Annotated in this window: 52 protein-coding genes; 11 read left to right on the forward strand and 41 right to left on the reverse strand. The window is 72.8% G+C overall.

Annotation, left to right across the window (positions count from 1 at the left end; genetic code table 11):
• From ACFV9Q_RS07365 to ACFV9Q_RS07450, 18 genes are all read right to left on the reverse strand, one after another.
• On the reverse strand, window positions 1-2,414 hold a 2,414-nt coding region (locus ACFV9Q_RS07365), incomplete at its 3' end, for an Ig-like domain-containing protein (RefSeq protein WP_377233854.1).
• Window positions 2,415-2,775: 361 nt separating this feature from the next.
• Window positions 2,776-3,864 carry a polyprenyl synthetase family protein gene (locus ACFV9Q_RS07370; protein WP_377233855.1) on the reverse strand — a complete coding sequence of 363 codons (1,089 nt, stop codon included), beginning with the start codon at window positions 3,862-3,864 and terminating at the stop codon, window positions 2,776-2,778.
• On the reverse strand, window positions 3,861-5,621 hold the full coding sequence (gene nuoN / locus ACFV9Q_RS07375) for an NADH-quinone oxidoreductase subunit NuoN (RefSeq protein WP_377233856.1): 1,761 nt from the start codon (window positions 5,619-5,621) through the stop codon (window positions 3,861-3,863). The genes ACFV9Q_RS07370 and nuoN overlap by 4 nt, the downstream gene beginning before the upstream one ends.
• Window positions 5,618-7,198, reverse strand: a complete 1,581-nt coding sequence (locus ACFV9Q_RS07380) for an NADH-quinone oxidoreductase subunit M (protein WP_377233857.1) — start codon at window positions 7,196-7,198, stop codon at window positions 5,618-5,620. The genes nuoN and ACFV9Q_RS07380 overlap by 4 nt, the downstream gene beginning before the upstream one ends.
• A gap of 11 nt (window positions 7,199-7,209) precedes the next feature.
• The gene (gene nuoL, locus ACFV9Q_RS07385) at window positions 7,210-9,150 is read right to left on the reverse strand and encodes an NADH-quinone oxidoreductase subunit L (RefSeq protein ID WP_377233858.1); all 1,941 of its coding nucleotides are present in this window, start codon (window positions 9,148-9,150) and stop codon (window positions 7,210-7,212) included.
• Window positions 9,151-9,162: 12 nt separating this feature from the next.
• Window positions 9,163-9,462: an NADH-quinone oxidoreductase subunit NuoK gene (gene nuoK, locus ACFV9Q_RS07390; protein ID WP_285100873.1), complete on the reverse strand. Its 300-nt coding sequence runs from the start codon at window positions 9,460-9,462 to the stop codon at window positions 9,163-9,165.
• The gene (locus ACFV9Q_RS07395; RefSeq protein WP_377233859.1) at window positions 9,462-10,298 is read right to left on the reverse strand and encodes an NADH-quinone oxidoreductase subunit J; all 837 of its coding nucleotides are present in this window, start codon (window positions 10,296-10,298) and stop codon (window positions 9,462-9,464) included. Before ACFV9Q_RS07395 ends, nuoK begins: the two co-directional genes overlap by 1 nt.
• Complete coding sequence (gene nuoI / locus ACFV9Q_RS07400; protein ID WP_377233860.1) at window positions 10,295-11,134, reverse strand: NADH-quinone oxidoreductase subunit NuoI; 840 nt, start codon at window positions 11,132-11,134, stop codon at window positions 10,295-10,297. The genes ACFV9Q_RS07395 and nuoI overlap by 4 nt, the downstream gene beginning before the upstream one ends.
• Entirely contained in the window at window positions 11,127-12,422 is a 1,296-nt protein-coding gene (gene nuoH, locus ACFV9Q_RS07405) for an NADH-quinone oxidoreductase subunit NuoH (protein WP_377228093.1), read from the reverse strand. The genes nuoI and nuoH overlap by 8 nt, the downstream gene beginning before the upstream one ends.
• Window positions 12,419-15,055, reverse strand: a complete 2,637-nt coding sequence (locus ACFV9Q_RS07410) for an NADH-quinone oxidoreductase subunit G (protein WP_377233861.1) — start codon at window positions 15,053-15,055, stop codon at window positions 12,419-12,421. The genes nuoH and ACFV9Q_RS07410 overlap by 4 nt, the downstream gene beginning before the upstream one ends.
• Complete coding sequence (nuoF, locus tag ACFV9Q_RS07415) at window positions 15,052-16,398, reverse strand: NADH-quinone oxidoreductase subunit NuoF (RefSeq protein WP_377233862.1); 1,347 nt, start codon at window positions 16,396-16,398, stop codon at window positions 15,052-15,054. The genes ACFV9Q_RS07410 and nuoF overlap by 4 nt, the downstream gene beginning before the upstream one ends.
• Complete coding sequence (gene nuoE / locus ACFV9Q_RS07420) at window positions 16,395-17,243, reverse strand: NADH-quinone oxidoreductase subunit NuoE (protein ID WP_377233863.1); 849 nt, start codon at window positions 17,241-17,243, stop codon at window positions 16,395-16,397. Before nuoE ends, nuoF begins: the two co-directional genes overlap by 4 nt.
• A complete protein-coding gene (locus ACFV9Q_RS07425) occupies window positions 17,240-18,610 on the reverse strand; it encodes an NADH-quinone oxidoreductase subunit D (protein WP_377228089.1) in 1,371 nt (456 codons plus the stop codon). The genes nuoE and ACFV9Q_RS07425 overlap by 4 nt, the downstream gene beginning before the upstream one ends.
• Window positions 18,607-19,374, reverse strand: a complete 768-nt coding sequence (locus ACFV9Q_RS07430) for an NADH-quinone oxidoreductase subunit C (RefSeq protein ID WP_377233864.1) — start codon at window positions 19,372-19,374, stop codon at window positions 18,607-18,609. The genes ACFV9Q_RS07425 and ACFV9Q_RS07430 overlap by 4 nt, the downstream gene beginning before the upstream one ends.
• Window positions 19,371-19,922 (reverse strand): NADH-quinone oxidoreductase subunit B family protein, encoded by a 552-nt coding sequence (locus ACFV9Q_RS07435; protein WP_020016037.1) that lies wholly within the window; start codon window positions 19,920-19,922, stop codon window positions 19,371-19,373. Before ACFV9Q_RS07435 ends, ACFV9Q_RS07430 begins: the two co-directional genes overlap by 4 nt.
• 76 nt (window positions 19,923-19,998) lie before the next feature.
• Complete coding sequence (locus ACFV9Q_RS07440; RefSeq protein WP_377228088.1) at window positions 19,999-20,358, reverse strand: NADH-quinone oxidoreductase subunit A; 360 nt, start codon at window positions 20,356-20,358, stop codon at window positions 19,999-20,001.
• A gap of 43 nt (window positions 20,359-20,401) precedes the next feature.
• Window positions 20,402-21,706, reverse strand: a complete 1,305-nt coding sequence (locus ACFV9Q_RS07445; RefSeq protein WP_377233865.1) for a geranylgeranyl reductase family protein — start codon at window positions 21,704-21,706, stop codon at window positions 20,402-20,404.
• A 179-nt stretch (window positions 21,707-21,885) separates the two neighbouring features.
• A complete protein-coding gene (locus ACFV9Q_RS07450) occupies window positions 21,886-22,581 on the reverse strand; it encodes a demethylmenaquinone methyltransferase (RefSeq protein WP_377233866.1) in 696 nt (231 codons plus the stop codon).
• An 87-nt stretch (window positions 22,582-22,668) separates the two neighbouring features.
• Between ACFV9Q_RS07450 and ACFV9Q_RS07455 the strand changes: the two genes are divergently transcribed.
• The gene (locus ACFV9Q_RS07455) at window positions 22,669-24,168 is read left to right on the forward strand and encodes an isochorismate synthase MenF (RefSeq protein WP_377233867.1); all 1,500 of its coding nucleotides are present in this window, start codon (window positions 22,669-22,671) and stop codon (window positions 24,166-24,168) included.
• Between the two features lie 96 nt (window positions 24,169-24,264).
• Here ACFV9Q_RS07455 and ACFV9Q_RS07460 read toward each other — a convergent pair whose 3' ends face one another.
• Complete coding sequence (locus ACFV9Q_RS07460) at window positions 24,265-25,983, reverse strand: DUF6114 domain-containing protein (protein WP_377233868.1); 1,719 nt, start codon at window positions 25,981-25,983, stop codon at window positions 24,265-24,267.
• A complete protein-coding gene (locus ACFV9Q_RS07465; protein WP_377233869.1) occupies window positions 25,974-26,567 on the reverse strand; it encodes a DUF6230 family protein in 594 nt (197 codons plus the stop codon). Before ACFV9Q_RS07465 ends, ACFV9Q_RS07460 begins: the two co-directional genes overlap by 10 nt.
• A gap of 128 nt (window positions 26,568-26,695) precedes the next feature.
• Here ACFV9Q_RS07465 and ACFV9Q_RS07470 point away from each other — a divergent pair, with 128 nt between their 5' ends.
• Window positions 26,696-27,325 (forward strand): TetR/AcrR family transcriptional regulator, encoded by a 630-nt coding sequence (locus ACFV9Q_RS07470; RefSeq protein WP_377228082.1) that lies wholly within the window; start codon window positions 26,696-26,698, stop codon window positions 27,323-27,325.
• A gap of 38 nt (window positions 27,326-27,363) precedes the next feature.
• On the opposite strand, the gene ACFV9Q_RS07475 is transcribed toward ACFV9Q_RS07470, so the two are convergent.
• From ACFV9Q_RS07475 to ACFV9Q_RS07490, 4 genes are all read right to left on the reverse strand, one after another.
• Window positions 27,364-27,843, reverse strand: a complete 480-nt coding sequence (locus ACFV9Q_RS07475; RefSeq protein WP_377233870.1) for a GNAT family N-acetyltransferase — start codon at window positions 27,841-27,843, stop codon at window positions 27,364-27,366.
• Between the two features lie 148 nt (window positions 27,844-27,991).
• Window positions 27,992-29,740, reverse strand: a complete 1,749-nt coding sequence (locus ACFV9Q_RS07480) for a trypsin-like peptidase domain-containing protein (RefSeq protein WP_377233871.1) — start codon at window positions 29,738-29,740, stop codon at window positions 27,992-27,994.
• A 156-nt stretch (window positions 29,741-29,896) separates the two neighbouring features.
• Window positions 29,897-31,687, reverse strand: coding sequence for a 2-succinyl-5-enolpyruvyl-6-hydroxy-3-cyclohexene-1-carboxylic-acid synthase (gene menD / locus ACFV9Q_RS07485; RefSeq protein WP_377233872.1), 1,791 nt, complete (start codon window positions 31,685-31,687; stop codon window positions 29,897-29,899).
• Window positions 31,684-32,664 carry an o-succinylbenzoate synthase gene (locus ACFV9Q_RS07490; RefSeq protein ID WP_377233873.1) on the reverse strand — a complete coding sequence of 327 codons (981 nt, stop codon included), beginning with the start codon at window positions 32,662-32,664 and terminating at the stop codon, window positions 31,684-31,686. The genes menD and ACFV9Q_RS07490 overlap by 4 nt, the downstream gene beginning before the upstream one ends.
• A 104-nt stretch (window positions 32,665-32,768) precedes the next feature.
• On the opposite strand from ACFV9Q_RS07490, the gene ACFV9Q_RS07495 reads away from it, so the two are divergent.
• Window positions 32,769-33,716, forward strand: coding sequence for a DMT family transporter (locus ACFV9Q_RS07495; RefSeq protein WP_377234167.1), 948 nt, complete (start codon window positions 32,769-32,771; stop codon window positions 33,714-33,716).
• 12 nt (window positions 33,717-33,728) lie between these two features.
• Here ACFV9Q_RS07495 and ACFV9Q_RS07500 read toward each other — a convergent pair whose 3' ends face one another.
• Window positions 33,729-34,331, reverse strand: coding sequence for a gamma carbonic anhydrase family protein (locus ACFV9Q_RS07500; protein WP_377233874.1), 603 nt, complete (start codon window positions 34,329-34,331; stop codon window positions 33,729-33,731).
• Between the two features lie 68 nt (window positions 34,332-34,399).
• Here ACFV9Q_RS07500 and ACFV9Q_RS07505 point away from each other — a divergent pair, with 68 nt between their 5' ends.
• A complete protein-coding gene (locus tag ACFV9Q_RS07505) occupies window positions 34,400-35,353 on the forward strand; it encodes a 1,4-dihydroxy-2-naphthoyl-CoA synthase (RefSeq protein WP_377233875.1) in 954 nt (317 codons plus the stop codon).
• Between the two features lie 192 nt (window positions 35,354-35,545).
• Here ACFV9Q_RS07505 and ACFV9Q_RS07510 read toward each other — a convergent pair whose 3' ends face one another.
• The 3 genes from ACFV9Q_RS07510 to ACFV9Q_RS07520 all read right to left on the reverse strand — a co-directional run bounded on the left by ACFV9Q_RS07510 (window position 35,546) and on the right by ACFV9Q_RS07520 (window position 39,747).
• Complete coding sequence (locus ACFV9Q_RS07510; RefSeq protein ID WP_377233876.1) at window positions 35,546-37,264, reverse strand: ABC transporter ATP-binding protein; 1,719 nt, start codon at window positions 37,262-37,264, stop codon at window positions 35,546-35,548.
• A complete protein-coding gene (locus ACFV9Q_RS07515; protein WP_377233877.1) occupies window positions 37,251-38,504 on the reverse strand; it encodes a DUF1611 domain-containing protein in 1,254 nt (417 codons plus the stop codon). Before ACFV9Q_RS07515 ends, ACFV9Q_RS07510 begins: the two co-directional genes overlap by 14 nt.
• 163 nt (window positions 38,505-38,667) lie before the next feature.
• A complete protein-coding gene (locus tag ACFV9Q_RS07520) occupies window positions 38,668-39,747 on the reverse strand; it encodes a DUF3048 domain-containing protein (RefSeq protein WP_377233878.1) in 1,080 nt (359 codons plus the stop codon).
• Between the two features lie 108 nt (window positions 39,748-39,855).
• Between ACFV9Q_RS07520 and ACFV9Q_RS07525 the strand changes: the two genes are divergently transcribed.
• Both ACFV9Q_RS07525 and ACFV9Q_RS07530 read left to right on the forward strand, forming a co-directional pair.
• Complete coding sequence (locus tag ACFV9Q_RS07525; protein WP_377233879.1) at window positions 39,856-41,169, forward strand: AMP-binding protein; 1,314 nt, start codon at window positions 39,856-39,858, stop codon at window positions 41,167-41,169.
• 85 nt (window positions 41,170-41,254) lie between these two features.
• Window positions 41,255-42,124 carry a 1,4-dihydroxy-2-naphthoate polyprenyltransferase gene (locus tag ACFV9Q_RS07530; RefSeq protein ID WP_377233880.1) on the forward strand — a complete coding sequence of 290 codons (870 nt, stop codon included), beginning with the start codon at window positions 41,255-41,257 and terminating at the stop codon, window positions 42,122-42,124.
• A gap of 10 nt (window positions 42,125-42,134) precedes the next feature.
• Here ACFV9Q_RS07530 and ACFV9Q_RS07535 read toward each other — a convergent pair whose 3' ends face one another.
• Window positions 42,135-42,416 carry a DUF4229 domain-containing protein gene (locus tag ACFV9Q_RS07535; protein ID WP_377228070.1) on the reverse strand — a complete coding sequence of 94 codons (282 nt, stop codon included), beginning with the start codon at window positions 42,414-42,416 and terminating at the stop codon, window positions 42,135-42,137.
• Window positions 42,417-42,537: 121 nt separating this feature from the next.
• On the opposite strand from ACFV9Q_RS07535, the gene ACFV9Q_RS07540 reads away from it, so the two are divergent.
• Complete coding sequence (locus ACFV9Q_RS07540; RefSeq protein ID WP_377233881.1) at window positions 42,538-42,924, forward strand: PLDc N-terminal domain-containing protein; 387 nt, start codon at window positions 42,538-42,540, stop codon at window positions 42,922-42,924.
• 99 nt (window positions 42,925-43,023) lie between these two features.
• On the opposite strand, the gene ccsB is transcribed toward ACFV9Q_RS07540, so the two are convergent.
• From ccsB to ACFV9Q_RS07565, 5 genes are read right to left on the reverse strand one after another with little or no spacing between them, the layout of a single operon-like run.
• Window positions 43,024-44,013 carry a c-type cytochrome biogenesis protein CcsB gene (gene ccsB, locus ACFV9Q_RS07545; RefSeq protein WP_377233882.1) on the reverse strand — a complete coding sequence of 330 codons (990 nt, stop codon included), beginning with the start codon at window positions 44,011-44,013 and terminating at the stop codon, window positions 43,024-43,026.
• 2 nt (window positions 44,014-44,015) lie between these two features.
• The gene (locus tag ACFV9Q_RS07550) at window positions 44,016-45,782 is read right to left on the reverse strand and encodes a cytochrome c biogenesis protein ResB (RefSeq protein ID WP_377233883.1); all 1,767 of its coding nucleotides are present in this window, start codon (window positions 45,780-45,782) and stop codon (window positions 44,016-44,018) included.
• A complete protein-coding gene (locus ACFV9Q_RS07555) occupies window positions 45,782-46,588 on the reverse strand; it encodes a cytochrome c biogenesis CcdA family protein (protein WP_377233884.1) in 807 nt (268 codons plus the stop codon). The genes ACFV9Q_RS07550 and ACFV9Q_RS07555 overlap by 1 nt, the downstream gene beginning before the upstream one ends.
• Window positions 46,588-47,184 carry a TlpA family protein disulfide reductase gene (locus tag ACFV9Q_RS07560; RefSeq protein WP_377233885.1) on the reverse strand — a complete coding sequence of 199 codons (597 nt, stop codon included), beginning with the start codon at window positions 47,182-47,184 and terminating at the stop codon, window positions 46,588-46,590. Before ACFV9Q_RS07560 ends, ACFV9Q_RS07555 begins: the two co-directional genes overlap by 1 nt.
• A complete protein-coding gene (locus ACFV9Q_RS07565; protein WP_377233886.1) occupies window positions 47,184-47,831 on the reverse strand; it encodes a histidine phosphatase family protein in 648 nt (215 codons plus the stop codon). Before ACFV9Q_RS07565 ends, ACFV9Q_RS07560 begins: the two co-directional genes overlap by 1 nt.
• 147 nt (window positions 47,832-47,978) lie before the next feature.
• On the opposite strand from ACFV9Q_RS07565, the gene aqpZ reads away from it, so the two are divergent.
• Window positions 47,979-48,728 (forward strand): aquaporin Z, encoded by a 750-nt coding sequence (aqpZ, locus tag ACFV9Q_RS07570; RefSeq protein ID WP_377231932.1) that lies wholly within the window; start codon window positions 47,979-47,981, stop codon window positions 48,726-48,728.
• Between the two features lie 107 nt (window positions 48,729-48,835).
• On the opposite strand, the gene ACFV9Q_RS07575 is transcribed toward aqpZ, so the two are convergent.
• Window positions 48,836-49,348 (reverse strand): MarR family winged helix-turn-helix transcriptional regulator, encoded by a 513-nt coding sequence (locus ACFV9Q_RS07575; protein ID WP_377231933.1) that lies wholly within the window; start codon window positions 49,346-49,348, stop codon window positions 48,836-48,838.
• 220 nt (window positions 49,349-49,568) lie between these two features.
• Between ACFV9Q_RS07575 and ACFV9Q_RS07580 the strand changes: the two genes are divergently transcribed.
• Entirely contained in the window at window positions 49,569-50,120 is a 552-nt protein-coding gene (locus ACFV9Q_RS07580) for a YceI family protein (RefSeq protein ID WP_377233887.1), read from the forward strand.
• Window positions 50,121-50,210: 90 nt separating this feature from the next.
• On the opposite strand, the gene ACFV9Q_RS07585 is transcribed toward ACFV9Q_RS07580, so the two are convergent.
• From ACFV9Q_RS07585 to ACFV9Q_RS07595, 3 genes are read right to left on the reverse strand one after another with little or no spacing between them, the layout of a single operon-like run.
• The gene (locus ACFV9Q_RS07585; RefSeq protein WP_377232472.1) at window positions 50,211-50,858 is read right to left on the reverse strand and encodes a redox-sensing transcriptional repressor Rex; all 648 of its coding nucleotides are present in this window, start codon (window positions 50,856-50,858) and stop codon (window positions 50,211-50,213) included.
• A 60-nt stretch (window positions 50,859-50,918) separates the two neighbouring features.
• On the reverse strand, window positions 50,919-51,167 hold the full coding sequence (locus ACFV9Q_RS07590) for a glutaredoxin family protein (RefSeq protein ID WP_377233888.1): 249 nt from the start codon (window positions 51,165-51,167) through the stop codon (window positions 50,919-50,921).
• Window positions 51,168-51,181: 14 nt separating this feature from the next.
• On the reverse strand, window positions 51,182-51,853 hold the full coding sequence (locus ACFV9Q_RS07595) for a Pr6Pr family membrane protein (protein ID WP_377233889.1): 672 nt from the start codon (window positions 51,851-51,853) through the stop codon (window positions 51,182-51,184).
• Between the two features lie 78 nt (window positions 51,854-51,931).
• Here ACFV9Q_RS07595 and ACFV9Q_RS07600 point away from each other — a divergent pair, with 78 nt between their 5' ends.
• The gene (locus ACFV9Q_RS07600; RefSeq protein WP_377232475.1) at window positions 51,932-52,726 is read left to right on the forward strand and encodes an HAD family hydrolase; all 795 of its coding nucleotides are present in this window, start codon (window positions 51,932-51,934) and stop codon (window positions 52,724-52,726) included.
• Window positions 52,727-52,738: 12 nt separating this feature from the next.
• Here the strand turns inward: ACFV9Q_RS07600 and ACFV9Q_RS07605 are convergent, their stop codons facing one another.
• Window positions 52,739-53,641, reverse strand: coding sequence for a LysR family transcriptional regulator (locus ACFV9Q_RS07605; protein ID WP_377233890.1), 903 nt, complete (start codon window positions 53,639-53,641; stop codon window positions 52,739-52,741).
• 216 nt (window positions 53,642-53,857) lie between these two features.
• Here ACFV9Q_RS07605 and ACFV9Q_RS07610 point away from each other — a divergent pair, with 216 nt between their 5' ends.
• Window positions 53,858-54,673, forward strand: coding sequence for an alpha/beta fold hydrolase (locus ACFV9Q_RS07610; protein WP_377233891.1), 816 nt, complete (start codon window positions 53,858-53,860; stop codon window positions 54,671-54,673).
• Window positions 54,674-54,758: 85 nt separating this feature from the next.
• Here the strand turns inward: ACFV9Q_RS07610 and ACFV9Q_RS07615 are convergent, their stop codons facing one another.
• Window positions 54,759-54,857 carry a 30S ribosomal protein bS22 gene (locus ACFV9Q_RS07615; RefSeq protein WP_003792170.1) on the reverse strand — a complete coding sequence of 33 codons (99 nt, stop codon included), beginning with the start codon at window positions 54,855-54,857 and terminating at the stop codon, window positions 54,759-54,761.
• A gap of 234 nt (window positions 54,858-55,091) precedes the next feature.
• Window positions 55,092-55,760 carry a TrkA family potassium uptake protein gene (locus ACFV9Q_RS07620; RefSeq protein WP_285100831.1) on the reverse strand — a complete coding sequence of 223 codons (669 nt, stop codon included), beginning with the start codon at window positions 55,758-55,760 and terminating at the stop codon, window positions 55,092-55,094.
• Window positions 55,761-55,815 lie beyond the last annotated feature (55 nt).

Consider the following 55,815-nt stretch of genomic DNA (forward strand, 5'->3'; position numbering starts at 1 on the left):
GTGTCGTTCTTCAGCACCGGGATGGTCACCACGTCGCCCACGTGCACGGTCGCCTCGTCCGGACCCGCCTCCGGCGGGCGCAGCTGCGCCGGCGCCGGGATCGGCACCACGCGCACCTGACCGGTCGTGGTCCCCGAGCCGTTCGCGACGGTGTACGTGACCGTCACCGGCCCGTCCAGCCGCTTGACCTCCGAGACCTTCAGGATCTGGTGGTTGAGCACCGCGACCTTGACCGGGGCGTCGTCCGGGACGGTGACGCCCTGCACCACGAGCACGCCGCCCGCGGGGTCGGTGTCGTTGGCGAGCACGTCGACCAGCGCCGAGCCGCCGGTGGGCAGCAGCACCTGGTCGGAGACCGCAACGGGCGGCCCCGCCTCGTCCGGCGGGTCCACGACGTCCACGCGCACCAAGCCCATGGTCGGCTCGGGGCCGTCGGTGATCTGGTAGGTCACGTCGTACGAGCCGGACGAGTCGCTCGCGACCCGGAAGGTGCCGGCGCCGTAGTTCGGCGTGATCGTCAGGCCCGGCTTGTCGGCGACCGCCGTCAGGCGCAGCTTGTCGCCGTTGGGGTCGAAGTCGTTGGCCATCGGCCGCACCGTCGCGGGCTCGCCGGTCAGCACGGTCACGTGGTCCTGCACCGCGACCGGGGGCACGTTGGTGGCGATGACGTCGACCAGCAGCCTGCCCTGGAACGGCAGCCCGAAGGCGTCGGAGACCGTGATGTCCACGACCTTGCGCCCGGTGGTCGTGCCGCCGTCGCGGAACTCGATGGTGCCGTCCGGCCGGAACCGCACCTCGTCCAGGGGGTCGGCGGTGCTGGCGTTGGACAGGAACATGTCGTCGCCGTCCGGGTCCTTGAAGTACGGCAGCACCTTGATGGTCGCCATGCCGTCCTGGCCCACCCGCAGCACGGGCTCGCCCGACTGGATCGGCGGGTTGTTCTCCTCCAGCGGCACCACCTTGACGTCCACGGACGCCTCGTCGACGCCGCCCTCGCGGCCGTCGTTCACCTCGTACGTGAAGCTGGTGGTCCCGGTCGCGTCCGCCGGCACGTTCGCCTGCAACGCCGCGCCGTCGAGCACCCGGTCGACGCCGACCGCGCCGTCGACCTCGCCCTTGACCTTCACGACCATCACGTCGCCGTCCGGGTCCACGTCGTTGCCCAGCACGTTGAGCACCGTGGTGCGGCCCGGCCGCACGCCGAACGAGTCGTCCTTGGCGACAGGGGGACGGTTGGCCTTGTTGCGCTCGGCCACGAACTGGTCGACCTGCTCGGGCGTGGTCTGCTCCGACTCGGTCTTCTCGCCCTCGGCGTCCTCGGGCATCTTGAGGTCCCAGTCGTCGACCTTCTCGAACTTGTCGGCGGCCATCCACAGCGAGCCGTTCGCGACGTCGTTCAGGACGATGATGTTGCGGTTCACGCGGTAGACGAGGCTGATGCCGGCGCTCACGCCCTCGAGCACCTGGTCCACGTCGTTGTCCGTGCCCTCGCAGTCCCGGATGACCTGGCCCGAGTTCCACGCGCCGTAGACGCACCCGCTGAGCTGCACGGGGGCCGACGGCCCGCCCTGCGCCGTGCGCGTGGTCGCGTCGCCGCCCCCGAGCGGCTGGGAGACCAGGCCCTTCGTGGTGGCCAGCACCACGTTGTCCGACTCGGCGGACGGCTGCTGCAGCATGCCCTGCGAGCCGTCCTCGATCTCGACCGAGTCGCCCCCGGGCAGGATGAGGTTGCCCGTGGACTGGTTCAGCACCACGGGCTGGTCCCCGACCGCGGAGACCTGGATCTTGGCGTCGGCACTCAGGGCGAGCGAGGACTCCTCGGGGTCCTCGGCGACGCCCTGCGAGCTCGTCGGGATCGTGTAGAGCTTGCCGTCGGCCGGCACGGCCAGGAACACGGTGCCGTCCTTGGCGACCGCGAGCGTGCCGCCCGGGCCCGCCTTGACCGTGGGCTTGAGCTTCTTCTCGTCGAACGAGACCGCGCCGTCGAAGGACATGACCCAGGCCTTGCCGGACTCGTCGTCGTACACCGCGGTGGTGGCGCCACCCGCGGCGACCTGCGCTCCGGCAGGGAACTTCATGGTGCCGCGCAGCGTGAGCTGCGCCGGCTCGATGGGGCTCGCGGACGAGTCGCCCGAGCTGTCCAGGAGCACACGCTGGGCGTCCTGCTCCACGTCGAAGCTCGCGGAGTTGGCGAGCAGGGTGCCGTCGAGGGCCTTGGCCTCGTAGTTGAACCGGCCGAGCTTGCCCGAGGCGGTCTGGGTCACCCAGACGCCGGAGTCGTTGAGCTCGACGTCGGCGGTCGCCTCACCGTCGTAGAGGAGCGCGAAGCCCAGGAGCCCCGCGCCGAAGAGGGTCACCACACCGACCGATGCTGCCGATCTGCGGTTCTCGTACACGCGTGAGACAAAGCTCATGCGTCCTCCTCTTCATCACGCCACCGAAAATTTGCCCGCCTGGACGGCACACACAGGCGCAACGGGAGCACACTACCGGGGGGAAGGGTGAATCGTCGTGGAATTTCGGTGGGCAGGACTACCCATACGACACGTCCAGATTGTATGAGTGTGTCTGGTAAGCGCCGGGGATGTCGAGGTCTAATCCGGGCAATTTCGGGCGTCTCGCCGAAGCAATCGGTTCGACGAGCCGGATCGCGGCATCATTGCTCGCGGCAATTGGGACGGCGGAAGGCTTCCCGTATCGACGCGGTCCGGGTCCCCCAGGGGTCCGGGTCCCGCCGGGGTCCGGGTCCCGCCGCGGCGGCGGGACCCGCCGGGGTCAGACCGCCCGGTCCGCCAGGGCCTGCGCGAACTGCTCCAGGGAGTCCTTGACCGGTCCGTCCGGCAGCGGCGCCAGCTCGGCGGCCGCCTCGCGCGCCCAGCGCACGGCCAGCTCCCGCGTGTCGGCGAGCACGGAGTGCGCCCGCAGGCTCTGCAGCGCGGCCGTCAGCACCTCGTCGGACGACAGGTCGCCGTCGAGCGTCGCGAGCAGGTCCTTGTCCTCGTCGGTGGCGGAGCCCGACGCGACGTGCCGGCGCAGCAGCAGCACGGGCATGGTCGGGACGTGCTCACGCAGGTCCGTGCCCGGCGTCTTGCCCGAGGTCTCCCCCGACGACGCGACGTCCAGCACGTCGTCGGCGAGCTGGAAGGCCACGCCGACCTTCTCGCCGAACGCGCCCACGGCCTCGACCTGGTCCTTCGGCGCACCGGAGAGCATGGCCCCCAGGCGGGCCGACGCCGACAGCAGCGACGCCGTCTTGTCCGACAGCACCTGGAGGTAGTGGGCCACCTCGTCCTCGCCGTCGTCCGGGCCCATGGTCTCGTGCAGCTGCCCCATGCACATGCGCTCGAACGTGCGGGACTGCAGGATCACGGCCTCGGGGCCCAGCTCCGCCACCCGGGCCGAGGCCCGGGCGAAGAGCATGTCGCCCACCAGGATCGCCACCGAGTTGCCCCACACCATGTGGGCCGCAGGCGCGCCCCGGCGCATCGGCGCCGAGTCCATGACGTCGTCGTGGTACAGCGAGGCGACCTGCGTCAGCTCGACCACCACGGCGGCGTCGACGACGCCTGGGGCCGCACCGTCGCCGAGCTCGCCCGTGAGCAGGGTGAGCAGCGGCCGGAACCGCTTGCCGCCCGCGTCGACGAGGTGCCGCGAGGCGCCGTCCGCCAGCTTGTCCGCGCTGGAGACGGCGTCGGACAGCACGTCGTCGACCACCGTCAGCCGGTCCGCGAGACGGGACGCCAGCTCCGGGTCCGTGATCGGCAGGCCGAGCGCGGTCGGGTCGGGCAGGTCAGTCGGAGCGGCCGGTGGGGCGGACGCCGACGTACCCGTCGTCGTCTGGGGCGGCAGCGGTACGGAGGTCACGGCACGAACTTACTTGCCTCTGCCGCCAGATTAAGAACCAGAGACGGGAAAATGCCGAGAATCACCGTCGCGAGCGCACAGACGGCGATCGCCACGGCGGCCGGACCCCGGGACCGCACCACCGTCACCACGACGCGCTGCGCCGCTGTGACCTGCACCTTGGTCGCGGTGGCGACGCCGCCGCCGGCACCCTCGCCACCCTCTCCCGCACCGGCCGCGCCCGGCAGGACCTCGCCCTCGGCGGGCTCGACCCCCGGCGTGATCGGGGCGGGCTGGAACACCATGACCACCAGCAGCCGCAGGTAGAACGCGACCGCGACCACCGACGCGATGACACCGAGCACCGCGAGCCACCACAGGCCGCCCGACGTCGCCCCGGAGAACGCGCCGAACTTGGCGATGAACCCGGCGGTGAGCGGGATGCCCGCCATCGACAGCAGGAACAGGGCGAACGCGGCGGTGAGCCACGGGGCCTTGCGCCCCAGGCCGGCCCACTGCGCGATCTCCGTGGCCTCGCCGAGCACCACGCCGTCGTCCTCGACCGGTCCGTTGTCCTCGCCGCCGCCGGCCGTGACCCGGCGCTCCCGGACCAGCGTGACCACGGCGAACGCGCCGATCGTGGCGATGCCGTAGGCCAGCAGGTAGAAGAGCGTGGAGGACTGGACCTGCGAGCTGAAGCCCGCGATGCCCACGAGCAGGAAGCCCGCGTGCGCGATCGACGAGTAGGCCAGCAGGCGCTTCACGTCGGTCTGCACGGAGCCGATCACCGTGCCGACGGCCATGGTGAGGACGGCCACCACCACGATGACCACCTGGAGCTGTCGCATCGTCTCCGGGCTGACGGCCTGCACGCCGATCGAGATGCGGTAGAGCACCTCCACCAGCGCCGCGACGGCCGCCGCCTTGGTGCACGCGGCCATGAACCCCGTGATGGGCGTGGGCGCGCCGGTGTAGACGTCGGGGGTCCAGGCGTGGAACGGCACCGCGCCCACCTTGAACAGCAGGCCGACCGTCACCAGCAGCACGCCGGCCACGAGCAGCCCGGTCATGCCCTCCAGGGGCAGGCCGCCCTGCTGCACCGCCTGGGCGATCTCAAGGAGCCGCACCGTGCCCGCGAACCCGTAGATCAGGGCCACGCCGAAGATGAACAGGGCGGAGGCGAAGGCGCCCAGCAGGAAGTACTTGGCCGCGGCCTCCTGCGAGAGCAGCCGGCGCCGGCGGGCCGTGGCACACAGCACGTACAGCGGGAGCGACAGCACCTCCAGCGCGATGAACATGACGATGAGGTCGTCGGTGGAGGCGAAGAGCATCATGCCGCCCGCCGCGAACAGCAGCAGCGGGTAGATCTCGGTCTGCTCCAGGCCGGACCGCCGAGCCAGGTCCTCGTACGAGGTACCGGGCACCGCCGCGGCCGTGGGCGCGAACGCGTCCTGGCCGGTGGCGGTGCGGTCGGCCACCACGAGCACGCCCAGGAACGCGAGCACCGCGATGATGCCCTGCGCGCCCAGCGCGAACGGCGTCAGCGTCACGCTGCCGCCGACCACCTGGACGGGCTGCGCCACGATCTGCGGCCACAGCACCGCCACGAACGCGAGGCTGCCGGCCAGCGCGGCCAGGGTGAGCACGATCTGGGTCACGCGGCGCGCCCTGGCCGGGACGAACGCCTCGAGGAGCACACCGACCACGCCCGCGCCCAGCACCACGATCAGCGGTGCGAGGGCGAGCCAGTCGATCTCGGGTGCCACGAACTCGTTCACTTGTCGCTCCCCATCTGCGCGGCGTCCGCCGGCTCATCCACCGCTGTCAGGGCGGCCGACTGCTGGGCCGGCGCGTCCACGTAGGTCAGGGCGAGGCCCGGCACCAGGCCGAGCACCAGGAGTCCGGCCACCAGCGGGGCCGCGACGATGCGCTCGCGCGCCCGGAGGTCCGGCAGGGCCTCCAGGCCCTCGGCCGGCGCCCCGGTGAAGATCTTCTGGTAGGTCAGCAGCACGTAGACCGCGGCGAGCACCACGCCCGGGATCGCCGCGACGGTCCAGGCGGCCGAGCCGGCGGGGGCCCCGGAGAACGCCCCGATCAGCACCATGATCTCGCTGACGAACGTGGCCAGGCCGGGCAGCGACAGCGTCGCCAGGCCCGCCACGAGGAACGTGCCGGCGAGCACCGGCGTGACCGACCGCAGGCCGCGGTAGTCGGTGATGCGCTGCGACCGCTCCGGGTGCCGGGACACGAGGAACCCGGCCACCAGGAACAGCGCGCCGGTGGCGAGGCCGTGGTTGAGCATCATGAAGCTCGACCCGGCCGTGCCCAGCGGCGTGAAGGTGAAGATGCCCAGGATGATGAAGCCGAAGTGGCTCACCGAGGTCCAGCCGACCAGCCGCAGCAGGTCGGTCTGCATGATCGCCATGATCGCGCCGTACAGCACCGAGATCACGGCGAGCGCGATCACGAACGGCGCCGCCCAGCGGGACGCCTCCGGGAACAGCGGGAGGCAGAGCGTCAGCATCCCGAAGGTGCCGACCTTGTCCAGCACGCAGATCAGCAGGGTGGACGTGCCCGGGGTGGCGTTCCCCGCGACGTCGGGCAGCCAGCTGTGCACCGGGACCATCGGGGCCTTGATCGCGAAGGCGATGAAGAACCCGATGAACATGAGGCGCTCGGCCGTGGTGCCCAGGTCGACCCCGACCAGCTCGTCCACGAGGAACGCCTTGCTCGGGTCCACGCCCGCGCCGACCGCGAGGAAGTACAGGGCGATCACCGCGGCGAGCATGATCAGCCCGCCGCCCAGGCTGAACATCAGGAACTTCACGGCCGCCTGGCGCCGTCCGGCACCCTGCCCGAACCCGCCGATGAGGAAGTACGCGGGGATCAGCATGGCCTCGAACAGCACGTAGAACAGGAAGACGTCGCGGGCGGCGAACACGGCCACCATGAACGCCTGGAGCAGCAGCACCAGCCCGACGAACCGGCGCAGGCGCACCTCGTCGCGGCCCTGCTCGTTCCAGGCGGCCAGCAGCACCAGCGGCACCAGCACCACGGCCAGCGCCACCAGCAGCAGGCCGACGCCGTCGACGGCCACGGCGTACGAGGAGCCGATCTGCGGGATCCACGCGTGGGTCTCGGCGAGCTGGTGCTCGCCGGCGGCGCCCGTGTCGAAGGCGAGGAACGCGCCGACGAGCAGGGCCACCTCCACCAGCGAGAACGCGAGCGCCGCCGGCCGGGCGAAGCCCGTGCGGGCGTTCGCGGAGCCGGTGCGGGAGCGACCGAGCGCGCCCAGCCCCACCACGACCGCGCCGACGAGCGGCCAGGCGATGAGGGCGGTCAGCCAGGGAAACATCTCTCCTCCGATCACTGGGCACCACCGAGGCCCACGACGAGCCAGGCGACGACGGCGATCACGAGGACGCCGCCCGCCATGCCGGCCGCGTACGAGCGGACGTACCCGGTCTGCGCCTTGCGGAACACCCCGCCGAACCACGACACCGCCTGCGGCAGCACGCCCCAGCCCCGGTCGACGACGTCGCGGTCGCCCACCTGGACGACGCGGGCCAGCCCGTAGGCGGGCCGCAGGACGAGCGTCTCGTTGGCGGCGTCCTGGTACAGGTCCTTGCGGGCGGCCCGCGTCAGCGCGGAGCCGCGCGGCGCCTCCTCGGGGACGATCTGGACCGCGTACATCCGGAACGCGATCAGCGCCCCGAGCACCACGACCACGAGGGTGGCGGTGATGATCAGCCAGACCGGCAGCACGGGCTCGTGGTGCTCGGCGTGCCCGACGACGGGCTCCAGCCAGGTGGTGAACGTGCCGCCGATGCCGAGCACGAGGCCCAGCGCGGCGGAGCCGACGCCGAGGAACACCAGGGGCCACCACATCAGCGGGGAGCCCTCGTGCGGGTGCTGGCCCTCGGTCCAGCGCGGACGGCGTCCGCCGAACGTCATGAAGAACAGGCGCGTCATGTAGAAGGCGGTGATCGCGGCGCCGAGCACCGCGACCGTGCCGAACACCCAGGCGCGCCACGGCTGGCCCTCGACCGGGATGAAGGCGGCCTCGATGATGCCGTCCTTGCTCCAGAAGCCGGAGAACGGCGGGATCCCGAGGATCGCCAGCCAGCCGAGGCCCATCGTGATCCAGGTGATGGGCAGGAACCGCGACAGCCCGCCGAAGCGGCGCATGTCGGTCTGGTCGCCCATCGCGTGCATCACCGAGCCGGCGCCGAGGAACAGCCCCGCCTTGAAGAAGCCGTGCGTGAGCAGGTGGAAGATCGCGAACGCGTACCCGGCCGGGCCGAGGCCCGCGGCGAGCATCATGTAGCCGATCTGCGACATCGTGGAGGCGGCCAGGGCCTTCTTGATGTCGTCCTTGGCGCAGCCGACGATCGCCCCGAACAGCAGGGTCACCGCGCCGACCAGCACCACGACGAGCTGCGCCGTCGGGGCCGCCTCCAGGATCGCGCCGGAGCGCACCATGAGGTAGACGCCGGCGGTGACCATCGTGGCGGCGTGGATGAGCGCGGAGACCGGCGTGGGGCCGGCCATGGCGTCGCCCAGCCAGGCCTGGAGCGGGAACTGCGCCGACTTGCCGCACGCGGCCAGGAGCAGGCAGAGCCCGATCGCGGTGGCCGTGCCCTGCGACATCGAGCCGACGGAGTCGTCGGACAGCGCGGTGCCGAAGTCCAGGGCGCCCGCGTGGGCGAACAGCAGCGCCATCGCCGCGATGAGGCCCATGTCGCCGATGCGGTTCATGACGAACGCCTTCTTTGCCGCCACCGCGTTCGCGCGGGCCGACGGCCGCCCCGTGTCCCAGAACCCGATGAGCAGGTAGGACGCGAGACCCACGCCCTCCCAACCCACGAAGAGCAGGAGGTAGGAGTCGGCCAGGACGAGCGTGAGCATCGCCGCGACGAACAGGTTCAGGTACGCGAAGAACCGGCGCCGGTCCGGGTCGTGGTCCATGTAGGCCACGGAGTACACGTGGATGAGCGTGCCCACGAAGGTCACGAGCATCACGAAGGTCAGGGACAGGGGGTCGATCCGGAGGCCGAGGTCCACGTCCAGCCCGCCCGCGGACAGCCATGTCCACAGGTGGTGGTCCACGGAGCGGCCCTCGGCGGGGGTGCCGATCATGCGGAACAACAGGATGATGGCGAGGACCCCGGAGGCGGCCGAGGCCACCACCCCGAGCCAGTGGCCCCAGCGGTCGATGGACCTGCTGCCCAGCACCACGGGCCACAGCAGCAGGATCGCCGCGCCGATCAGCGGGAAGCCGATCAGCCAGGGGGCAAGCCCGATCACGTCGTTCACTCTCTACCCCCGGAGCAGGTTGACGTCGTCGACCGAGGCCGAGCGGCGGGTGCGGAAGATCGTCACGATGATGGCGAGGCCGACGACGACCTCGGCGGCGGCGACGACCATGACGAAGAAGGCGAGCACCTGACCGGTCAGGTCACCGTGCATCCTCGCGAAGGTGACGAAGGCGAGGTTGGTCGCGTTGAGCATGAGCTCGACGCCCATGAACACGACGATCGCGTTGCGGCGCAGCAGCACGGTCGTGGCACCCACGGCGAACAGCACGGCGGCCAGGACCACGTAGTTGGTGATGTCCATCAGGCCTCTCCCTCGGTCCGGGCCTCGGCGGTGCGGGCCTCGACGGCGCCGGCGTCACGCGTGCGGACGTCGACGAGCTCGGTGCCTGGCGCGTGCGGCGCCGCCTTCTCCTGGCCCCGGATGCGCAGCACGCGCGAGACCGACTGCGGCACCTGCTCGCCGTCGGGCCCGAGCGCGGGCGTGTCCATGGCGTTGGAGGTGGCGTAGACGCCGGGCGACGGCAGCGGCGTGAGCACCACGCCCTGGGGCAGCGCCCGGATGCGTGCGTCCGCGACCGCCCGCTGGTCCTGCTTGGGGGTGAGCCGACGGCGGTGCGTGAGCACGAGCGCGCCGACGGCCGCCGTGACCAGCAGGACGCCCACGGCCTCCATGGCCAGCACGTAGTCGCCGAACAGCACGCGGGCCAGGGACTGCGGGTTGGCGACGCCGCCCGGGTCTCCCCCGGCCAGCCCGACCGGGGGCGCGAACGTGGCACGCGACACGACGCCGCCCAGGATCACCGCGAGGCCGATCCCGATCAGCAGGCCCAGCCAGCGCTGCCCGCGGATGGTCTCCGTGAGCGAGTCGGACGCGTCCACGCCGACGAGCATCAGCACGAACAGGAACAGCATCATCACGGCGCCCGTGTACACGACCACCTGCACGACGCCGAGGAACGGCGCCTCCTGCGCGATGTACAGGATCGCCATGCTGACCATGACGAACACGAGGCACATCGCCGCGTGCACGGCCCGCTTGACGAACAGCAGGCCCAGCGCGGCGAGCACCATGAGCGGCGCGACCACCCAGAACAGGACGGTCTCGCCGGTCGAGATCACCAGGCCGTCGGGGGTCATGCCGTCACCCCCGGACGGGCCGGGCCGGCCGCGTCGCTCGCCAGGACCCGCACCGAGCCGACCGCGGCAGCGCCGGCGGACCGCTCGGCGGCCCCCGGGCCCTCCTCGGGCCGCAGCTCGTGCTGCCGCTGGGTGGGCGCGGGCGCCTTGCCCGACGCCACGGCGTCCGCGGCGTCCAGCGTCTCGTCCTCCGGCCGGTGCTCGCGGACCCAGGCGACCTGCGCCGCCGTCGGGCCCAGCACGTCGCCGCTGTAGTAGTTGGTGTCCGTGGTGCCCTCGACCATGGGGTGGGGCGCCGCGAGCATGCCCTCGGCCAGCGGGGCCAGCAGGTCCTGCTTCTCGTAGATCATGCCCGCGCGGGTCTTGCCGGCCAGCTCGAAGTCGTTGGTCATGGTCAACGCCCGCGTGGGGCACGCCTCGATGCACAGCCCGCAGAAGATGCAGCGCAGATAGTTGATCTGGTAGACGCCGCCGTACCGCTCGCCGGGGCTCATGTGCGCGCCCTGGGAGTCGTCCGCGTTCACCTGGAGGCCGGCATTCTCCGGCAGGGCCGCGTTGGACGCACCCTCCACGTAGATCGCGTCCGCCGGGCACGCCCACGCGCACAGCTCGCAGCCGATGCACTTCTCCAGCCCGTCGGCGTACCGGTTGAGCTGGTGGCGGCCGTGGAAGCGGCGCTGGGTCGGCACCTTCTCGCGGGGGTACTGCTCCGTGACCGTGGGCCTGAACATCGACGACAGCGTCACGCCGAAGCCCGCGACGGGAGCGAACAGCTCCCCGATGGGTCCCGGCTGCGGCCGCAGGGGCTGGTACTCGTCCGTGTCTCGCTTACTCACCGTGGACCTCCTTTCCGAACCGCTTGGACGGGGGCAGCTTCTCGCCGGGCAGCGGCGGCACCGGGAACCCGCCGGCGAACGCGTCGACGGGCTCCTTGTCCCGGCCGCCCGGCGGCGCCTCCTTCTTCTCCGGCCAGAACCACATGACCGCGATGAAGACGACGGCGGCCCCGATGATCACGGGGATGAACTGCTGGAAGGACATGCCCTGCACGCGCTGCAGCCACTGCACGACGGCCAGCACGACGACCCAGGTCAGCGCGACCGGGATGAGCACCTTCCAGCCGAAGACCATGAACTGGTCGTAGCGCAGGCGCAGCAGCGTGCCGCGCACCCACACGAAGAAGAACATGACGGCCCAGAGCTTCACGAGGAACCAGATGATCGGCAGCCAGCCCTCGTTCAGCGCGCCGCCCAGGAACCCGTCGGGCACCGGTGCCCGCCAGCCGCCCAGGAAGAGCGTGACGCAGACCGCCGAGACGTTGAGCATGTTGATGTACTCCGCCAGGAAGAACCAGGCGAACTTCATCGACGAGTACTCGGTCATGTAGCCGGAGACGAGCTCGCCCTCGGCCTCCGGCAGGTCGAACGGCAGGCGGTTGGTCTCGCCGATCATCGAGATCACGTAGATCACGAAGGCCGGCGCGAGCGGGATGAACCACCAGATCTGCGTCTGGCTGGACACGATCTGCGACGTCGACATCGACCCCGACATGATGAACACGCTCACCAGCGACAGGCCCATCGCGAGCTCGTAGCTGATCACCTGCGCCGTGGACCGGACCGAGCCGAGCAGCGGGTAGGTGGAGCCGGAGGCCCAGCCGCCGAGCACGATGCCGTAGACGCCGAGCGCCGCGGCGGCGAGCACGTACAGCACCGCCACCGGGAAGTCGGTGAGCTGGGCCGGGGTGGTCCAGTCGGTCCAGGGGAACGGCAGGCTCGGCCCGAACGGGATCACGGCGAACACGAGCAGCGAGCAGAACACCGAGATCATCGGCGCCAGCAGGTACACGAACCGGTCGGCCCGCGTGACCGTCATGTCCTCCTTGAGCAGGAGTTTCATGGCGTCCGCGAGCGACTGGAGCAGGCCCGCCGGCCCGTGCCAGTTGGGGCCGGGGCGCACCTGCATGCGCGCCACGACCTTGCGCTCGAACCAGATCGCGAAGAGCACGCTGGTCAGCAGGAAGACCACGATCAGCACGGCCTTGACGACCGACGCCCAGATGGTCTCCTGCGAGAAGTCGGCGGCGACGCCGGGCGCGGCCTCGGCCAGCAGCACTGGGTTCATCGGGCATCTCCTTCCGAGCCGTGGAACGTGCGGGCCGCCGTGGTGACCCGGACGTCCGCCACGTGAGGGCTGACGCTGACGAGGTCGCCCGCGGACGCGCCGAGGGTCTCGTGCACGCGGCAGCCGGCGGAGGCCAGCGGCAGCCAGACCACGCCGTCGACCATCCGGTCGGTCACCGCCGCGGGCACCCGGACGGCACCGCGCGCCGTGCTGACGATGATCGTCGCGCCGTCGGACACCCCGAAGCCGCTCGCCGTGGCAGCGGACATCCGGGCGACGGGCCGCTTGGCCGTGCCGGCGAGGAACTGCTCGCCGTCCTGCCCGCTGCCCGCGTCGAGCTGGAGCCGCCAGGTGGCCAGCACCGCCTGACCCGGTCCGACGGTGGGCGGGGCGGCCAGGACGTCGCTCTCCAGCGTCACCGGCTCGCCCTCCCACGCGCCCTGGGTCAGGGCGATCGCGAGGTGGGCCTCGGCGGGCGAGCCCGCCTGCAGGTCCACACCGAGCTGCTGGGCCAGCACGTGCAGCACACGGTGGTCGGGCAGGGCGCTCGACTCGAGCGCGGCGCCGAAGGACCGCACGCGGCCCTCCCAGTTCCAGTACGAGCCGGCGCGCTCGATCGGGGGCGCGACCGGGAGCACGACGTCGGCCCGCTCGGTCACCTCCGAGGCCCGCACCTCCAGGCTCACGACGAACCCGCCGCGGGCCTGCGTCGCGTCGAGCGCGGCGCGGGCGGCGGCCGGGTCGGGCAGGTCGGCGAGCTCGACGCCGCCGAGCACGGCCCCGCCCAGCGCGCCCGAGGCGAGCGCCGCGAGGATGCCCGCGGTGTCGCGCCCCGGCGTGGCCGGGAGCTCGGCGCCCCAGGCCTGGGCGACCTGGGCGCGCGCCGCGGCGTCGGCGACCGGGCGACCGCCCGGCAGCAGGTCCGGCAGCAGGCCGGCCTCGACGCCGCCGCGCTCACCGGCACGGCGCGGGATCCACGCGAGCCGCGCGCCCGTCGCCTCGGCGAGCCCGAGGGCCGCGGTGTAGGCGCCCGGCGAGCCCGCGAGGCGCTCGCCCACGAGGATCACCGCGCCCGGCTGGGCCAGGGCGCTCGTGTCGATGTCGGACGTCGGCGCGTCCGCCGGGAGCAGGCCGCCGGCCAGGCTGGTGGTCAGGCTGGTCAGCCACTCGGCCTCGGTGCCGGGGGCCGCCGGGAGCAGCGTGCCGTCCAGGCGGGTCAGGCCGCGGGTGGCGTAGGGCGCGATCGAGAAGACCTTGGTACCGGCCTTGCCCTGGGCGCCCTTGCGCAGCCGCAGGAACGTGACGCCCGCCTCCTCCTCGGCCTCCAGGCCGACGAGCAGCACCGCGGGCGCCTGCTCCAGGTCGCCGAACGTGACGCCGATGCCGGAGCCCGCGACGACGCGGGCCAGGAACGCGGCCTCCTCGGCGGAGTGCACGCGCACCCGCTGGTCCACGTCGTTGGTGCCGAGCGCCGTCCGGGCGAACCGGGACCACGCGAAGGCGTCCTCGACGGTGAGGCGGCCGCCGGGCAGCACGCCCACGCCGCCGTTCTCGCGCGCCGCGGCCAGGCCGGCCGCCGCGATCTCCAGGGCCTCGACCCAGGACGCGGGGCGCAGCTCGCCGTTCTCGCGCACCAGCGGGGTGGTGAGGCGGTCCGGCGCGGACTGCCACGTGAACGCGAAGCGGTCCTTGTCGGTGATCCACTCCTCGTTGACCACCGGGTCCTCGCCCGACATCCGGCGCAGCACCTGGCCGCGGCGGTGGTCGATCCGGATCGCGGAGCCGCACGCGTCGTGCTCGGCGATGCTCGGCGTGCTGACCAGGTCGAACGGCCGTGACCGGAACCGGTAGCCCGCGCCCGTCAGCGCGCCCACCGGGCAGATCTGCACGGTGTTGCCCGAGTAGTAGGAGGAGAAGGGCCGCCCGGACGTGTCCGTGGTGGCCTCCCCGATCGGGCGGTCCACGGGACCGGTGCTCGACTCCGCCCCGGCGAACCCGAGCACGTCCTCGTCGTACCGGCCGATCTGCTGGTGCGCGCCGCGGTCCTGCAGGGCGATGAACGCGTCGCCCGCGATCTCCTCGCTGAACCGGGTGCAGCGCTGGCACAGCACGCAGCGCTCGCGGTCCAGCAGGATCTGCGTGGACAGCGCGATCGGCTTGGGGAACGTGCGCTTGACGTCGGTGAACCGCGTCTCGGGCCGCCCGTTGCTCATCGCCTGGTTCTGCAGGGGGCACTCGCCGCCCTTGTCGCAGACCGGGCAGTCCAGCGGGTGGTTCATGAGCAGCAGCTCCATGACCCCCTGCTGCGCCTTGTCGGCGACGGCGGACGTGTGCTGCGTCTTGACGACCATGCCCGGCGCGACCGTCATGGTGCACGACGCCTGCGGCTTCGGCATGGGCCGCACGTTGCCCTCGCGGTCCGGCATGGCCACCTCGACGAGGCACTGCCGGCACGCGCCGGCGGGCGCCAGGAGCGGGTGGTCGCAGAACCGCGGGATCTGGATGCCGGCCTGCTCGGCGGCCCGGATGATCAGCGTGCCCTTGGGCACGCTCACCTCCGTGCCGTCGATGGTGAAGGTGACGAGCTCGACCGGGGCCGTCTCGGTCTGGGGGTTGTTCGTGGTGACGGTCATCGGTGACCTCCCGCGCCGGCGCCCGTGAGGGCACCCGGTGTCCGTGTCTTGGGGGTGTACGGGAACAGCGCCGACGCACTCGGGTCGAACGGGCAGCCGTGGCCGTCGATGTGCGCCTGGTACTCGGCGCGGAAGTACTGGATGCTCGACGTGACGGGCGAGACCGCGCCGTCGCCCAGCGCGCAGAACGCCTTGCCGAGGATGTTGTCGCACAGGTCGACGAGCAGCTCCAGGTCGCCGTCCTGCCCCTCGCCGGCCTCGATGCGGCGCAGCACCTGCTTGAGCCAGTAGGTGCCCTCGCGGCACGGCGTGCACTTGCCGCACGACTCGTGCGCGTAGAAGTCGATCCAGCGGGACACGGCCCGGACCACGCACACCGTCTCGTCGAAGATCTGCAGCGCGCGCGTGCCGAGCATCGACCCCGCGGCGCCCACCGACTCGTAGTCGAGCGGGGTGTCGAGGTGCTCCTGCGTGAAGATCGGCGTGGACGACCCGCCGGGGGTCCAGAACTTCAGCTCGTGCCCGGCCCGGATACCGCCCGAGACGTCGAGCAGCTCGCGCAGCGTGATGCCGAGCGGGGCCTCGTACTGGCCGGGCCGGGTGACGTGCCCCGACAGGGAGAACAGCCCGTGGCCCTTGGACTTCTCGGTGCCCATCGAGGAGAACCAGTCGGCGCCCTGGGCGATGATCGCCGGGACCGACGCGATGGACTCCACGTTGTTGACCACGGTGGGCCGGGCGTACAGGCCGGCGACGGCGGGGAACGGCGGCTTGAGCCGCGGCTGGCCGCGCAGGCCCTCCAGCGAGTCGAGCAGCGCCGTCTCCTCGCCGCAGATGTAGGCGCCCGCGCCGGCGTGCACCGTGACGTCGAGGTCGAAGCCCGATCCCTGGATGTTCTTGCCCAGGTAGCCGGCCTTGTACGCCTCCTCGACCGCGTTCAGCAGCCGCCGGTAGACGTGCAGCACCTCGCCGCGCACGTAGATGAACGCGTGGTCGCAGCCGATCGCGTAGCTCGTGATCGCCACGCCCTCGATGAGGTGCTGCGGGCTGGCGAGCATCAGCGGGATGTCCTTGCAGGTGCCCGGCTCCGACTCGTCGGCGTTGACCACCAGGTACCGCGGGCCGCCGTCGGGCGGGGGCAGGAAGCCCCACTTCATGCCCGTGGGGAAGCCCGCGCCGCCGCGGCCGCGCAGGCCGGAGTCCTTGACCGCCTGGACCAGCGCGCCCGGCTCCATGGTCAGGGCCTTCTTGAGCCCGCCGTAGCCGCCGTTGCGCTCGTACGTGGCCAGCCGCCAGGAGCGGTCCTTGTCCCACGTGTCGGTGAGTACCGGTGTGAGGTTCACTTCGCGTCCTCCCCGGTCTTCTTGTCCTTGCCGACCTCGGTGTCGGACGACGTGGCGGGCTTGCGCTCGGCCGACGAGCCGGGCGTGCCGACCGGCGGGCTGGTCTGCCCGGCGGGCCCGGCGTCAGCGGCCGCACCGTCAGCCCCGCCGTCGGCGGCGGGGGCGTCGGGCGCCGTCCAGCCGCGCTCGCGGGCGATCGCGAGCCCGGCCAGGGTCGGCTCGCCCGCGCCCACGCCCTCGTCGGCGCGGCCGTCGGGGAACCCGGCCAGGATGCGGCTCATCTGCTTGAACGAGCACACGGACGCGGCGCCCCGGGTGGGGACGACGTCGTCGCCGAGGCGCAGCTGATCCGCGAGCGCCGTGGCCGTCTCGGGCGTCTGGTTGTCGAAGAACTCCCAGTTGACCATCACGACGGGTGCGTAGTCGCAGGCGGCGTTGCACTCGATGCGCTCGAGGGTGATGGCGCCGTCGTCGGTGGTCTCGTCGTGGCCCACGCCGAGGTGGTCGCTGAGCTCGTCGAAGATGGCGTCGCCGCCCATGACGGCGCACAGGGTGTTGGTGCACACGCCGACGGTGTACTTCCCGTTGGGGTGGCGCTTGTACTGGGTGTAGAAGGTGGCGACGGCGGAGACCTCGGCGGCCGTGATGCCGAGGGTCTCGGCGCAGAACAGGATGCCGTCGCGGCTCACGTACCCGTCGACCGACTGCACGAGGTGCAGCATCGGCAGCAGGCCGGAGCGGGGGTCCGGGTAGCGGGCCATGATCGCCGTGGCGTCGGCGGTCAGGGCTGCGACGGTCTCGGCGTCGTAGCCGGTCTTCGTGGCCGCCTGCGGGTCTGCGGTCATCGGTCCACACCTCCCAGCACGGGGTCCAGGGACGCGACGGCGACGACGACGTCGGCCACCTGGCCGCCCTCGCACATCACCGACGTGGCCTGGAGGTTGTTGAACGAGGGGTCGCGGAAGTGCGCGCGGTAGGGGCGGGTGCCGCCGTCGGAGACGACGTGCACGCCGAGCTCGCCGCGCGGGTGCTCCACGGTCTGCCAGGCCTGGCCGACGGGGACGCGGAAGCCCTCGGTGACCAGCTTGAAGTGGTGGATCAGGGCCTCCATGGAGGTGCCCATGATCTTCTTGATGTGCTCCAGCGAGTTGCCCTGGCCGTCGCCGCCGACGGCGAGCTGGGCGGGCCACGCGATCTTCTTGTCGGCGACCATGACGGGCTCGCCCTCGGTGCGGTCGAGCCGCTCCAGGGCCTGCTCGACGATCTTCAGCGACTGGTAGCACTCCTCGACGCGGAGCACGACGCGGTCGTAGCAGTCGGCGCCCTTCGAGGTGGGGACGTCGAAGTCGTAGGTCTCGTAGCCGCAGTACGGGTTGTCCTTGCGGACGTCGTACGGCAGGCCCGTGGAGCGCAGCACCGGTCCGGTGACGGCGAGCGCCATGCAGCCGGAGAGGTTCAGCACGCCGACGTTCGTCAGTCGCGCCTTGAAGATGGGGTTGGCGAGCATGAGGTCGCCGAGCTGCTTGAGGTAGCCGCGCACGTTCTTCAGGGCCGCGCGCGCCTGGGCGGTGAAGCCCTCGGGGACGTCGACGGCCACGCCGCCGGGGCGGATGTACGCGTGGTTCATGCGCAGGCCGGTGACGGCCTCGAAGAGCCGCAGGATCTCCTCGCGGGCGGTGAACCCGATGGTCATCACCGTGGTGGCGCCCATCTCGTTGCCGCCGGTGCCGAGGCAGACCAGGTGGGAGGCGATGCGGTTGAGCTCCATCATCAGCACGCGGATCACGGAGGCGCGCTCGGGCACGTCGTCGGTGATGCCGAGCAGCTTCTCGACGGCGAGGCAGTACGCGGCCTCCTGGAACAGGGGCGCCACGTAGTCCATGCGGGTGCAGAACGTGGTGCCCTGCGTCCAGGTGCGGAACTCCATGTTCTTCTCGATGCCCGTGTGCAGGTAGCCGATGCCGGCCCGGGCCTCGGTGACGGTCTCGCCGTCGATCTCCAGCATGAGGCGCAGCACGCCGTGCGTGGACGGGTGCTGGGGACCCATGTTGACGACGATGCGCTCCTCGCCGATCGCCTCGCGCGCGATGTCGTCCCAGTCGCCGTCGCCGTACGCCTCGAAGGCGCGCACGGTGGACGACATGTCCTCGTTCCCGGCGGGGCGCGTCGCGTGCGGGGCGGGCGGCGGCCTGTGGTCAGTGGGAGCGCTCATGAGTAGCTCCTCCTCGTGTCCGGCGGGGGCACCGTGGCGCCCTTGTACTCGACGGGGATGCCGCCGAGCGGGTAGTCCTTGCGCTGCGGGTGGCCCACCCAGTCGTCCGGCATCTCGATGCGGGTCAGGGCGGGGTGGCCGTCGAAGACGATCCCGAAGAAGTCGTAGGTCTCGCGCTCGTGCCAGTCGTTGGACGGGTACACCGACGTGGTCGACCGGATGTGCGGGTCGTCGTCGGGCGCGGCGACCTCCAGCCGCAGCCGGCGGGAGTGCGTGACCGAGGCCAGGTGGTAGACGGCGTGCAGCTCGCGGCCGGTGTCGTGCGGGTAGTGGACGCCGCTGACGCCGAGCGACAGCTCGAACCGCAGGTCCTGGTCGTCGCGCAGCGCCTGGCAGACGGCGGCGACGTGCTCGCGGGCGACGTGGATCGTCAGCTCCGCCCGCTGGGAGTCCGCGCTCGCGGCGCCGTGCAGGTCCACGACGACCTTCTCGACCGCCTGGTCGAAGGTTGGCCCGCCGGTGCGCGCGGCCTCCTCCAGCACCTCGGCCAGGACGTCGACCACCTGGTCGAACCAGCTCCCGTACGGGCGGGGGGACGCCGCGGGCATCGCGATCGGCGTGACCAGGCCGCCGTAGCCGGACGTGTCGCCCGAGCCGTGGGCGCCGAACATGCCCTTCCTGACCTCGACCACCTCGAAGGTGGCCGCCCCCTCCGGGGGCGTCAGGGCAGAGCCCTGGTCGCCGCCCGGCGTGACGTCGCTCATCGCAGCAGGCCCTTCATCTCGAAGGTCGGGGTGGCCTCCATCGCGGCCGCCTCGGCGGCGCGCGCGGCCTCGACCCGGTTCACGCCGAGCGGCGCGTTCTGGATGTGGTCGTGCAGCCCGAGGATCGCGTTGATCAGCATCTCCGGGCGCGGCGGGCAGCCGGGCAGGTAGATGTCGACCGGGACCACGTGGTCCACGCCCTGCACGATCGCGTAGTTGTTGAACATCCCGCCCGACGACGCGCACACGCCCATGGAGAGCACCCACTTGGGCTCGCTCATCTGGTCGTACACCTGGCGCACCACCGGGGCCATCTTCTGGCTCACCCGGCCGGCCACGATCATCAGGTCCGCCTGGCGCGGCGAGGCGCGGAACACCTCCATGCCGAACCGCGACAGGTCGAACCGCGACGCGCCCGCCGCCATCATCTCGATGGCGCAGCAGGCCAGGCCGAACGTCACCGGCCACACCGAGGCCTTGCGCAGGTACCCCGCGAGGTCCTCGATCGTCGTCAGCAGGAACCCTGACGGCGCTTCCTCGACACCCATGTCCCCTCCTTGCTGCCGGGCCCCAGCCCGGCGTCGCTGCCCGGCGCCGTCAGGCGCCGCGCGTCCAGTCGCTGTCTCAGACCCAGTCGAAGCCGCCGCGGCGCCACTCGTAGACGAACGGGACGGTGATCAGCGCCAGGAAGCCCAGCATCGCCACCAGCCCGAACGTCGCGAGCGTCGTGAAGTCCACGGCCCACGGGTAGAGGAAGACGACCTCGATGTCGAAGACGATGAATGTCATCGCCACCAGGTAGTACTTGATCGGCAGCCGCCCGCCCCCGACCGCGTGCGGCGTCGGCTCGATGCCGCACTCGTACGAGTCGAGCTTGGCGCGGTTGTACCGCTTGGGGCCGATGATCGCGCTCGCGGCGACCCCGCCGAGCGCCAGGACCGCCCCGATCGCCATGAGGATCAGGATGGGTACGTAGGGATTCATGCTGTGCCCTTCGTGGACGACGTGCCCTTCATGGACGTGATGCTCATGAGCTCGGGACCACCCTGGTCAGGCCGGCGATGACGCGGTCGACCCAGTCGCCGCCGTGCGGCTCGTAGCAGTCGGACAGGAGCTTGAGCGTGAACTGCATGACGACCTTGCGCGGCAGGCCGTACCGGACGCAGACCCGCATGATCTCGGGGTGCTCGATGAGCCGCACGAACCAGCGGCCCAGCGTGTAGTAGCCGCCGAGGTCGGCCCGCATGCGCTCCGCGTAGGTGGCGAGCGTGGCCTCGCGGGCCTCGTCGGTGGCGCGGTGCCGGGCCTGGCTGATCGCCTCGGCCGCCACGCGCCCGGCCTGCAGGCCGTAGGCGATGCCCTCGCCGTTGAACGGGCTCACCATGCCGGCGGAGTCACCGGCCAGGAGCACGCCGTCCGCGTACAGGGGGCCGCGGTTGTAGCCCATGGGCAGGGCCGCGCCGCGGATGGGCCCGCGCTCCGGCTCGTGCACCAGGTCCCAGCCCTCGGGCGCGCTCTTCTCGAGCCACGTCTCCATGAGCCGCCGGTAGTCGATGCCGGCCGCGGACTGCCGGGCCGGGGTGGAGGACACGCTGCCGAGGCCGACGTTCACCGTGCCGTCGCCGAGCGGGAAGATCCAGCCGTAGCCCGGCAGCAGGGCACTCCTGCCCGGCTCGCCGTCCCACAGCTCGAGGTGCGACTCCATGAACGGGTCGTCGTGCCGGGGCGTGCGGTAGTAGGCGCGCACGGCGGTGCCCATGGGGCGGTCGTCGCGGCGCTCCCTGCCGAGGCCGAGCGCGAAGCGCGAGCTGACGCCGTCGGCCGCGACCACCACGGGGGCGCGGAACTCCTTGACGGGGCCCTCCGCGCGGCCGCGGGCGTCGAGCGGCTGGGCGGTGACGCCGACCACGCGGCCGTCGTCGTCGCGCACGGCGCCGGTGACCTTGGTGCGCTCCAGGAGCTTGGCGCCGCTCGCCTGGGCGTGCTGGGCCAGCGTCTGGTCCAGCGTCATCCGGGCGCGGGCCATGCCGTAGCCCGGGTAGGTCGTGAGGTCCGGCCAGTCCAGCTCGTAGGAGCGACCGCCGCCGTGCACGCGCAGGCCGCGGTTGCGGATCCAGCCGTCCTCCTCGCGGGTGGGCACCCCCATGCGGACCAGCTCGGCCACGGCGCGCGGCGTCAGGCCGTCGCCGCAGATCTTGTCGCGGGGAAACTCGCCCTTTTCCAGCAGCAGCACGTCGAGCCCCGCGGCCGCGCACCAGTGCGCGGTGGACGAGCCGGCCGGACCGGCGCCCACCACGATGACATCCGCGTCGTCGCGTATCGCTCTTCGCACGTTCACCCCCGTTGGGAACCCGCTGCCTGGTCGTTGCTGACCTGCTGCGCGGGGTTCGTCAAGGGCTTCATGACAAGCCCTTGTGAACCCTGTCACAACACCGACACCCTAGCCACACTTAGGGGGGATTGTGTAGGAAGGTTCCCCTTACTTGGGGAGGTCGGGAGCGGTCTTCCGGCTCAGGCCGGGCGCACCGCCCGGTGCAGGGCCACGATGCCGCCCGTCACGTTGCGGTAGGCGGCGTGCTCCCAGCCGGCCTCGAGCATGAGCTTGGCCAGGTCCACCTGGGTGTGCCAGCCGCGGATCGACTCGGCCAGGTAGTCGTAGGAGCCCTTGTCGCGGGTCACGGCGCCGGCCACGACGGGCAGCGCACGCATCAGGTACTCCTGGTAGACGGTGCGGAACGGGCCCCACGTCGGCGTCGAGAACTCGCAGATCACGATGCGCCCGCCCGGCCGGACGACGCGGTGCATCTCGCGCAGGGCCGCGAGCGTGTCCACCACGTTGCGCAGGCCGAAGCTGATGGTCACGGCGTCGAACGACTCGTCGGCGAAGGGCAGCCTGGTCGCGTCGCCCGCGACGAACGGCAGGTCCGGGCGGCGCTGCTTGCCCACCTGCAGCATGCCGATCGAGAAGTCGGACGGGACCACGAAGGCGCCGTCGGCGGCGAAGGGCTCGCTGCTGGTCCCGGTGCCCGCGGCGAGGTCCAGCACGCGCTCGCCCGGCATCGCGGCCACGGCCTCGACCGTGAGGCGGCGCCAGCGCCGGTCCTGCCCCAGGGAGATGAGGTCGTTCGTGAGGTCGTAGCGGGCGGCGATCCCGTCGAACATGGACGCGACCTCGGCCGGCTTCTTCTCCAGACTCGCACGTGACATGGCGCCATCGTGTCACGCCGGGGCGGCGCCTGTGACCTCCGCTACGCCAGGTCTCCGGCTCCCTCGCCCGCGCTTATCCTGAAAGCGATGATCGCTTCACCTTCCGGCGGCACTCCCGGCACACCCACCGGCTCCCCCTCCGGCACCAGCGTGTACGACGGCTGGGCGGTCGAGACACCGCCCGTGTCCGACGAGGCACCGCCGGGCGCCCCGCACGGCCCGCAGCTCGTGGTCCGCACCGTGGCGACCGACGACCTGCCGGACAGCCCGACCGCGCTCGTCGACCGGCTCCCCGACACCAACGCCCTGGCCTGGGTGCGGCACGGCGACGGCCTCGTGGGGTGGGGCGAGGCGCTGCGGTTCGAGACGTTCGGCCCCGGCCGGTTCGCCGACGCCGACGAGGCCTGGCGCCAGGTGCTCGACAACGCCGTGGTGCACGACGACGTCAACCTGCCCGGCAGCGGGCTGGTCGCGTTCGGCAGCTTCGCCTTCGACGACGTCTCCCCCGGCGACGAGTCCGAGGACCCCGCGCGGGCCAGCGGCGTGCTGATCGTGCCGCGCGTCGTCGTCGGCCGCCGGGGCGAGAAGTCCTGGATGACCACGATCTCCCTGGTGGGCGACCGTTCCGCCCCCGTGGGCGAGGACCTGCTGTCGGCCTACCCGCAGCAGCCCGTGACGGAGCCGGGCCGGGTGGTCCTGGCCGACGGCGCCGTGGGCGCGGCCGACTGGCCCGCCGTGGTCGCCGAGGGGATCGCCCGGATCCAGACCGGCGAGCTGGAGAAGGTGGTGCTCGCGCGCGACGTCGTGGCGACCGCCGAGCACCCGCTCGACACCCGGCACCTGCTGGGCCGCCTCGCGTCCGCCTACGACGCCTGCTGGGCCTTCAGCGTGGACGGCATGGTGGGCGCGACGCCGGAGCTGCTGGTGCGCAGCGAGAAGGGCCTCGTGGCCTCGCGCGTGCTGGCGGGCACGATCCGCCGCGAGCACGGCGTGGCGGACGCCGACGACGCCGACCTGCTGCGCGCCGCCCAGCTCGCCCGGTCCTCGAAGGACCTCGAGGAGCACGAGTTCGCGGTGCGCTCCGTGGCCGCCGCCCTGGAGCCGTTCTGCTCCTCGATGAACGTGCCCGAGGCCCCGTTCGTGCTGCACCTGCCGAACGTCATGCACCTCGCGACGGACGTGACCGGCGTGCTGACGGACCAGCACGCGGGATCGGGCGCCGGTTCGGGCGCCCGTTCGGGCGCCCGTTCGGGGCGGCCGGCGCCGTCGTCCCTCTCGCTGGCCGCCGCGCTGCACCCGAGCGCGGCCGTCTGCGGCACGCCGACGACGGCCGCGCGCAGCCTCATCCGCGAGATCGAGGGCCTGGACCGCGCCCGGTACGCGGGCCCGGTGGGCTGGGTCGGGGCCGGTGGCGACGGCGAGTGGGGCATCGCCCTGCGGTCGGCGGAGATCTCCGCGACCGACCCGCGGCACATCCGCCTGTTCGCGGGCTGCGGCATCGTCGCGGCGTCGGACCCGCAGGCGGAGCTGGCGGAGTCCGAGGCCAAGCTGGAGCCGATGCGCTACGCCCTAGGCGTCCAGCCCTGACCCACCCCCCTTCGTTGAGTGCTGGGTATTTGTTGCCGGATCGTCGTCCGGACCGCAGATACCCAGCACTCAACGAGTCTGGTCAGACGGGAGGGGTCAGGCGTCGCCTGCCCTCGGGCCCTTGCCGATCGGGTTGGTCGGGTCGCCCCAGACCTGCTCACGGAAGGTGTCCCAGACCTGCAGGTCGGACGTCGCGCCGAGGAAGCCCATCCGCGCGTCCGTCGCGGTCAGCAGGATCTCGATGAGCGAGGCGCCCTCGAGCACCTTGGTCGCCACCTCGAGCAGGTCCTGGCCGTCGGGCAGGTTCGCGTGGATCGACGACACGTACATGTGCGCGTTGCCCTCGAGGGAGACGAAGTTGGCGCGCGTGTCCGTGCCGGCGACCGTGCCCTTGTCGTAGGCGTACGACTTGAGCCAGAAGCCGTCGACGACCACCTTGTCGGCCGAGATCTTGATGGCGTCCCGGCGCGAGCCGTCGTTCTTGACCGGCACGTTCGCCAGGCCGATCCCGTTGATGCCCGTGAGCGGGATCGTGAGGTCCCGGCTCTCCAGGTCGGCGGGGAGCGAGAAGACGGAGCCGTCCTCCTTGGCGCCGCACTGGCCGGGCAGGTCGATGTTGAGGTCGAACTTGCCGCCGAACGTCACCTTCACGCAGGTGCCGAGCTCGGTGTGGAGCGCCTCCTCGATCGTCGCCTGCGGGTCGATCTCGCCGCACGGGTCGCTCGGGGCCTCCTCCGCGGCGTCCGCGGGCACCTCGCCGTCCTGCGTCGGCTCCTGGCACTCGGGCTCGCCGTCCTCGCCCGCTGCGGCGTCGTCGCCGGAGCCGCCGTCCGCCGCGTCGCCGGAGCCGGCGTCGCCGCCCTCGGCCGGGTCGGTCGCGCCGCTGGTGACGTCGTCGACCGCGTCCCCGACCGGGTCCTCGGCCTCGTCACCCGCGGACTCGGACGTGCTCGGCGACGGCGTGGGTGAGGCGGACGGTTCCGCGTCGCCCTCGTCGCACGCGCCGAAGACGACGCACCAGAACGAGTCGTCCTGGGTCTCGGCCATCGACGCGGTCGCCGGCAGGCTCATGCCGCCGACCGCCATCGCGCCCGCCACCACGACCGCCGCGGACTTCTGCGACAGGGCCTTCAGCGCGCCGCTGAGCGAGTCCACCCTGGGGATCGACTCGGTCTCGGGGGCGGGTTCGGCGGCGGTCTTCGGTGCGGGCTCGTCGGCCGGCGGGGCGTCGTCGGCCGCGGGCGTCTCGGTCGCGGGAGTCTTGGTCTCGGGAGTCTCGTCCGCGCGCGTTTCGGGCTCGCGCGTCTCGGGCTCGGGCGTCCCGGGCTCAGGCGTCCCGGCCTCGCTCCCGGGCTCCGCCTCGCCGGCGTCCTCGGCCGTTCCGGCCTCCGCCGCCTCGGGCGCCCACGACACGACGATGATGCCGCCGACCACGCCGAGCAGGAACCCGACGATCCAGCCGCCGAGGTTCACGCCGGCGATCGAGTAGACGGAGATCGCGAGCGCGATCACGCCGTAGAAGATGCGGTGCACGGGCTGGGCGATCACCAGGATCCCGAGCAGCACCAGGGCGAGCGGCAGGATCGTCGCCTGCGCGCCCTCGACCCCGAACTGCAGCACGACGTTCATGCCGAGCTGGTCCAGCTTGATGGGGCCGGACAGGAGCATCTCCAGGCCCGCGAGCACCACCAGCACGCCCCCGACGAAGGGCCGCTGCTCGCGCCAGGGGCGGAAGTCCCTGCGCCAGTCGGCGAACCTCGCGCGCAGTCCGGGGCGGCCGGCGGACGCCGGGCCGTCACCCGGACTCAGAAGCACTCGGTGCCGTCCGTGATCTTGAGGCTGAGGTCCGTCAGCTGGAAGACGGCGGCCTGCGTGCTCCACGACACCTGCTGGAGCCCGTCGATGTCGATCGAGTCGGAGTCCATGGCGAAGTCGCCGGCGTCGCCCTTCTTGGTCGTGTTGACCGTCGAGGCGTCCACACCGATGCGGATGTTCTTGAAGATCGCGGTACCGGACAGGTCGCTCATGCCGATCTGCAGGTCCGTGGCCTTGGCGGGCTCCTCACCGGTGCCCGCGGAGATCAGCAGGCCCACCTTGCCGAGCGGCGTGTCCTGCACGACCGACTGGCAGAGGTTGTACAGCTGCGCGTCCTTGATGTTCGCGATGGCGGCGGGGTGCTGCGTGCCGTCGGAGGCGGTCGCGACGCCCGCGTACTGCGAGAAGCCGGTGCCCGCGAGCTTGTCGGCGCCGATCTTGAACTGGCTGCCGGAGATGGCGAACGAGACGGGCACTGCGCCCTGTGCAACCCCACCGAGCAGGACGCTGGCGGCAATGGTGACCGGGATGACGGCCAGGGCCACGCGGCCCCTACGCGTCCCCGTGAGCTTGCTGAGCTTCATTGGTGTTCCCCTCATGCCAATGTGAGGACGACGGCATCGTCGTCCCGCCGCGACCGTAGCGCGATTACTGACTCACCGTCAATTGACCCCCTGACGGCGGCGCAAAGCATGCCGGATATGCTCGACTCATGGCAACAGCCCGACGCACGCGCCTCCGCCCGGAGGAACGCCGCAACCAGCTCGTGGCCCTCGGAGTCGCGACCCTCGCGGACCGCCCGTTGGCCGAGGTGACCGTCGAGGAGATCGCCGCCGAAGCCGGTGTCTCGACGGGTCTGGTCTACTACTACTTCGGCTCCAAGAACGGCCTGCACCACGAGATCGTGCGCCGTGCGCGCGACTCGATGCTCCACGCCTCGGAGCCGCAGCCCGAGCTCCCGCCCGCCGACCGCCTGGCCAACACCCTGACCCGGCTCGTCGAGTACGTCCGGGAGCACGGCCCCACCTTCTACTCGCTCGTGCGCGGCGCGGCCAGCGGCGACGAGGAGGTGCGCGCGGTCATCGAGGACGCACGGCGCCAGCAGACCGAGCGCGCCCTCGCCGTCCTCCTGGAGCTGGGCGTGCCGGAGACCGAGCTGCTGCGCATCGCGGTCCGCTCCTGGGTGGCGCTCGCCGAGCAGGCCCTGGTCGACGGCGGCATCAACTCCGACCTCGCCGACGACGAGCTGGTCGGCTACCTCGAGCGCAGCCTGGGCGGCGTCGTCGCCGCCGTGGTGCCGGGTGCCGCCGAGGCGCTGTTCGGGGCACGGGCCAAGGCCTGAGCCCGGCCCGTGGCGGGCAGGTCAGAGCGGCCTGACCGTCAGAGGGGCTTGACCATCAGCAGGCACGGGTCGTCCGCCCAGAGGTCGGGGAACTCCTCCACCGGGTGGAAGCCGCAGGCGGCGTAGAAGGCGCGGGTCTGGTCGAAGCCGGGGTCGTGCGCCGAGGGTCCCAGCGTCTTCACGCTGAGCAGGCGCACGCCCTGGCCGCGCAGGTCGTCCTCGACCCGCGCCATCAGGTCGCGCCCGATACCGGTGCGGTGGTGCTTGCGCCGGACCGCCAGCAGGTGCACCTCGGCCGACGTCGGGTAGCGCTGGTCCAGGAGCAGCACGCCGAGCACGTCGTCGGCCGGGACCGCGCCGCCGTCCGCCCCGACGGAGGGCGAGGCGACCGCGAGGTAGTTGGGGAACCGGGCCGCCGCGTCGACGTACTCGTGCGTGAACCGGTCGATGCCGAACCACTCCGGCAGCTCCTCGAGGATGTCGTGCGCGGCATCCGCGCGCCCGAGGGTCCTGACCACGGTGTACGTCCCAGTCCCAGCCCCAGTCCCAGACACGCGGACCAACCTAAACCGGTCGGGCCAAGTTCACCCGCTGAACGCGAATACGTGTCAGACCCCCAGGTCACTCGCGTGATCTGAGGGTCTGACACGGTGCAGCCGGGGCGGGTCAGCCCTGGTTGTCGAAGAACTGCTGGAGCCAGTCCGGGATGTTGTTCGGGTTGGTCTGGTCCGAGCCCGAGCCGTTCTGCTGACCGTCCTGCTGGCCGGGCAGCTGGCCCTGCTGGTCCTGCTGGTTCTGGTCCTGCGAGCCCGAGCTGGTGTCGGTCTCCTCCTTCACCGCGAGCGTCACCGTGACCTCCTCGGTCTTGCCGTCGCGGACGATGGTCAGCACCGACTTGTCGCCGGCCGCCTTCTCCCGCACGAACGCCGTGAGCGACTCCGGCCCGTTGACCGCGTCGCCGTCGATCGCGACGATCACGTCGCCCTGCTGGATCCCGGCCTTGCCGGCCGGCGAGTCGGCGACGACGTCCTCGACACCCGCGCCGCGACGGGTGACACCGTCGGCCGTCGCGGTGGCGTCCGACATCGAGACCCCGAGGAACGCGTGCTCCGCCTTGCCGTTCTCCTTGAGCTGGTCACCGATCTGCGTGGCCAGGTTGCCCGGGATGGCGAAGCCCAGGCCGATCGAGCCGGAGCTGCTGGACGTCCCGCCGCCACCGCTGGACAGCGTCGCGATCGAGGACGTGATGCCGATGACCTCGCCCGACGCGTTGAACAGCGGCCCGCCCGAGTTGCCGGGGTTCACCGCGGCGTCGATCTGGATCGCGTTGGTGACGACCTGGTCGGACCCGTCCTCGGCGCTGGCCGTGACCGGGCGGTCCAGGGCGGACACGATGCCGGTCGTGGCGGTGTTCGCCAGGCCCAGCGGGTTGCCGAGCGCCATCACGGGCTCGCCCACGACGACGTCGTCCGAGTTGCCGAACTTCGCCGGCTTCAGGTCCGACGGCGGGTCCGTCAGCTGCACGACGGCGAGGTCGGTGGTCGGGTCGGTGCCGACGATCTTGGCGTCGTACACGCTGCCGTCGCTCAGGGTGACCTGCACGGTCTGCGCGCCCGAGACCACGTGGTTGTTGGTCAGGACCCGGCCCTGGGAGTCCAGCACGACGCCGGAGCCCTCGGCCCCGCCCGCCTGGCTCTCGACCTGGATCGACACCACGGAGTCCTGCACCGCGGAGGTGACCGCGGTCCAGTCCGGGTTCTCCACCGTCGAGCTCTTGACGGGGACGGTCTGGTTGTTCGTCTGCCCGACGTCGGCGAGGGAGGTGGCGTTGTCCGCGCCGTCGGTGAGCGTGATGAGGCCCGCCGTGCCCGCGCTGGCGAGCACCGCGGCGGCCGCGGCGGCGGCGACCACGGGGACCCAGGTGCGGTTGCGTGGCCGCGGCTCGGCGGTCGCGGTGGCGGGGGCCGCGTAGGGGTTGACGTACGACGACGGCGGCGGGCCGGCGGGGGACACGCTCTGCACGGGGGTGGTGTGGTGCTGAGCCGGGGCGTGCTGGGCAGGTGCGTGCTGCGCCGGGGCGTGCTGCGCGTGGACCGGCTGGGCCGGCGTCGGTACGTGCTGCGCCGGGACCTGCTCCGTGGGGGCCGGGGCCTGCGGGGCCGGCGCCGGGGCCTGGGCCCGCTCGTGCTGGCCGGGCGTCATGCCCGCGGGCGGCGCACCCGGGGGCGTCGAGCCCTGGGGTGCCGCACCCTCGGGCGGCGCGGGGACGGGCGCCGTCGACTGCGCAGGGGTCGGGGACTGCTCGGCGCCCGCGTTCTGGACGGGTGCCGGGCCGGCGACCGGCAGCTGCTGGGTCGGCTGCGCTTCGGACGGCTGCTGGTCCGGCTGCGGAGTGGTGCTGTTCTGCTCGGTCATCGTGACCCTCCTTGAAGTCAGAACTAGTTGACACCCCGTTCCTTGTCCCACCCTTAAACGAGTCTGTGAGTTCCCTGCATATCCCGAGACCCCGCTGAGTGCGGGGTATCTGCGCTTCCGGAGGGTCCTGGAGCGCAAATAGCCCGCACTCAGCGATCAGACGGCGGGGGTGGCGGCCTCCTGGACCCTCCTCGCCAGGGTGCGCGACTCCGTCAGGCGGTCGCCCCGCGGCACGCGCACCTCGATGACCTGGATGCCGTGGCTGGGCGCCTGCAGCGCGTGCCGCAGGGTCGGCACGTCCTTGACCAGCTGGTGGTCCACCCCGTACCCCGCGCACAGCTGCGCCAGGTTCGCCCCGTGCGGCGTGCCGAACACCCGCTCGAACGTGGCGCTCGCGGCGTCGCTCGTCGCGGCCAGCGCCCCGTGCTCCAGGGTCGCGAAGATCGAGCCGCCGTCGTCGTTCACCACCACGATCTCCAGGTCCACCTGGTGCTCGTCGGGACCGCGCAGCAGGCCGCCGACGTCGTGCAGGAACGTGAGGTCGCCCAGGAGGGCGCGCGTGCGCAGCCCGCGGCGCGCGGCGGCGAGGGCCACGCCGGCCGCAGTCGAGACGGTGCCGTCGATGCCCGCGAGGCCACGGTTGGCGAGGACGGCGGGGCCGTCGCCGTCGAGGCCGAGCACCAGCTCCAGGTCCCGCACGGGGTTGGAGGAGCCGACCACGAGCAGGTCGGCGGGGCCCAGGACCCGGGCCACGGCACGCGCCACGGAGAGGGCGGTCGGGCCGCCGAGCACGGCGTCGTCGCAGGTCACGTCGTCCAGGACACGCGCCGCCGCGTCGCCCGCGGTCCGCCAGCGCTCCAGGAACGGTGTCGGCTGCTCGGCGGCGGGCTCGAACCAGACGGGCGCCAGGCCCGGCAGCACGACGGCGGCATTGCGCGCGGCGTCGGGCCAGGGACCCGCGCCCGGCGCGACCACGGTGACCGCCACGGACGGGCGGCCCAGCAGCCGCTGCACCGGCCGCGACAGCGTGGGCCGGCCGAGCACCACCGCCTGCTCGATGCCGTCGGCGAGCTGGTCGGAGCCGAGCAGCAGGCGGTAGCCGGCCACCGCGTTGGGCCCGCCCGTGGCGCCCGACGACGGCTCCGCGAACAGCGGCCAGCCCTGCGCCTCGGCGAGTTGCCGCGCCTCGGGCCCGGCGCCGTCGCCCGCGACGACGACGGTGCGCGCCGGGTCGCCGGGCAGCGCGGGCGAGCCGAAGTGCTGCTGCACGGCAGGCACGACGAGCGGCGGGTCGGGCTTCGGGTACCCCTCCTGCGCGGTGTCCGCGGGCGGTCCGGGCAGCGGGGCCGACGGCGTCAGCGGGTCCCGGAAGGCGAGGTTGACGTGCACCGGCCCCGGGTGCCCCGAGCGGAACCCGAGCGCGGCGCTGACCGCGCGGGCGGAGACGCTCCGCAGGTCGCGGACCGCACCGTCGTCGAGGCCGGACCCGGCGGCCGGGCCGTCCGGGCCGAAACCACCGGCCGGCGCCGGGACGTCCACGGCGTACCGCACCGCGGAGCCGAAGATGCCCACCTGATCGGTGGTCTGCGACGCTCCGGTGCCGCGCAGCTCGTGCGGCCGGTCGGCGGTGAGCAGGATGAGCGGCAGGCCCGTGTGGCTCGCCTCCAGCACGGCGGGGTGCAGGTTCGCGACGGCGGTGCCCGACGTCGTGACGACGGCGACCGGCGCACCCTCCGAACCCTTGGACAGGCCGAGCGCGAGGAAGCCGGCGTCGCGCTCGTCGATCCGGACGTGCAGCGTGAGCCGGCCGGCGTCCGCGGCCTCGGCAAGCGCATAGGCCAGGGGGGCGCTGCGCGATCCGGGGGCGAGCACGACGTCCTGCACACCCCGGGTGACCAGGTCGGCGACGAGTGCTCGGGCGGCGGCCACGGCGGGCGGGATGATCATGCGTCCTCCAGGATCCGGGTCAGGCGGTGGTACCGGGCGAGCCAGCGGGCGGTCGTCGGGCCGTCGGCGGGCGTGGCCGCGAGCGCCTCGGGCGACGGTTCCGGACGGTGCACGGGGAGCGCGCCGTCGACCGGCAGCAGGGGCTCGGCGACGACGTCGTGCACCAGGAGCTGGGACGTCGCGAGCCCGCAGGCGTACGGCAGCTCGGGCAGGGCGGCGGCGAGCGCGACGCCGGCGACGAGCCCCACCGAGCTCTCCAGCGCGGACGAGACGACGACGGGCAGGCCGACCTGCTCGGCGAGGTCGAGGCAGGCACGGACGCCGCCGAGGGGCTGGACCTTGAGGACCACGATGTCGGCGGCCTCCTGGCGCACCACGCGCATCGGGTCGGAGGCGCGGCGGATCGACTCGTCGGCCGCGACGGGCACGTCCTGCTTGCGGCGTACCAGGGCGAGCTCGTCGACGTCGGCGCAGGGCTGCTCGACGTACTCCAGCCCGCCGGCGGCGCGGTCGATCTCGGCGAGGTGGGCCAGTGCCTCGTCCGGCGTCCAGGCGGCGTTGGCGTCGACCCGGATCGCGCCGTCGGGCCCGAGGGCGTCGCGGACGGCGGCGACCCGCTCGATCTCGGCGCCCACGGGTTCGAGCGTGCCGTCGGGGCCGCGCTGGGCGACCTTGACCTTGGCGGTGCGGCAGCCGCCGGACGCGAGCACGATCTCGTGCGCCCGCTCCGGCCCGACGGCGGGGACGGTCACGTTGACCGGCACGCTCTGCCGCACGGGGTCGGGCCAGCCGACGAGGGCGGCCTCGTGCGCGGCGCGCAGCCAGGTGGCGGACTCCTCGTCGTCGTAGTCCCAGAACGGGGAGAGCTCGCCCCAGCCTGCGGGGCCGCGGAGCAGCACGCCGTCGCGCACGTCGATCCCGCGAAAGCGGGTCCGCAGGGGCGTGGACCAGACCACGGGTTCACCGATCAGCAGCACGCCCCCAGGCTATCGACCCGGGTAGCTGCCCGGGTCGCGTTCGGCTGCGGCCAAATGATGTGTTGCCGGACCCAGTGGTCGTCGATACTCCACGTGTGTCCCCCATGAACGACGACGGCTATCGACGCGGCCCGACCGCTCGGATGTCGCTGACCGGTCTGGTGGGGCGTGGCCTCGGCGGGGTCCCGCCGACGGCCCTCGTCCTGCTCGGCATCGTCAGCGTCCAGCTCGGCTCCGCGCTGGCCAAGCAGCTGTTCGGCGAGGTGGGCAGCTTCGGGACGGTCGCGCTGCGCCTGTTCTTCGCCGCGGCGATCCTGCTGCTCCTGTGGCGGCCGTCCCTGCGGCTGACTCGTCGGGCGTGGACCGTGGTCGCCGCCTACGGCCTGACCCTCGGCCTGATGAACCTGTGCTTCTACCTGGCGCTGGACCGGCTCCCGCTGGGGATCGCGGTCACCGTCGAGTTCCTCGGGCCGCTCGCGGTGGCCCTGATCGGGTCGAGGCGGTGGCTGGACGCGCTCTGGGCGGTGCTCGCAGCAGCCGGCGTGGTCCTGCTCATGGGTGGTGGCGGCGACGTGAACCTCGTCGGCCTGCTGTTCGCCCTCGGCGCCGGGGTGTGCTGGGGCCTGTACATCGTGGTCAGCGCGGCGCTGGGCCGGCACACCACGGAAGGCAACGGCCTGGCCCTGGGCATGCTCGTCGCGGCGGTGGTCGCGGTTCCCGCCGGCGTGGCCGACAGCGGAGCGGCGCTGGTCCAGCCGTGGGTCCTGGTCACGGGGCTCGGTCTCGCCCTGTTGTCGTCGGTGGTCCCGTACTCGCTCGACCTGGAGGCGCTGCGCAAGATGCCGCCGCGCGTCTTCGGCATCCTGATGAGCCTCGAACCAGCCATGGCGGCTCTCATCGGCCTCGTCGTGCTCCGGGAGCTGCTGCACTGGTCGCAGTGGATCGCGGTGCTGTGCGTCGTCGTCGCGTCGGTGGGAGCCACGCGCGGCGCGCGCCCCGAGGTCCGGGCGGAGGACGTCGCGCCGGCACAGCACCCGGACCGCCCGAACTAGGCCGCCTCGCCGCTACGCGGTCCCGTCGACCGGCGCATCGTCGCGGTGCGCACCGTAGTAGTCCGACTGTCCGCGCATGAGCTCACGCATCGACACGTCCTGCCCCACCCCGTAGACGGTGCCGGGGAAGTCGAGCTCGCGCTGGACCGCCCAGATCTCCTCGTGCCGGTCCGGCGGCAGGATCGTCGCCGGGTCGCCCACTGCCACCCACCCGATCGGCACGAGCGCTCCGGGGGCAAGGACCGTGTTGATCTGCACGACCCCGTGGATGCGCACCTCCGCGCCGGCCCCGATGACGCTGCCGGGGGACAGGGCGGCGCCCGTCGCGACGAACGCCTCCTCCTCGACCCGGGCGCCGTTGACGTGCGCGTGCGGGCCGATCAGCACCGCGGGCCCGATCTCGGCGGGATACCCTCGGCGGCCCCGGACCAGCGCGTTCTCCATGACCACGGTGTCCTCGCCGATCACGACGGCGCCGTCCTCGGCCGTGAGGACCGCGCCGTGCAGGATCCTGGCCCCGGCGGCGATCCGGACATCACCCACGACGGTCGCGGACGGGGCGACGTAGGCCGACGGATCGATCGACGGTTCGAGACCGCGATGACGAACGAGCATGTGGAGCTCCTCTCTTCGCCGCCACCCTAGGTGCCGACACCGACACCGCCCGAACTAGGCTGGTCCGCGTGAGCACGAGCACCGATCTTCCCCGCCAGGTCTCCGAGACGTTCGACCCGCAGCGCTGGCGCACGGTCGCCGGGTTCGAGGACCTGACCGACCTCACGTACCACCGGGGCGTGGACCGCAGCGGCCCCGAGCCGCGCGACCTGCCCGTGGTGCGCATCGCGTTCGACCGCCCCGAGGTGCGCAACGCGTTCCGCCCGCACACCGTGGACGAGCTGTACCGGGTCATGGACCACGCCCGCATGACGTCCGACGTCGGCACGGTGCTGCTGACCGGCAACGGCCCCTCCCCCAAGGACGGCGGCTGGGCGTTCTGCAGCGGCGGCGACCAGCGCATCCGCGGGCGCGACGGCTACCGCTACGCCGAGGGTGAGCACGCCGACTCGATCGACCCGGCCAAGGCCGGCCGCCTGCACATCCTGGAGGTGCAGCGCCTCATGCGGACCATGCCCAAGGTGGTGGTCGCGGTCGTGGACGGCTGGGCCGCCGGCGGCGGGCACTCGCTGCACGTCGTCGCCGACCTGACGGTCGCCTGCCGCGAGCACGGCAAGTTCAAGCAGACCGACGCCGACGTCGGCTCGTTCGACGCCGGCTACGGCTCCGCCTACTTCGCCCGCCAGCTCGGGCAGAAGCGCGCCCGCGAGGTCTTCTTCCTGGCCCGCGAGTACTCCGCCGACGACGCCGAGCGCTGGGGCTCCGTCAACGAGGTCGCCGCCCACGAGGACCTGGAGGGGCTGGCGCTGGAGTACGCACGCATCATCGCCGGCAAGTCGCCGCAGGCCATCCGCATGCTCAAGTTCGCGTTCAACGCCGCCGACGACGGCATCGCCGGCCAGCAGGTGTTCGCCGGCGAGGCGACGCGGCTGGCGTACATGACGGACGAGGCGGTCGAGGGCAAGGAGGCGTTCCTGGAGCGCCGCGACCCGGACTGGTCGGCCTTCCCCTACTACTACTGACCACCTGACTGACTCGCCTGACAGGATTCGCCGAGTCAGCCAGGTGGTCGGACCACCCCACTGACTCGGCGAAACCCCGTCTGCCGAGTCAGTGGGGTGGTCCGACCAGCCGGCTGACTCGGCATTAACGGAGTGGTGAGTCAGGCGGGTGGTCGTCGGCGAGTCAGTCGGCGGCGGGTGGTCGTCGGCGGGTCAGTCGGCGTCCGCCGGGTGGCCCGCCGGCGTGACCGGGGACCGGGCGGTCGTGAGGTGGAACTCCTCGGCGTCCAGCGCCCGGGCCAGGTCGTCCGACCCCGTGAACACCACGGCGCCCGGGTATCCCGCCAGGACGCCCGCGAGGCGCTCCCGCCCCTCCTGGTCCAGGTCGCGGTCGAGGTCGGCGACCAGGAGCAGCGGCGGCTCGCCGTAGACCGCGCGGGCGAGCGCGAGCCGGGCACGCTGGTCGACGGTCAAGGGCTCCCCGCCGGCGCGCAGCACGGTGCGGGGCCCGTCCGGGAACCGGCCGACGTCGAGGCCGACCGCCTCGAAGACCGCGTCGGCCGTGGCGTCGTCCAGGTCCGGACGGCGGTACCGCAGCGCGCGGCGCAGCGTGCCGCGCTCGAACACGCTGCCCCGGGTCGCGAGCCCGACGAGCGCCCGGCCCTCCCCCGGCGCCACGGCCCGCAGGTTGCGGCCGGCCACCCAGATCTCGTCGGTGTCCCCGGCGGGCGCGAGGTCGAGGCCCATGACCCGCCGCATCAGGCGCAGCGGCGCCTCCGGGTCACCGCCGAGACCACCGGCATCCCCGCCGCCCAGGCGGATCCGGGCACCCGGCCCGGCGCGCAGCGCGGAGCCGTCCGGGACGAGGCCGGGGACCACGAGGTGCACCCGGCCGGGCCCGTCCGCGCCGTCCGGCACGTCGGCCTGCGCCGCCGTGCTGCTCGCCAGCTCGTGCTCGGCCTTCCGGCGGGCGGCGTCGGCGAGCGCGGGGACGAGGACCGCGCGGGCGGCCAGGAAGGTCTGGCGGTACTCGACGATGCGCCCCAGGTCGACGATCGGGGTGGAGGCGAGGCCGGCCATGGCCATCGCGGCCACGGTGACGGCCGGGTCGAGCCCGCGCACCACGCCGACGGCGGCGACGGCGAGCGTCGCGAGCAGCGCGGCGACGGTGCCCCCGGCCCGCAGCGCCCCGACGGTCGCCGACCGGTCGACGGCGCGGTCGACCACGTCGTCGGACGCCGAGTCGATGTGGTCGAGCTCGCGGCCGGCGCCGCGCGCCGCGATGATCCCCTCCGAGGCCCCGACGGTGTCGGCGATCCGCGTGGCCATCCGCCCGCGGGCGCGCCGCAGCCGCCGCGACTTCAGGTACGCGGTGCGCGCCCAGGGCACCATGACGGCGGCGAGCACGCCCAGCGGGAGCAGGAACCCGAGGCCGAGGAACGGGTCGAGCACCGTGAGCCCGACGGCGGACCCGGCGATGAGCGGGATGCCCGCCGCGAGCGGGCCGACACCCTGCGACACCCAGTTGCGCACGCTCGCGAGGTCGTTGGTGGTGCGGGCCACGGTGATGCCCAGGTGGGTGCTGCCGCCCGGCGTGAGCTCGGACTCGACGAGCTCACGACGCAGCTCACGCACGTAGTCCTGGCCGAGCCGCTCGGCGACGACCCGCTCCTCGATGCGCAGCCCGCCGATCGCCACCGCCGTCGCCACGATGCTCAGGATCGCGACGACGACCGGCCACCCGCTGCCCGGCCGGAGCTGCGTCAGCGCCCAGGCGCCGACCGCACCGAGCGCGCCCTGGGCGATGCCGAGCGCGGCGAGGCCGACGACCCAGCGGCGTCGGACGCCGACGAAGATCCTCGGCAGCCCGCCCGGCTCGGGCGACCCTGCGCCCGGCCTGGGCGACCCCGCACCGGACTCACGCGACCGCATGGCCCGCGCCGAGCCGCACGTCCCCGAGCCGCACGTCCCCGAGTCCCGCGTCCCCGAGTCCCGCGGCCGCCCACGCGACGGCGGGCAGGCAGAGGTCGTAGGTCGGCACGACGTCGACGTCGAGCGCCCGCCGGGCCTCGGCGGTGGCCAGCGGCGAGGCCGTGAGCACGCCCGACACGGCCGACGGCTCGCAGCCGAGGGCCCGCAGGGCCGCGACCCCGCCGCTCGCCCCGAGCGCGTCCCCGGCCGCGAAAACGACGCGGTCGACCACGGAACGGAACGCGTCGTCGACCAGCAGGCGACCGGTCTCGCCCTGGTAGACGCCGTCGGCGATCTCGATGAGCACGACCTCGGGCGCAGGGGCGCCCGGCCGCACCGGGGACGCCAGCACGTCCGCCATCGTCGCGAAGACGTCGCGGACGTCCTCGAACGGGAGGCCGAACGTGCTCGGCAGGCCGAAGTCGGTGAAGTCGAGGACGTGGCTCGCGCCCGCGTCCACGAAGTGGTGGGCGTCGTTGCCCGCCCCCGTCCCCGTCGCCTTGCCGGCGTGGACCGTGAGGCCGGCCGCGGTCAGACCGTGGGCGAGGCAGGCCAGCGTGGTGGACTTGCCCGAGTTCATCGACGTGCCGATGACGGCGATCACCGGGACGCGCGCGGCATTGCCGCTCGTGCTCCCCGCGGCGCGCACCCGGTGCGGCGCATGGGCCGCGAGGTTGACGACGGCGTCCGACGCGGTGCCCGACGCCGTGAGCAGGCCGATCGGCTCGATCACCGTCGCGTCCTTGACCGCGGCGTGCTGGTCCACCACGCGCGAGGCGAGCCCGCCGGCGGCGGCGAGGTGGCACGGCCCGAGGTCCTCCGGGAGCACGGCGAGGAACTGGTCGGCGGCGTAGCGCGACCCGTACGCCACGACGATCTCGTCGCCCTCGAACAGGATCTGCCGCCGGGAGACGGGCGACTCGAGCCGGCGGTGCTGGCCGATCGAAACCACGCGCGCCAGCACGACGTCCCCGGGCCGCGGTGCCCGGGTCAGGTCGGTGACCAGGCCGAACGCGGCCGGGTCCTGCTCGATCGCCGCGGCGACGAACCGCGTGGAGTAGGCCTTCTTGGCGCGCAGCAGACGGTGCGCGGCCGGGTCGGGCATCCGCACGGGCGCGGGGGCGGCGTCGGCCCGCAGCGGTGCGGCGACGGGGCGCGGGTCGAGCCCGCGCAGCTCCGGGGAGGTCTCAAGGATGCTCATGGCGGCCACGCTTTCTTGTCGAGGGACGCGATGGTGCGACGTCGTCACTCAACAAGCCCGCCATGAACTCGTGATGAGACCCGGATGAAGGCTTTCTCATCAGCCACGACGGCCGTACGCCGTCGCCGTGCGGGAAGAATACCCGGGCCGGCGGCGGCTCCGGTCACTCCACCTGCCAGCTCCCCTTGCCCCTCGGCACGAGCTCGATCCACGTGTTCCCCGGGTCCAGCAGCACGTGCTCGCCGTCGCCGGCCCGCAGCACGATCGGCGAGTTCAGGTCCTTCTTGGACCACGTCACGGACAGGGCGTGCCCCATCGACAGCAGCGTGCCCTTGCCGCTCCGCCCGGCGAGCCGGTGCTCCGGCACGGGCGCCCCGGCCGGGTCCCGCCACTTGGTGTTGAACACCTCGGTGGAGAGCACCAGGACGTTCCGCGCGGCGTGCCGCCGGCCGTCGGCGGCGACGGACGGCGCGGAGCCCTCGCTGCGCAGGTACTTCCGGTTGTCCTGGTCCCACGTCCAGACGGTGCGCTGCAGCGCCGACAGCCGCACGTCGACCGAGCGCGCGGCCTTGCCGTCCTGCGGCGCCGAACCCCGGCCGACCTTGCGGGCGTACTCGAACTGGGCGGGCGGCGGGCTCGTCCGCTTGCCGTCGGCCTGCTCGACGAAGGTCGGCACGTGGCCGATCACGTTGTGCGGCGCGGCCCGGCCGGGATCGCGCCGGAAGCCGGGGGCGCCCTTGTCCATGATGACCGTCTGGGTGCCCGCCCGCTGCGCCGCGGCGATGAACGGGCCCTGCCCGCCGGAGAACACGAGGATCCCGTCGAGCGGCGCCACGATCGCGGCGTCCATCGGGCGGATGGAGCGCACAGGCTCGACGGAGTCCGGGATGTTCGAGTGGTAGGTGGCGACGAAGCGGGTGATGCCGCCCTCGACGACCTCCTCCCACACGATGTCGGCCTCCACCAGGCCGCTCTGCGGCCGTGCGGCGGTCGCGTTCTCGATCTTGATCGACACCGCGGGTCGCTGCGCGACGTCCTCGGTTCGCACCCCCGTGAGCGGCCACACCAGCGGCACCTCCGGCTCGGGCGGCCCGCCCCGGTCGCCCTCGACCGAGGCCGCCACCGTGGTGGTGGGCGTCGACTGCGCCTCGGCGGGGCGGCCCCCGTCGCACCCCGTCAGCCCAACTGCCAGCACCATGGCCGCACCCGTGGCACGGACCGCCGTCCTCCAACGCGTGGTCATCGGTACTCCTCCGCGAGTGTTCGGTGCCGAGCCCCGAGGGGTCCGTGTGGCGCACACCTTACAGATCCGCGCGACGCCCGGCCCCTCGAGCGCGCTTACGCTCAGGAGGTGACCCAGACCGACCCCGCGGGCGCCGTGGTGCGCGCCGTCCGGGACGCCCTCGACGGCGGCGCCGTCTACGCCCCGCAGCCCCGCCTGTCCGACGCCCCCGTGCCGCCCGGCACCGCGCTCGTGCTCCGGACCTCCGGTTCCACGGGAAACCCGCGCGAGGTGGCGCTGAGCGCCGCGGCCCTGCGCGCCTCGGCCGAGGCCACCCACGACCGGCTCGGCGGGCCCGGCCGCTGGCTGCTGGTGCTGCCGCCCACGCACGTCGCGGGCGTCCAGGTGGTCAACCGGACCGTCGTGGCGGGGACCGAGGTCCGCGTCGGCGACCTGACCCCCTTCATGCCCGGCGCGTTCGCCGCCCTCGCGCGGGACTTCCTCGACTCCCCGGGGGCGGACGGGAGCGGGCGGGCCTACATCTCGATCGTGCCCACCCAGCTGCACCGGCTCGTCGCCGCGGCAGACGGCGGGGAGGGGTCCGACGGCGGCGACGCGGCCGGAGACGGAGACGCCGGCGCCGGCCTCGCCGCGCTCGCGCGGTTCGACGCCGTGCTGGTCGGCGGCGCCGCGACCCCCGCCGCGCTCCTGGCCCGCGCGCGGGCCGCCGGGGTCCGCGCCGTGACGACCTACGGCATGTCCGAGACGAGCGGCGGCTGCGTGTACGACGGCGTCCCGCTGGCGGGCGTGCGGGTCCGGCTGGCCGACGCCGCGGGCCCCGACGCCACGACCGGCGCCGCGGCCTCTGGCGCACCGACCACGACCGGCGTGGTCGAGCTGTCCGGCCCCGTGCTGGCCGAGGGCTACGTGGGCGACCCCGACGCGACGGCCGCCGCCTTCCGCACCGACCCCGACGGCACCCGCTGGTTCCGCACCTCCGACCTGGGCCGCCTCGACGACGGCCGCCTCACGATCCTCGGCCGGGCCGACGACGTGATCCTCACCGGCGGCGTCAACGTCGCGCCGGCCGCCGTCGAGGACGCGATCGCCGGGCACCTGGCCGGGCGGGGCACGCCGGGCGAGGCGTGCGTCGTCGGCGTGCCCGACGACGAGTGGGGCCAGGCCGTGGTCGCCGTCCTCGCGCTGCCGGGCCACGCGCCCGCCGTCGGCGCGCCGGAGAACCTGGACGACGGCGGCGGCGAGCTGCTCGCCGGGCTGCGCACCGCTGTCGGCGGGCTGCTCGGGGCCCCGGCGGCGCCGCGCCGCGTGTACGTGACCTCGGCCCTGCCGACCCGGGGCCCGGGCAAGGTCGACCGCCGGGCGGTGCGCGACGCCGTCGTCCGGGCCGAGCAAAAACTTGACCGGGAACCCGTGCGACCATGACTTCGTTCCTCCGCCAGGACCGGGCCCCGGCCCGGTGCCGCTGTGGCGAGGACCCAGGCACACCCCACGAACGAAGGACACGCTGATGGCCACTGCCGCCGAGTGGATCTCCGGGGCCCGGCCCCGCACGCTGCCGGCGGCGGCCGCCCCCGTCATGGTGGGTACCGGCGCGGCCGCGCAGGTCGACTCCTCCGCCTGGCTGCCCGCGCTGCTCGCGCTGGGCGTCGCCCTCGCGCTGCAGGTGGGCGTCAACTTCGCCAACGACTACTCCGACGGCGTGCGGGGCACCGACCTCGACCGCGTGGGCCCGATGCGGCTCACGGCGTCGGGGGCCGCCCAGCCCCGCGCGGTGAAGGGCGCCGCCTTCGCGGCGTTCGGCGTCGCGGGCGTGCTGGGGCTCATCCTCTGCGCGGTGTCCGGGCACTGGTGGCTGCTCGCGGTCGGCGCCGTGAGCGTCGTCGCCGCCTGGTACTACACGGGCGGCAGGACGCCGTACGGGTACCGGGGCCTGGGCGAGATCGCCGTGTTCGTGTTCTTCGGGCTGGTCGCGGTGCTCGGCACCACGTACACGCAGGCCGACCGCATCACCTGGCCCGCGGTGCTCGGCGCCGTGGGTGTGGGCCTCATCGCGTGCGCGCTGCTCATGGTGAACAACCTGCGCGACATCCCCACCGACGTCCTCGCCGGCAAGCGCACCCTCGCGGTGCGGCTCGGCGACTACCGGGCGCGCCGCGCGTACATCGCGATGATCTGGGTCCCGGTGCTGCTCGGCGCGCTGTGCGTGTTCTGGGCTCCGTGGACGCTCGTGGTGCTGCTGCTGCTCGGCCCGGCGGCGCTGCTGTCCATCCCGATCCTCGCCGGCGCGCGCGGCAAGCTGCTCATCCCGGTCCTGGCGGGCACGGGGCTGTACGAGCTGGGCTACGGCGTCCTGCTCTGGTTCGGCCTGTCGCTCTGAACCTCCGCAGTCAGTCGGCGCGCAGCTTCTCGTCGACCTCGGCGTCCTCGTGGGCGGCGTCGGCGTCGATCTTCGGGGCCGCGGCCCGCGCTGCGGCACGCCGCTCGGCCCGGCCGGCCATCCACTGCGTCGCGGCGTCGCGCGGCCTGCCCAGGGTCAGGTACGAGACCGCCAGGGCGACCAGCACGGCGACGACCGGGAGCAGCCAGCCCCGCAGTCCGACGAGGTACAGCACGCCGAGTGCCGCGGCGACGAGGGCGACACGGAGCAGGGAGTAGATCACGAGGGGCACCCACCCATGGTAGGCCGGGAGCGCGCCGCCTCTCGCCCGACGACGGCCCGACGGGCGACAACGGGGCGAACGTCACGTCGAGGGCTGCCCCGCCCGCGCCAACCCACCGTAGGCTGGGGGTATGCCTCGCGTACTCCTGATCTTGGTGGTCGTCGGACTCATGGCGTATGCCCTGACCGATGTCTGGGGCGCGGACGAGGACGAACGCGCAGGTCTGCCCCGGTGGCTCTGGGTGCTCCTGATCGTCCTCCTGCCCCTGCTCGGTGCGATCTCGTGGATCGTGGTGCGGGTCAGCCGCCGCTCCGGCGCCGGACCGGCGTCGGGCCCCGGCTCCGGCGGAACCCGCCCGACCACTCCCCCGCGGCCCGGCCCGCGCCGCCCCTCCGGCCCCGTGGCCCCGGACGACGACCCGGAGTTCCTCTGGCTGCTGGAGCAGGAGAAGCGCAAGCGGGAGCGTGAGGCCCGCGGCCGCCAGGAGGCCAAGGACGACGACGCCGAGAGCAGCTGAGCCTCGGGAACGAGCTTCGAGAAAAGACCAAGGGCACCGGATCCGCGCGGATCCGGTGCCCTTGGTCTTTGGCTCTCAGGGTCTTATGGTGCCCGGGGCTCACAGCCCCGAGTACGAGTGCTTCCCGTTGAAGATCAGGTTCACGCCGGTGAAGTTGAACAGCACGCACGCGTAGCCGGCCACGACGAACCAGGCCGCACGGGACCCGGACCAGCCGCGCGTGGTACGCGCGTGCAGGTAGGCCGCGTAGACCACCCAGACGATGAAGCTCCAGACCTCCTTGGGGTCCCAGCCCCAGTAGCGGCCCCAGGCGTCCTCGGCCCAGATCGCGCCGCCGATGACCGTGAAGGTCCACAGCACGAACGCCACCGAGTTCAGGCGGAACGAGAGCGACTCGAGGGCGGCGGGCGCCGCGGTGTGGTCGAGCCAGCCCCAGTGCCGGCTGCCGAGCACCGGCGAGCCGTTGTCCCGGGCGTCCCGCAGGAGCTGCAGCACCGACGCCACGAAGGCCACGGTGAAGATGCCGGTGGCGCAGATGGCGACGCCCACGTGGATCACGAGCCAGTACTTCTGCAGCGCGGGCTGGACGCCCATCGCCTCCACGAAGAACTTCTCCTGGGCCAGCACGAGGAACAGCACGCCGAGCCCGCTCACGAACGCGCCCAGGTACCGCGCGTCACGCCGGGTGTTCACCCCGGCGAACACCGCGACGGCCACGAACGTGCCGACCAGCGTGAACTCGTACATGTTGGCCCACGGCGTGCGCCCCGCCGCGATGCCGCGCAGCACGATCGCGACCAGCAGCAGCGCCGCGGCCAGCCACGTCACGGACATCCCGATCCCGGCGAACTTGCGGTTCACCGGCCCGGCCGCGGCGACAGGGGCCGCGGACCCGGCGTCGATCAGGCCGGGCACGTCGTCCCCCGACCCCGCGCCGACGCTCACCTTCTCGCGGCTCCGCGCCGCGTCCCGCGCGTCGACCTTCGCGCCGGACAGGCGCGAGAGGTCCACCGAGAACGCGATGAGCCCGATCGCGAGCGCCGTCGCGGCACCCCAGACGAGCAGCACGCTCAGGTTTGCCAGCTCCATGTTCAGTCCTTTTCCGATCCGGTCTCGATGCGCGGTTCCTGAGCTTGTCCAGTGGCCGCCTGTCCGGGTTCCGCTCCCGGCACCGCCCCCACGGCGCGGTCGACCTCGGCCTGTAGGCCGGCGTCGTCGCCCCGGGCGAGCCCCGCGACCTCGACCACCGTAACGCCGTCCGGCCCCTCGTACGCCCGCACCCAGACGCGCCGCCGTGGTGTGAAGAGCGAGACGGTGAGCCCCGCGAGCGCGAGCAGCGCGAAGACGAGCACGAACACCAGCGACGGGTCGTGCCGCAGGTCGAGGGCCACGTAGCGCGGGAGGTCCTCGCCGAGGGTCAGGGTGCCCAGCCCGTCCGGCAGGTCCACGGTCTCGCCGGGCCGCGCCAGCACCTTGACGCGCTCGCCGGAGTCCTCGAGGGCCGGGGTGAGCGACGCGGTGTCGAGCTCGTACACGTTCTGCGGCGAGCCGTCGTCGAGCCCCAGGTCACCCGTGTACACCTCGAGCACGAGCAGCGGGTCCACGGGCTGCGGGAACGCCGAGCGGGCCGACCCGTCCTCGTTCACCTCCGCCGTCGGCAGGAAGTACCCGACGAGCCCGATCTGGTCCAGCCCGGGCGACACGTCCGGCACCTTCACCACGCCGCGGGAGGTGTACATCGTGTCCTCGGGGATGAACGTGACCCGGCCGGAGAAGGCGACCTCGCCCTTGGCGTCGTGCACGGTGATCTCGGGGGCGAAGCCGTTGCCCTGGAGGTAGATCTTGGCGCCGTCGACGACGATCGGGTGGTTCACCTTGATCTGCTCGGGCCGCTCCTCGCCGGAGGGCTCGGTCACCGTGACGTGCGCCGTGAAGTCGCGGGCCTGGGCGAAGGCCACGGTGTCGCTCGCGAACTCCGACTCGAACTTGTCGAGCGTCATCGAGAACGGCACCAGCGAGCCGGGGCGGAACCAGCCGCCCTTCTCGAAGGTGTCGTAGTCCACGACGGCGTTGGCGAAGCCGCGGCCCTCGGTGACGATGGCCTGGCCGCGGTAGTGCAGCATCTGGCCGGTCGCGACGGAGACGAGCAGGCCGACCAGCGCCAGGTGGAAGACGAGGTTGCCGGTCTCGCGCAGGTAGCCGCGCTCGGCGCTCACGGTGGCGGACGCCGGACGTCGGCTGCGGGCGGCCTCCTCGCCCCGGTCCACCCGGAAGGTGGGCAGCCAGGAGAACCTGCCGCGCAGGCGGGCGGCGACGGCGTCGGCCGCCTCCTCCGGCGAGGCGCCGGTGGTCGCGGTGGCCTTGGCCGGGAACCGGTTGAACCGGGACGGCACGCGCGGCGGGCGGCCGCGCAGGGCGCGGTAGTGCGCCGCCGAGCGCGGGAGGATGCAGCCCACGAGCGAGACGAACAGCAGGATGTAGATGGCGGAGAACCAGACCGACGTGTAGACGTCGAAGAAGCCGGCCTTGTCGAGCCAGTCCCCGGCGGTCGGGTGGTCGGCGAGGTACTCGAGCACCCCAGCGGCGTCCTGGTTGCGCTGCGGGAGCACGGACCCGGGCACTGCGGCGACGGCGAGCAGCATCAGCAGCATCAGCGCCACGCGCATCGAGGTGAGCTGGCGCCACATCCAGCGCAGCGTCCCCACCAGGCCCAGCGCGGGCGGGGTGGGCCGCTCCGGCTTCTGCCCCTTCGGGTCCGACGCCGGCGTGTCGTGCGCCTCGCCCTGCTCGCCCTGCGTAAACGCGTCCGCGATGCCGTCGGGGACGTAGGTGCCTTCGTTGCGCGTGCGGCCGGCCATCAGATCACCGTCTCGAATCCACCGATCCAGAGCTGCATGGCCCCGGTGATCTGCGTCCAGAGCCCGGTGACCAGCAGCAGCCCGACCAGCACGAGCAGCCCGCCGCCGATGCGCAGCGCCGCGAGGCGGTGCTTGCGCAGGAAGTCGAGCATGCGCTCGGAGCTCTGCAGCCCGAGGGCCACGAGCAGGAACGGCACGCCCAGGCCGATGCAGTACGCGATGCCGAGCAGGGCGCCGCGGCCCGCCGAGGCCTCGTCGATCGCGAGCGCCTGCACGGCGCCGAGGGTCGGGCCGATGCAGGGCGTCCAGCCCAGCCCGAAGACGACGCCGAGCAGCGGCGCGCCCCACAGGCCGGCGCGCGGCGTCAGGTGGAACCGGGCCTCGCGCTGCAGGAACGGGACGGCCCCGAGGAACCCGAGGCCGAGCAGGATCACCACGACGCCGAGCACGCGGATGATCACGTCCTCCCAGCGCACCAGGTAGGCGCCCAGGCTGCCGAACGCGGCGCCGAACGAGACGAACACGGCGGTGAAGCCGAGCACGAACAGCGCGACGCCGCCGACCACGCGGCCGCGGGCCGGCTTGGTGCGCGTCGCCACGATCCCGGAGGTCGTGCCGGCCGAGGCCGCGGCCATGCTGCTCACGTACCCGACGTACCCGGGCACGAGCGGCAGCACGCAGGGCGAGGCGAACGACACGAAGCCAGCGAGCAGCGCGACGGGCACCGCCAGGAGCAGGGACCCGCTCCAGACCGTGCTCGCGAGCCCGTCGCCGACGGCGGTGGCGATGGCGCCGGTCGAGAACATCAGGCGGCCTCCGCCAGGACCTCGTCGATGAGGGACTCGAGCGTGGAGTGCTCGGCCTGGCCGATGACGCGCGCGGCCACGTTGCCCTCCTGGTCCAGCACCACGGTGGTGGGCACTGCCTGCAGCGGCACGACGCCGTTCAGGCTCGCGATCACCTTGCCGCTGCTGTCCTCGATGCTCGGGTAGGGCACCTCGAAGGTGCGCTGGAACGCCTGGGCGGAACCGGCGTCGTCCTCGGTGTTGATGCCGAGGAACTGCACGCCGTCCTTCGACCCCGCGAGGCTCACGAGGTCGGGCGCCTCGGCGCGGCACGGCGCGCACGAGGCGTACCAGGTGTTCACGACCACGACGTCGCCCGCCCAGCCGGCGGTGTCGACGTCGTTGCCCTCGAAGTCGGTGCCCGTGATGGTCACGGGGCCCTTGCGCTCCCCGACGTCGTACGTCTGGACCGAACCGTCACCGGAGACGTACCCCTGCCCGACGACGTCGCCGGCGCCCGAGTCCTCCGGGCTGCACGCGGCGAGCGACACGACGAGGCCGAGCACGATGCCGACGACCACTACCCACTGGACCGCCTTGACGGTCTTGCCCCGCATCACGCGCCGGCGACCTTGCTCGCGCCGTCATAGAGCTCCGCGGCGGGCTCCGTGTAGTGCAGGCCGACGAACCGGTCGTCCTCGAAGTGCAGGGACGTCAGGGACGCGAGGTTGCACTGCCGGTTGCGCGGGTCGTGCCACAGGGTGCCGCCCTCGAGCGCCCGGCGGGTGAGCCAGATCGGGAGCTGGTGGCTGACCAGCACGATCTCGTGGCCCTCCGCGGCGCGGCGCGCGTCCTTGACGGCGGCGCGCATGCGTTCGACCTGCGCCGTGTAGGGCTCGCCCCACGACGGCCGGAACGGGTTCCACAGGTGCGGCCAGTTGCGCGGGTTCTTCAGCGCCCCGCCGGCGGGTCCGGCGACGACCAGGCCCTCGAAGCGGTTGTCGGCCTCGATGATGCGGTCGTCGGTGGCGAGCTCGAGGCCGAAGCCCTGCGCCACGGGGGCGGCCGTCTCCTGCGCGCGCTGCAGCGGGGAGGCCACCACGTGGGTCACGTCCCGGCCGGTGCTCGTGAGGTGGTCGGCGACGATCTTGGCCATCGCCTGGCCACGGTCGGACAGCCGGTAGCCGGGCAGGCGCCCGTACAGCAGGCCGTCGGGGTTGTACACCTCGCCGTGACGCAGCAGGTGAACCGTCGTGGAAACCATGACCCACAGTCTCCCATCCGACCCTGGGTGCCCGTGACCTCCGGCGAGTGTGCATTACGTCATCTCGCGCCGATCCGGCAGGGCCGACCTACATTCAGCGGAAAGGTTTCGTCATGAAACCGTCCGATGCAAGCAAGGGGGCTCCACATGAGTGAGACAGCATCGCCTGCCATGTACGCACGCCTGGCCGCCGAGGCGCTGGGCACGTTCGTGCTGGTGCTGGGTGGCTGCGGCACCGCGGTCTTCGCAGCCAACTTCCCTGACGCCGAGACCAACACCGTGGGCGTGGGCTTCCTCGGGGTCGCCCTGGCCTTCGGCCTCACCGTGGTGGTCGGCGCGTTCGCGCTGGGGCCGATCTCGGGCGGGCACTTCAACCCCGCCGTCACGCTGGGCCTGGCGGCCGCGGGCCGGTTCTCCTGGAACGACGTCGGCGGCTACGTCGTGGCGCAGGTCATCGGCGGCGTGCTCGGCTCCAGCGTGCTGGCGCTGATCGCCCTCGGCGGGCCGGACGGCTACTTCGAGGCCGCGCGCGAGTCGGGCTTCGCGGCCAACGGGTTCGGCGAGCACTCCCCGGACGGTTTCGGGCTCGGCTCCGCGATCCTGACCGAGACGGTCCTCACCGCGGTCTTCCTGTTCGTCATCCTCGGTACGACGGCGCGGATCGCCTCGCCCGGGTTCGCGCCGCTGGCGATCGGCCTGACGCTCACGCTGATCCACCTGGTCTCGATCCCGATCACGAACACGTCGGTGAACCCCGCCCGCTCCATCGCCACCGCGATCTACGCCGGCGGCTGGGCGTGGGGGCAGCTCTGGGTGTTCCTGCTGTTCCCGGTCCTCGGCGCCCTGGTCGCCGGGTACGCGTACCGCCCGATGTTCAGCCGCGTGCTGACCGAGTAGGACCGCACATCCCCGCCTTCCACGCGTCAGACGCACAGGTCGCCCGAGGGACCTGTGCGTCTGACGCGTGCCTGGTGCCGCAGCCGGTCGCGTGCCGCGGGACGCGGTCAGTCGCAGAGGGCCGTGAGGCCTTCCTCCGTGCCGCCCGACATCTTCGAGGACGCCGCGACCTTGGCCATGATGCGTCCGAGCTGCGCGAACTCCTCGGGGTCCAGCGCGTCGACCATGATCCGGCGCACCGCCGCGACGTGGCCCGGCGCTGCCACCTCCAGCGCCGCGTAGCCGGCGTCGGTCATGGTGCAGTTCACGCCGCGCCGGTCGCCCTCCGCCGCCCGGCGCTCCACGAGCCCGCGCGCCTCCATGCGCGCGACCGTGTGCGTCAGGCGGCTGCGCGAGAGCACCAGGCCGTCCGCGAGCGTGGACATGCGCATCGTGCGCTCCGGAGCCTCCGAGAGCTGCACGAGCAGGCTGTACTCCCCGAGCGAGAGGTCGAGGGTCCGGTCGTGCAAGGCGCTGAGCGCCTCCACGAACCGCGCGGTCCCCTCGAGATAGTGCCGCCAGGAGCCCTGCTGCTCCTCGGTCAGCCAGAGATCGGAACCCTGGATCGTCTCCGCTGCCACTTCGCCCACCGCCTTCGTGCTCACCGAGCTGCCAGGAGGGCCGGCCCGGGTGACGCCGTCACGCCGGGAGCCATGATCGCCCGCCGGCCCGAATGTGATCTGCGACGTGCCGGGCGCCCTCTAGGAATACGTTACGGGACCCGTTATGTTGGAACGCATCAGATCTAGTTGATCCCTCAACTATCTACCTCAACCGTCGAACCCACAAGGAGTCCCCCTGATGGCCACCCCGCTCCCCGCAGGTCTCACCACCGGCGTCTACGAGATCGACCCCTCCCACACCGCTGCCTCCTTCTCCGTCCGCCACGCCGGGATCGCGAAGGTGCGCGGCAGCATCGCCGTAACCTCGGGCACCATCACGGTGGGCGAGGACCTGGAGTCGTCGAGCGTCACCGCCGAGCTGGACGCGGCCTCCGTGAGCACCGGCGACGCCGGTCGTGACGGCCACCTGAAGAGCGCCGACTTCTGGCACGCCGACGAGAAGCCGACCTGGACGTTCTCCTCGACCGACATCAAGGCCGACGGCGACGACTACATCATCTCGGGCGACCTCACCATCAACGGCATCACCAAGGGTGTCGAGCTGGAGACCGAGTTCACCGGCACCGCCAAGGACCCGTTCGGCAACGACCGCGCCGGCTTCGAGGCCAACCTCGAGGTCAACCGCAAGGACTTCGGCCTCACGTGGAACGCCACGCTGGAGACCGGCGGCTTCCTGGTGGGCGACAAGGTCAAGATCACGCTGGACGTCAGCGCGATCGCCAAGGGCTGAGCCCAGTCCCACCCCCGCTGAGTGCGGGGTATTTGTTGGATCAAGCTGCTTGATCCAACAAATACCCCGCACTCAGCGTTTTCTGTGGGGTCAGAGAGCCGCCGCGCGGGTCGCCGCGTGGAAGGCCAGGATCTGCAGCTCGCCGCCGACGTCGACCGAGCGCACCACCACGTCGTCCGGCACCTGGAGCGCCACCGGCGCGAAGTTCAGGATCTCCCGGACGCCCGAGCCGACGACGGCGTCGGCCACGTCCTGGGCGCCGTGGCCCGGCAGCGCGAGCACCACCATGGAGACCCGCTCGCGCTCGATGACCTCGGCCACCTCGCGCACGTGCTCCACGGTCACGCCGGCCACGTCGGTGCCCACGACGTCGGGCGACGCGTCGAGCAGTGCCACCACCTGGAAGCCGCGCGTCGCGTACCCGGAGTAGTTCGCCAGGGCGTGCCCGAGGTTTCCGATGCCGACGATCGCCAGCCGGTGCTCCGTCTCGAGCCCCAGGGCGACCGTGATGTACGAGGCGAGCGACTCGACGTCGTACCCGACGCCGCGCGTGCCGAACGAACCCAGGTACGAGAGGTCCTTGCGCAGCTGCGCCGAGCTGACGCCCGACCGTTCGGCGAGCTCCGTCGAGGAGGTGAGGTCCACCCCCTCGGCCGCGAGGTCACGCAGGGCGCGCAGGTAGTACGGCAGCCTCCCTACGGTTGCTGCCGGGACTGTCCCGTCACTGAGTTCGACCACGTGCTGCTCCCCTCCCCGCGACCACTGTGTCGCGGGCGTACGCACACACTGCCTGGACGATCATGCCAGGAGGCGTGCAAGGCGCGCACCGTCCACGCGCCAGAAACCTTGCTGGATCCCGTCCACCTCGAGCACGGGGACGTACTCCCCGTACTTCTCGCGCAGCGCGGGCGCGCTGTCGATGTCGACCTCGCGCCACGCGGTCCCGGAGCTCTCGCACACCTTCTCGACGACGGCGCGTGCGTCCTCGCACAGATGGCACGCCTCGCGTGTGTAGAGAACGACCCGGGTCTCGGCGGCAGTGGTCACGCCCCGAGGTTACGTCACGCGCGGGCCACCGAACGGTCGGTGTCCGGCAGCCGCCCGTCCGCCCAGCGCACGCCCCAGGCCAGGACGAGGAAGACGACGGCGACGCCGCCCGCGTTGATCAGCGCCCGCGCCCAGCCCAGCTCGTCCGCGTCCAGGAACGGGTAGGGATACCAGCCCGTGACGGCGCCGCGCACGAAGGTGTAGACCAGCCAGGCGACGGGATACACCACCGACCACCACACCGTGGCCGCCGTGACGCGGGGGCGCGGCCCCACCCAGACCCAGACGACGACCGCGAACAACGGTGCCAGGACGTGAAGCATCGTGTTCGGCACCGGCCCCGCGCCGCCAACCATCTCGAGGCCGCGCAGCACGGTGTTGTAGACGATCCCCGTGACGGCGATGCACAGCAGGCCGTCGAGGCGCAGCACGCGGAACACCGGACCGTCCCGTCGCGGGTCGAGCGCCAGGGCCAGCGAGGTCCCGCCGATCAGCAGGTTCGACTGGATGGTGAAGTAGCTGAAGAAGCGGACCATCCGTTCGGCATGCGTCGGGGCGAGACCTGGGCCGCTGGTCAACGCGATGACGAACTCGATCGCGAAGCCGCCCAGAGCCAGCACGGCGACGAGCAGATGGAGGAATCGCGCCAGCCCGGCACCCTCGGGGATCCTGATGTTCTGCGTCACTCCCCGGTTCTACCAGCGCTTCTGCCGGGGTGCCCGGCGAGGACTTGCGTCCTGTGGCACGCGGATAGAGTGACCTCCATGCCGTCGACGCACCCCTCGTCCGCCACCGCGGCGTTCTTCGACGTCGACAACACGATCATCCGCGGTGCGAGCGCCTTTCACCTGGCCAAGTCGGCGTACCAGCGCAAGTTCTTCGGTACGCGGGACATCCTGAGGTTCGCCCTGATCCAGGCGCGCTACCTCCTGTGGGGCGAGAACCGCGAGGAGATCGACCAGGTGCGCGACCGGGCGCTCTCGCTCATCGCGGGCCGCAGCGTCGCGGAGATCGCCACCCTCGGCGAGGAGGTGTGGGACGCCGTCCTGTCGCTGCGGATCTACCCCGGCACGCGCCGGCTGCTCGACGAGCACATCGCGGCCGGCCACCAGGTGTGGCTCGTGACCGCCACCCCCGTGGAGATCGCGCAGCTCATCGCCCGCCGCCTCGGCGCCACGGGCGGGCTCGGCACCGTGGCCGAGCACAAGGACGGGTTCTACACCGGCCGGCTCACGGGCGACCTGATGCACGGCCAGGCCAAGGCCGACGCGATCGTCTCGCTCGCGGAGACCGAGGCCATCGACCTCGACGAGAGCTACGCCTACGGCGACTCGCTCAACGACCTGCCGATGATGCGGTCCGTGGGCCACCCCTGCCCCATCAACCCCGACCTGCGGCTGCGCCGGCACGCGCAGGAGGTCGGCTGGCCCATCCGCGAGTTCCGCGGGCGGTCGCAGCGCGCGGCCGGGCGCGGGGTCCGGACGGCGTCGTGGGCCGGGGCGGCCTGGGTGCTCGGCCTGGTCCTGCGGGCGGCCCGACGGCGGCTGCGCGGGCACTAGGCGGGGCGGGCACTAGGCGGGGCGGTCCGCCAGGGCGTCGGCGGCATCGTCGGCGGCCGCCGCGAACGCGCGGATCAGCGGGTTCTGGTCCGCCGCGCGCCACACGAAGGCCCACTGGCAGCGCGTCGCGTCGCGGACCGGCATCCAGACCAGGCCCGGCCGGGAGTAGAACCCGACGGCCTCGGCGGCGGCGGTGATGACGGCGTGCCCGCCGGTGACCGCCTTGAGCTCGTCGTCCCACGTGGCCACGACGGGCCCCCGGGGGACCAGCCGCCCCGACGGCGTGCGGAACGGCTGGAACGTCTCCTCCATGGACGCGGGGATGGGCGACTCGTGCGCCACGAAGGTCAGGTCGCCGAAGTCCTCCAGGCCGATCGAGTCGCGGCCCGCGTAGGGATGGTCGGCGGCCATGGCGACGACGATCTGCGAGGTGTGGGTGATCCGGCCGACGGTGATGTCCGGCTCACGCACCGGCAGCCAGACGTGTGCCACGTCGACCTCGCCCGCGCGCAGCGGGGTGAGCGGGTCGACGGTGTTCAGGTCGCGGTGGCGCAGGTCGACGGCCGGGCAGCGTGTCCGGAACTGGTCGATGATGTGGTTGACCATCCAGCCCTGGATGCCGATGGTGCCGAGCGTCAGGGTGCCCGAGGCGTCGCGGACGGCGGCCGACGCCTCTTCGATCGCGTCCGTCATCTGCTGGTAGGCGGGGCGCAGGCTCTGGTACAGCCGGTCGCCGGCCGGGGTGAGCCGGACCGTCCGCGAGGTGCGCTCGAACAGCGCGGTGCCGATGCGCCGCTCCTGCTTCTTGATGACGTGGCTGACCCGGGACGGGGTGACGTGCAGCCGCTCGGCGGTGCGCCCGAAGTGGAGCTCCTCCGCGAGCGTCAGGAAGATCTCGATGTCCCGCAGCTCCATCGCCCCGCACCGTCCCGTCCTCGTCGTCGACCCGTCGCGCGTCGGTGGGTCGGTGGGTCGGCACGGCACGTATCGGTGACCCGGCGGGCAACGCTACCTTGCCGGACTCGCCGTTGATCCCGTTCGGCGCCCAGGAGGAGGCTGCTCCCTGCCGCGCCGCGGCAGCCGCAGAACCGCACCGGGTCCAGTCCCGGATCCCCCCAGAAAGAGGACGTCATGACCACCGAGAGCTCCACCTGGTCCGGTCTGGTGCCGATCGACGACACGGCCCTGGCAGTGACCGACACCGGCGGCACCGGCCTGCCGGTCGTCTACCTCAACGGCCAGTTCGCCACGCAGGGCTACTGGCGCCGCGTCATCGCCGATCTCGGCACCGGCTACCGGCACATCACCTACGACGAGCGCGCCCGCGGCCGCAAGTCCAAGAAGTCGGCCGACTACTCGTTCGAGACCATGGTCCGCGACGTCGACGCCGTCCTCGACGCGCGCGGCGTCGACAAGGCGCTCGTGGTCGGCTGGTCCTACGGCGCGTTCCTCGCCGCGCACTGGGCCAGCCGCAACCCCGAGCGCGCCCTGGGCGCCGTCCTGGTCGAGGGCGCCGAGCCCAACGACTGGCTCACCGACGCCCTCGAGGTCCGCATCCGCAAGCTGTTCCGCCTGCTCACCCCCGTCACCTGGCTGCTGCGCCCCACCGGCCTGACGCCCCGGCTGAGCGCCGGACAGCAGGCGGAGAGCAACATCGAGCTCGGCAAGATCGCTCGGGAGAGCGCCCTGGGACCGGTGCTCGACGCCATCTCCGTGCCGACCCGGTACGTCCTGGCCTCCGGGGCGTCCCTGGGCAGCAAGGGCGACGAGCAGGAGCACATCCGCGCCAGCCTGGGCCCCGCGCTGGAGCGGAACCCGATCCTCAAGATCAGCGCGAAGGTCGCCAGCAACCACGACTGGATCCTGCGCAAGGACTTCCGCGCCGTCGCCGACGCCGTCCGCGAGGTCGCGGGCCTCGCGGCCGAGCAGGCGCCGGAGCCCCGGTAGCCGGCCGGCCCGGTAGCCGGGAACGAAGAAGGCCCGGCCCCCGTAGGGGCCGGGCCTGCTCGTCACGCGCCCGACGGCGCGCGCGTCACTTCTTGTTGCGGCGCTGGTGGCGCGTCTTGCGAAGCAGCTTGCGGTGCTTCTTCTTGGCCATACGCTTGCGGCGCTTCTTGATGACGGAGCCCATAGGTCCTCGCAATGTTCGGTCGGTCGGTCGGCGGCGGCCCGACGACGGGCCGCGCGGCGAAATGGTCCACGGTTGGTCCGGGACAGTGACGCCATAGTGACGATGGCCGACCAACACGAAAAGGAGTCCGCTACCTAGGCTACCTGCTCTGCCGCGCGCTCCGTAATCGACGGCGGTGTGAGGTGCGCCGGACCTGCGTCGTCGGCCGGCCGCGAGGCCCGCCGGGAGACCCGGTCAGGGCCGGGCCGCGAACCGCTCCAGCAGGTCGGCGTGGCCGGAGCAGACGAGCAGGTCGTTGGCGGAGACCCGGGTCTCCGGCGTCGCGTAGACGAAGTCCACGCCCGGCGACTTCACCCCGATCACGGTGATCCCGTACCGCTTGCGGATGTTCGACTGCGCCAGCGTGAAGCCCTGCGCCTCGCGGGGCGGGCGCATCTTCACGATGGTGAAGCCGTCCTCGACCTCGATGTAGTCGAGCAGCTTGCCGCTGACGAGGTGGGCGACGCGCGAGCCGGCGTCGGCCTCGGGGAAGACGACGTGGTGCGCGCCGATACGGGTCAGGATCCGGCCGTGCTCGGCGGAGATCGCCTTGGCCCAGATCTGCGGCGTGCCGAGGTCCACCAGGTTGCCCGTGATGAGCACCGACGCCTCGAGCGACGAGCCGACCCCGACCACGGCGACGCCGAAGTCCTTCGCGCCGAGCTGCTCCAGCGCGTCCGGGTTGGACGCGTCGGCCTCGACCAGCGGCAGGCGCCCGGACCACTGGGCCACCAGCGTAGGGTCCTGCTCCACCGCGAGCACGTCCTGACCCAGCCGGTCCAGGGTGGCGCCGATCGCCGACCCGAACCTGCCCAGTCCGATCACGAGCACACCCGCGTCCCGCTCGGGTCTCTTCTCCGGCACGGTAGTCCTCTCTTCCACGTGTCAGACGCAGAGGTCACGATAGCGACCCAGGGTT

It is taken from the genome of Promicromonospora sp. NPDC059942, from assembly GCF_042731755.1.
Lineage (GTDB): Bacteria > Actinomycetota > Actinomycetes > Actinomycetales > Cellulomonadaceae > Promicromonospora.

Excerpts from the sequence above, each read along its gene's own strand:
- ACFV9Q_RS07380 (WP_377233857.1), bottom strand. The coding sequence starts at position 7,198 with ATGTTTCCCTGGCTGACCGCCCTCATCGCCTGGCCGCTCGTCGGCGCG.
- nuoK (WP_285100873.1), bottom strand. The coding sequence starts at position 9,462 with ATGGACATCACCAACTACGTGGTCCTGGCCGCCGTGCTGTTCGCCGTG.
- ACFV9Q_RS07395 (WP_377233859.1), bottom strand. The coding sequence starts at position 10,298 with ATGACCCCCGACGGCCTGGTGATCTCGACCGGCGAGACCGTCCTGTTC.
- nuoH (WP_377228093.1), bottom strand. The coding sequence starts at position 12,422 with ATGAACCCAGTGCTGCTGGCCGAGGCCGCGCCCGGCGTCGCCGCCGAC.
- ACFV9Q_RS07410 (WP_377233861.1), bottom strand. The coding sequence starts at position 15,055 with ATGACCGTCACCACGAACAACCCCCAGACCGAGACGGCCCCGGTCGAG.
- nuoE (WP_377233863.1), bottom strand. The coding sequence starts at position 17,243 with ATGACCGCAGACCCGCAGGCGGCCACGAAGACCGGCTACGACGCCGAG.
- ACFV9Q_RS07425 (WP_377228089.1), bottom strand. The coding sequence starts at position 18,610 with ATGAGCGCTCCCACTGACCACAGGCCGCCGCCCGCCCCGCACGCGACG.
- ACFV9Q_RS07430 (WP_377233864.1), bottom strand. The coding sequence starts at position 19,374 with ATGAGCGACGTCACGCCGGGCGGCGACCAGGGCTCTGCCCTGACGCCC.
- ACFV9Q_RS07435 (WP_020016037.1), bottom strand. The coding sequence starts at position 19,922 with ATGGGTGTCGAGGAAGCGCCGTCAGGGTTCCTGCTGACGACGATCGAG.
- ACFV9Q_RS07440 (WP_377228088.1), bottom strand. The coding sequence starts at position 20,358 with ATGAATCCCTACGTACCCATCCTGATCCTCATGGCGATCGGGGCGGTC.
- ACFV9Q_RS07450 (WP_377233866.1), bottom strand. The coding sequence starts at position 22,581 with ATGTCACGTGCGAGTCTGGAGAAGAAGCCGGCCGAGGTCGCGTCCATG.
- ACFV9Q_RS07455 (WP_377233867.1), top strand. The coding sequence starts at position 22,669 with ATGATCGCTTCACCTTCCGGCGGCACTCCCGGCACACCCACCGGCTCC.
- ACFV9Q_RS07465 (WP_377233869.1), bottom strand. The coding sequence starts at position 26,567 with ATGAAGCTCAGCAAGCTCACGGGGACGCGTAGGGGCCGCGTGGCCCTG.
- ACFV9Q_RS07470 (WP_377228082.1), top strand. The coding sequence starts at position 26,696 with ATGGCAACAGCCCGACGCACGCGCCTCCGCCCGGAGGAACGCCGCAAC.
- ACFV9Q_RS07480 (WP_377233871.1), bottom strand. The coding sequence starts at position 29,740 with ATGACCGAGCAGAACAGCACCACTCCGCAGCCGGACCAGCAGCCGTCC.
- menD (WP_377233872.1), bottom strand. The coding sequence starts at position 31,687 with ATGATCATCCCGCCCGCCGTGGCCGCCGCCCGAGCACTCGTCGCCGAC.
- ACFV9Q_RS07495 (WP_377234167.1), top strand. The coding sequence starts at position 32,769 with ATGAACGACGACGGCTATCGACGCGGCCCGACCGCTCGGATGTCGCTG.
- ACFV9Q_RS07500 (WP_377233874.1), bottom strand. The coding sequence starts at position 34,331 with ATGCTCGTTCGTCATCGCGGTCTCGAACCGTCGATCGATCCGTCGGCC.
- ACFV9Q_RS07510 (WP_377233876.1), bottom strand. The coding sequence starts at position 37,264 with ATGCGGTCGCGTGAGTCCGGTGCGGGGTCGCCCAGGCCGGGCGCAGGG.
- ACFV9Q_RS07515 (WP_377233877.1), bottom strand. The coding sequence starts at position 38,504 with ATGAGCATCCTTGAGACCTCCCCGGAGCTGCGCGGGCTCGACCCGCGC.
- ACFV9Q_RS07520 (WP_377233878.1), bottom strand. The coding sequence starts at position 39,747 with ATGACCACGCGTTGGAGGACGGCGGTCCGTGCCACGGGTGCGGCCATG.
- ACFV9Q_RS07530 (WP_377233880.1), top strand. The coding sequence starts at position 41,255 with ATGGCCACTGCCGCCGAGTGGATCTCCGGGGCCCGGCCCCGCACGCTG.
- ACFV9Q_RS07540 (WP_377233881.1), top strand. The coding sequence starts at position 42,538 with ATGCCTCGCGTACTCCTGATCTTGGTGGTCGTCGGACTCATGGCGTAT.
- ccsB (WP_377233882.1), bottom strand. The coding sequence starts at position 44,013 with ATGGAGCTGGCAAACCTGAGCGTGCTGCTCGTCTGGGGTGCCGCGACG.
- ACFV9Q_RS07550 (WP_377233883.1), bottom strand. The coding sequence starts at position 45,782 with ATGGCCGGCCGCACGCGCAACGAAGGCACCTACGTCCCCGACGGCATC.
- ACFV9Q_RS07555 (WP_377233884.1), bottom strand. The coding sequence starts at position 46,588 with ATGTTCTCGACCGGCGCCATCGCCACCGCCGTCGGCGACGGGCTCGCG.
- ACFV9Q_RS07560 (WP_377233885.1), bottom strand. The coding sequence starts at position 47,184 with ATGCGGGGCAAGACCGTCAAGGCGGTCCAGTGGGTAGTGGTCGTCGGC.
- ACFV9Q_RS07565 (WP_377233886.1), bottom strand. The coding sequence starts at position 47,831 with ATGGTTTCCACGACGGTTCACCTGCTGCGTCACGGCGAGGTGTACAAC.
- aqpZ (WP_377231932.1), top strand. The coding sequence starts at position 47,979 with ATGAGTGAGACAGCATCGCCTGCCATGTACGCACGCCTGGCCGCCGAG.
- ACFV9Q_RS07580 (WP_377233887.1), top strand. The coding sequence starts at position 49,569 with ATGGCCACCCCGCTCCCCGCAGGTCTCACCACCGGCGTCTACGAGATC.
- ACFV9Q_RS07600 (WP_377232475.1), top strand. The coding sequence starts at position 51,932 with ATGCCGTCGACGCACCCCTCGTCCGCCACCGCGGCGTTCTTCGACGTC.
- ACFV9Q_RS07605 (WP_377233890.1), bottom strand. The coding sequence starts at position 53,641 with ATGGAGCTGCGGGACATCGAGATCTTCCTGACGCTCGCGGAGGAGCTC.
- ACFV9Q_RS07610 (WP_377233891.1), top strand. The coding sequence starts at position 53,858 with ATGACCACCGAGAGCTCCACCTGGTCCGGTCTGGTGCCGATCGACGAC.
- ACFV9Q_RS07615 (WP_003792170.1), bottom strand. The coding sequence starts at position 54,857 with ATGGGCTCCGTCATCAAGAAGCGCCGCAAGCGTATGGCCAAGAAGAAG.